Genomic DNA, 56,042 nt, shown 5'->3' on the forward strand with positions numbered 1-56,042 from the left:
GTTCCGCGATCGCCGCAAGATCATGGACATCGAGCAATACAGCCGCCAGCAGTTCAAGGCCGAAGTGGTGGCAGGCCTCGAGCCGCAACAGCGCATGCCGCAATCGCGTCCGCCGATGGGCGAGTACCGTGGTGGCCGTGGCGACAACCAGTCGCGTGACCGCAAGTTCGGCAATGGCGGTGCAGGCGGCGGCGGTGGTTACCGCGGCGGCAACAGCGGCGGCTACGCCGGTGCCAGCGGCTTCAACGACCGCAACGCACGCGGTCCGGCCCCGAGCCAAGGTCACCAGGGTCCGCGCGGCTTCCAGGGCGGCAACAACGCCGGCTTCGGCGGCGGTCGTGACGACGGCGGCAACAACGGCGGTGGCGGCGGTTACGGCCGCAAGCCGGGCTGGGGCGATAGCGCCCCGCGCGGTGGCCACGGCCACGGTGGTGGTCGCGGCGACGGCGGCTTTGCGCCCCGCGAAGGCTTCGCACCCCGCGAAGGTTTTGCACCGCGCGGCAATGGCGCAGGCCATGGCGGCCCGGGCAAGGTGTTCGTGCCCCGCGACGCACAAAAGCGTGCGTTCAAGCCGACGCGCTGATCCATTCCAGAGCGGCCGACCGGCCGTCTCGCCCCAAAAGAAAGCCCGCGCTTCGCAAGAAGCGCGGGCTTTTTCATTGCGGGTTTCCGAGGGGTCTGGCGCAGCGATATTTGATTGACATCTGAATCGATGAAAAGTAATGTAATGGCGCATTGCTTCCCCGGTCCGCCGCGCGGCTGCCGGTTCATCGACATCTGCTTTTCAAATCTCGAACATGAAAATTGCGATTCTTGGCGGTGGCCACGGCGCCTACGCGGCCGCCGCAGACCTGTCCGAAGCCGGCCATGAGGTGCGCCTGTGGCGCCGCGACGCGGCTGCGCTCGAACCGGTCTTGCGAGCCGGTGCGATCACGCTGAAGGATGCCGACGGCACGCGCGAGGTGCCGCTCGCACTCGCCACCGCCGACATCGCCGCAGCGCTCAAGGGCGCCGAGCTGATCGTCATTCCCACGCCCGCCATCGCCCAGCATGACATCGCGCTCGCCATGGCGCCGCACCTGGTCGACGGTCAGGTCGTCTTCCTGCCGCCGGGAACCTTCGGCAGCTACGTGATGGCGAGGGCGGTGAAGCAGGCCGGCAACCATGCCGACGTGGCCTGGGCCGAGACCGGCACCTTGCCGTACCTCGCGCGCAAGCACGGCGAACGCGAAGTGAACGTCACGATCCGCGCGATCCGCCTGCCCACCGGCGTCTACCCGGCCCGCAAGGAGGCCGAAGCCATCGCGGTGATCCGCAAGGCCTACCCGGCCGTGCATGGCTGCGGCGATGCGCTCTCGGGTGCCCTGATGAACGCCGGCCCGGTTATTCACCCGCCGCTGATGGTGATGAACGCCGCGCCATTGCAGCACTTCGAGCGCTGGGACATCCACAACGAAGGCACCCAGCGCGCCGTACGCGACGTGACCGACCGGCTCGACCGCGAGCGCATGGCGGTGCGTGAAGCCTTCGGCCAGGGCGCGCCGCACTATCCGCTGGCCGACCATTACAACAACGACCAGTGGATGTACGGCGACGCCCACAAGCAACTCGTCAAGTCGGGCGACTGGCGCGAGAACATCGACCTGCACACGCACCGCTACATCACCGAGGACACCGAACTCGGGCTTGCCTTCCTGGCCTCGGCCGCGCGCCATGCCGGTGTGGACGCGCCCATCGCGCACGGCCTGCTGGCCATCGTCGGCGGCTTTCTCGGCCGCGACCTGCGCTACGGCCCGCGCACCTTCGAAAGCCTGGGCCTGGCCGAGTCGAGCGCGGCGCAGCTCAGGCAGAGGCTGCACGATGGCGAATGAGCCGCTGCCCCGTTTCGCTGCCGTCGGTGCCGGCCGCATGGGACGCGGCATCGCGATCGCGTTCGCCTATGCCGGCCACCGCATCTCGCTGATCGACCTGCGCCCGCGCAGCGACGAAGCCTGGCAACGCCTGCGCGACGAAGCGAAGGCCGAGATCGAGGTCAGCCTTGCAGGCCTGTCGCAGCTCGGCGTGATCGATGCGAAGCAGATCCTGGCCATCGCCGCCCGTGTGGAGTTCGTGAATGCCGCGGCCGCACCCCCAGCGCTCGCTGCGGCCGAGTTGGTGTTCGAAGGCGTGCCCGAAACCATGGAGGCCAAGCGCGAAGCCTTCGAGCAGCTCAACCGCCATTGCCGCGACGACGCCATCCTCACCTCGACCACCAGCAGCATTCTCGTGACGCAGCTCGCGGCGCTGGTGCGGCTGCCGGCGCGCTTTCTCAACATGCACTGGCTCAACCCGGCCTATGTGATTCCGGTGGTGGAACTCAGCTGCCACCCCGGCACCGATGCTGGAGTGCTGGCGCGCACCAGGTCGCTGATGGAAGAGATCGGCAAGCTGCCCGTGGTCTGCGGCGCATCGCCGGGCTACATCGTGCCGCGGCTGCAGGCGCTGGTGATGAACGAAGCCGCCCGCATGATCGAGGAGGGCGCCGCCACCGCCGAGGAGATCGACAAGGCCACGCGCTACGGCCTCGGCTTGCGTTTTGCCGCACTCGGCGTGGTCGAGTTCATCGACTTCGGCGGCTGCGACATCCTGCACCACGCGAGCCGCGAGATGTCGGCCTCGCTCGACAAGGGGCGCTACACCGCACCGGCCATCGTCGATCGCATGGTCGAGGAAGGCCGCCTCGGCCTCAAGAGCGGCAGCGGCTTCTACGACTACGAGGGGCGCGACATCGCCGCCTACCGGCGCGATGTGCTGTCGCGCACGCTCGGCGAACTGCGGCACGCGGGGCTGTGGCGGGCACCCGCCGAAGAGACCCGCTCATGACGATCCGCCGCGCCTTTGCCGACCTGTCGGTGGGGCAGGTGCACTACGCGGCGTGCGGCGATGCACATGCGCCTGTCGTGCTGCTGCTGCATCAGTCGCCGCGCAGCTGGGCCGAGTACCGCGAGGTGCTGCCGCTGATCGGCGCGCGGTACCGTGCCATTGCCATGGACACCGCAGGCTTCGGCGATTCCTCGGACGGCGGCGTGCCGGCAAGCATCGCGCAATGGGCACGCGTGGCTTGCGAGCTGCTCGATGCGTTGGACATCCGGCGAGCCGATGTCGTGGGTCATCACACCGGCGGTGTCGTGGCGATCGAACTGGCGGCCGCGTTTCCCGATCGCGTGCGCGGTCTGGTGCTGTCGTCCACGCCATACACCGACGAACCCTTCCGCGTCGCGCGGGCTCGGAAACCGCCCATCGACGAGGTCGCCCCGAGCGAAGACGGCAGCCATCTCGCCGCTCTGTGGCAAAAGCGCCAGGGCTTCTATCCGGTGGGGCGCCCCGATCTGCTCGAAGCCTTCGTGCGCGATGCATTGAAGGTCGGTCACCGTGTCGAAGAGGGCCATCGCGCCGTGGCTTCCTACCGCATGGAGGACCGCATCGGCCGCGTGACGCAACCCACGCTCATCATTCGCGCCACTGCCGATCCCTTCGCCGCGCCACATGCGGCGGAGCTGCAGCACCATCTGCCGAATGCGCGCATCGTCGACATCGAAGGCGGCATGGTCCCCTTGCCCGACCAGATGCCCGAGGCCTTCGCGCAGACGGTGCTCGACTTTCTTTCGACGCTGCCATGAAAGCCGTTCGCATCCACGGTTTCGATGCGCTGCCCGTGCTGGAAGAAGTGGACGACCCGGTGCTGCGATCCGGCCGCACCATCGTGCGCATGGAGGCCGCCACGGTCGGCCACATCGATCGCACCGTATGGCGCGGCAGCTTCCTTCGCCACCCGCCGCTGCCCTACACGCCGGGCGTGGAAGCCGCAGGCACCGTCGTCGCAAGCGAGCGCTACGCCGTCGGCCAGCGTGTGTGGCTGCGCGGCAGCGGCCTGGGCACGTTGTTCGACGGCACGTGGTGCGAGCAGATCGATGCACCCGATGAAGCGCTCGGCCCCTTACCCGATGCGCTGCCGATGACGCTCGGTGCCGCGTTCTTTTCACCCACGACCTCGGCATGGGTGGCATTGCATGAAGTCGCGAAGCTGCAGGCCGGAGAGCAAGTGCTGGTGACAGGCGCGAGTGGTGCCGTGGGCTCGCTCGTCGTGCAACTGGCACGCGATGCGGGCTGTACCGCGATCGCCGTCGACCCGCATGCCGAGCCTCCGCCGCCCGCGAGCGCAGACCTGCTGATCGACACCGTCGGGGGAAGCGTTCTCTCGGCGGTCTTGCCTTCCGTGCGTCCGGGTGGGCGCGCCGTGCTGATCGGCTACACCGCGGGGCCAACGCTGCAGCTCGAGATCGCGCACTTCCTGCAGCGTGACGTCGCGCTGCTGCCGCTCAACATGTTCAGGCGCGAAGCCGCCGGCCGCGCCGCAGCGCCGGAGTTGCTCGCGCGATTGGCCGATGGCCGCCTGCACCTCGACGTGCAGGGCTTCGCGCTCGCCGATGCCGCCGTCGCGCTCGAATGGATCGCGCAGCGCGGCCACCGGGGCCRCGCAGTGCTCGTGCCCTAGCTGCGCCTCTTGCGCAAGGGGCAAGGCGCCTCAGTCTTCTTCCGGCTCCCCGACCGGCACATGAACGTGCAGTTCGATCATTCGCCGCAGTGTCTGCTTCAGTTCTTCGGCGCGTCGGAGGCCGAAGGGTTCGAGCACGCGCCGCTCGTGGTCGCGTGCCAGTTCCATCAGGTGCTCGACGGCCTTCAGTCCCTCGCGTGTGATCCGCACCAGCGTGATGCGGCGATCACTTTCGTGGGGCAAGCGCTCGACCTGTCCGCGTGCTTCCATGCGGTCGAGCAGGCGCGTCACGGTCGGCTGCTTGGTCACGGTCACCTGCGCGAGCTGCCCGATGCTGATCGGCTCGCTGCCTGCCAGCGACGCCATCACGCGCCACTCCGACACGGAGAAACCCTGCTGCCGCGCCACCTCGTGGAACTCCGAGGAGATCAGCTGGCTGGCTTGCGCCAGCAGCGCCGGCAGGTAGTCATCGACGAAGCGATGCAATTCGGTGGGCTGCTCAGCCATGAAGGCACCTCATGGCCAGGCACCTCGAACCAGCCGCGGGCACGCTGCTTGCATGTCTAGGGTAATTCATGATTGTGGATACATTCATTTGTCAACATTATAGAAAGCGTGATGTGGCACCTGAAGCGCATCCTCCCACGAGAGAGAACAAGGACTGATATGGCTGAGCGTTCGTTCGTCGAAGAGGTCAAGAAGCTGCGGCTTTCCGGCGGAGATGTGTTCCGCGGTGAAGGCATTCTGGCGGTCACCAAGGCCCTGCTCGAATCCGGGGTTTCCTATGTGGCGGGCTACCAGGGCGCACCCATCTCGCACCTGATGGATGTGCTGGCCGATGCGCAGGACATCCTGGCCGAGCAGGGCATCCGCTTCGAGAACAGCGCGAGCGAGGCCACGGCCGCCGCCACGCTGGCCGCCTCCGTCAACTACCCGCTGCGCGGTGCAGTGACCTTCAAGGCCACCGTGGGCACCAACGTGGCCTCCGATGCATTGGCCAACCTCGCCTCGGGCGGCGTGACCGGCGGCGCGCTGATCATCGTGGGCGAGGACTACGGCGAGGGCTCGTCGATCATGCAGGAGCGCAGCCATGCGTTCGCGATGAAGTCGCAGATATGGCTGCTCGACCCGCGCCCCAACCTGCCGAGCATCGTCGATGCGGTGAAGCAGGGCTTCGATCTCTCCGAGGCGAGCAACACGCCCGTGATGCTGCAGCTGCGCATTCGCGCCTGCCATGTGCACGGCCACTTCATCGCCGGCGACAACCGGCGCGCGAAGTTCACGCTGAAGGATGCGCTCGAGAACCCGCAGCGCGACGTCGGCCGCATCGTGCTGCCGCCCGCGAGTTTCGTGCACGAGCAGGAAAAGGTAAGGGACCGCTGGCCCGCCGCAGTGCGCTTCATCGAGGAGCGCAAGCTCAACGAGTTCTTCTCCGAAGACGCCGACGACATCGGCATCATCGTGCAGGGCGGCAGCTACAACACGCTGCTGCGCGCGCTCGAGCGCCTGGGCCTGGCCGACGTCTACGGCAACACGCAGGTGCCGCTGTACGTGATGAACGTGGCCTATCCGGTCATCGAGAGCGAGGTCATCCGCTTCTGCGAAGGCAAGCGCGCGGTGATGATCTTGGAAGAGGGCCAGCCCAACTTCGTCGAGCAGAACCTCGCGACCATCCTGCGCCAGGCGGGCTCGACCACCGCGCTGCACGGCAAGGACATGCTGCCGGTGGCCGGCGAATACACAGCGTCCGAACTGCTGAAGGGCGCGCGCAGTTTCTGCGAGCGCTACGACCGGCTTGCGCCGCTGCCGGTGCCCGTACCGGTGCGCAAGGTGATCCCGCTCAAGGAGGTGGCTGGCATCGGCGTCGATGCCGCGCCCGAGCCGGCCCAGCTGTCCACCACGTTGGGCGAGGTGGTGCACGCCCGCCCGCCGGGCTTCTGCACCGGCTGCCCCGAACGCCCGATCTTCAGCGCGATGAAGCTGGTAGAGCGCGAGCTCGGAGCGCACCACGTCAGCGCCGACATCGGCTGCCACCTGTTTTCCATCCTGCCGCCCTTCAACATCGGCAACACCACCATGGGCTACGGCCTCGGCGGCGCCGGCGCCTCGGCGCTCAATGCGCCGGCCGGCAAGCGCGCGATCTCGATGATGGGCGACGGCGGCTTCTGGCACAACGGCCTGACGAGCGGCGTGGCGAACGCGGTCTTCAACAAGAGCGACAACCTCACCATCGTCGTCGACAACAACTACACCTCGGCCACGGGCGGGCAGGACATCCTCTCGTCGCATGCCGTCAACAAGACGCGCAGCACCGGCCACGCCATCGAACGTGCCGTGCGCGGCGTGGGTGTCGAATGGGTCCGGACCCTGCGCCGCACCTACGACGTCGCCGGCATGCGCGATGCGCTCAAGGAAGCACTGACCACCCAGACCAAGGGCCCCAAGGTCCTGATCGCGCAGTCGGAGTGCATGCTCAACAAGCAGCGCCGCGAGAAGCCGCTGGTGCGCAAGGCGATTGCCGACGGCAAGCGCATGGTCCGGGAAAAGTTCGGCGTCGATTCCGACACCTGCACCGGCGACCACTCGTGCATCCGCCTGTCGGGCTGCCCCTCGCTCTCGATCAAGCCCAACCCCGACCCGCTGCGCACCGACCCGGTCGCGACGGTGCTCGACAGCTGCGTGGGCTGCGGCGTGTGCGGCGAGGTCTCGCATGCTGCGGTGCTGTGCCCCTCGTTCTACAAGGCGCAGATCGTCAGCAACCCGAGCCGCTGGGACCGGGTGCGTGACCGTGTGCGCGCCGCCGTGATCGGCTGGCTGCAGCGTGGCGATGCGCGTCGCCGCGAAGCCTATGCGTTCTGAACGATGAACCAAGCACAACCTATCAAGATCGCGATCCTCGCCATGGGCGGGGAGGGCGGCGGCGTGCTGGCCGACTGGATCGTCGACATGGGCGAGGCCAACGGCTACGTCGCCCAGACCACCTCGGTGCCGGGGGTGGCTCAACGCACCGGCGCCACCATTTACTACGTCGAGCTTTATCCGACCGCGCAGGCCGAGGCGGATGGCGGTCTGCCGGTGCTCGCACTGATGCCACTGCCGGGGGATGTCGACGTGGTGCTGGCTTCGGAACTCATGGAAGCGGGTCGTGCCGTGCAGCGCGGGCTGGTCACTTCTGATCGCACCACGTTGATCGCTTCCACGCACCGTGTGTTCTCCATCGCGGAGAAGAGCGCGCTCGGTGATGGCCGCGTCGACAGCACGCAATTGCTTGCACATACGGCCAAGGCGGCCAAGCGCTTCATCCGCTTCGACATGGCGCAGGCGGCCGAAGCATCGGGCAGCGTGATCAGTGCCGTGCTGTTCGGCGCGCTGGCGGGCTCGGGCGTGCTGCCTTTCAGCCGCGCGCAGTTCGAGGCGACCGTCGAGCGCGGCGGCGTGGGCGTCAAGCCCAGCCTCAAGGCCTTCGGTGCGGCGTTCGCGCGAGCCCAGGGTGGCGACGATGGCGAAACACCGCCGGAAGCGGTGATCGCCGCCCCGGCTCCCCAGCCGCGCCATCCGRCCGTGCGCGCGCTGGTCGAGCGGGCGCAGCAGGAATTCCCGGCTGCGGCGCAGGACTTCCTGCTCGAAGGCGTGCGCCGCCTCATCGACTACCAGGACCCGGCCTACGCGGGCCTGTACCTCGACCGCATGGCTGCTGTCGCTGCCTTGCCGGGCAGCGGCGACCACCGCCTGCTTCGCGAAACCGCGCGGCACCTCGCACTCTGGATGTCCTACGAAGACACCGCCCGCATCGCCGCGCTCAAGACCCGGGCGACCCGCTTCGAGCGCGTGCGCGGCGAGGCTCGCGTGCAGCCGGGCCAGGTGCTCGCCATCAACGAATACATGCACCCGCGCCTGCAGGAAATCTGCGAGACGCTGCCGGGCGGCATCGGCCGCTGGCTCATGAACTCGACGTTGCCGAAGAAGCTCGTCGAGCGCTTCACCCGGAAGGGCCGTGTGATCCAGACCAGTTCGCTGCACGGCTACCTGATGCTGCGCACCGTGGCCGCGATGAAGCGCTGGCGCCGCTCGACGATGCGCTACGCCGAGGAAAACCGGCGCATCGAGGAATGGCTGCAGCGCATTGCCGCCACCGCGCAGCACAACCCCGAGCTGGCCGTCGAGCTCGCCCAGTGCCAGCGCCTGGTCAAGGGCTACAGCGACACGCACGAGCGCGGCACTCGCAACTACGACACCTTGATGCGCGCCGTCGAGCGTGCCGGCACGGCGCTCGCGCCTGCCACCTTGCGCGAACTGCGCGACGCCGCGCTCGCCGACGAACACGGCCACAAGCTGCAGGCCGTGCTGGCGCAGCACGCCCTGGCCTGAAGAGACAAAGATGACTGCCCCATCCGCAACCCTTCGACTGCGTGTCACCGAGGTGCACGAACTGAACCCGCTGATCCGGATGCTCCGGCTGCGCGCCGACGATGGCCGCGCCTTGCCCGGCTTCGCGGCCGGTGCGCACATCCGCGTGCAGGTGTCGCTCCCTGAGGGCAAGACCGACTGGCGCCACTATTCGCTGATCAACTTCGCGACCGAGCGCAATGCCACCAACGCACCGGCCGAGTACGTGATCGCCGTGCGCAAGGAAGCGGAGGGCCGCGGCGGTTCGCGCTTCATGCACGAGCAGCTGAAAGAAGGCGACACGATCGCCATCGAGGCGCCGAAGAACGACTTCCCGCTGCACACCGGCCCCGGCGGCACGGTGCTCGTCGCGGGCGGCATCGGCGTCACGCCGCTTGCGAGCATGGCCGCCCGCCGCCGCGCCGAGGGTGCGACGGTGCGCATGCACTACGCCGGCCGCAGCCGCGACCTGATGGCCTTCCTGCCGGAGCTGCAGGCACTGCTGGGCGACGACCTGCGCGTGCACGCCGACGCCGAGGCCGATGCGCCGCTCGACATCGACGCGCTGCTCGACGGCGTGCCTGCCGGCGATCGCCTCTACGTCTGCGGCCCCAAGGTCATGCTCGACGCCGTGCTGGCCCGCACCCAGGCGCGCGGCTGGGAACACGGCCGTGTGCACTTCGAACTCTTCACCGAACCCGTCGCGGAAGAGGGCGACCAGCCCTTCGAGGTGGAGCTTGCCCAGTCGGGCCAGCGCTTCACCGTACCGGCCGATCAGAGCATTCTCGATTGCCTCATCGAACACGGCTGCGACCCGATGTTCGACTGCAAGCGTGGCGAATGCGGCGTGTGCGCCGTGCCCGTGCTCGAAGGCGAGATCGAGCACCGAGACTACGTGTTGACCGCCCGCGAGAAGGCGGAAGGCAACGTCATCCAGATCTGCATTTCGCGCGCCAAAGGTCCGCGCCTGGTGCTCGACATCTGAAGGAGCGATGAGAACCATGCCCTCGTACCGAGACAACCCCGATGCCGTCCGCGCGCTGGTGCAGAACGACCGCGTGCACCGCGACCTGTACACCAGCCAGGAACTGTTCGAGCTGGAGCAGGAGCACTTCTTCGCCAACACCTGGAACTACGTCGGCCACGAGAGCCAGCTGCCGAAGCCGGGCGACTGGATCAGCAACGAGATCGCCGGCCGCCCGCTGATCGTCGTGCGCCACACCGACGGCAGCGTGCGCGCGATGATGAACCGCTGCGCCCACAAGGGCTCGCGGCTGGTGAGCGCGCCCTGCGGCAACACCGGCAAGTTCTTCCGCTGCCCGTACCACGCCTGGACCTTCAAGACAGACGGTTCGCTGCTCGCCATTCCGCTCAAGACCGGCTACGAGAACACCGCGTTGAACGAATGCGAGTCGGCCAAGGGGCTGACCACGTTGAAGCACGTGCGCAGCCATCGCGGCTTCATCTTCGTCAAGATCAACGACGCGGGCCCGGACTTCGACGAATACTTCGGCGACTCGTTGAGCTCCATCGACAACATGGCCGACCGTTCGCCCGAAGGCGAACTGGAGATCGCGGGCGGCTGCCTGCGCTTCATGCACCAGTGCAACTGGAAGATGTTCGTGGAGAACCTCAACGACACCATGCACCCCATGGTGGCGCACGAATCCTCGGCCGGCACGGCCAAGCGCATGTGGGCCGACAAGCCCGCCGACGAGCCCAAGCCCATGGCGGTCGAGCAGTTCGTGCCCTTCATGTCCGACTACAAGTTCTTCGAGGACATGGGCATCCGCACCTACGACAACGGCCACAGCTTCACGGGCGTGCACTTCAGCATCCACAGCAAGTACAAGGCGATCCCCGCGTACGACGACGCCATGAAGGCGCGCTACGGCGAAGAGAAGACTGCGCAGATCCTCGGCATGGCCCGCCACAACACGGTGTACTACCCGAACCTCACGATCAAGGGCGCGATCCAGGCGATCCGCGTGGTGAAGCCGATCTCGGCCGACAAGACGCTGATCGAGAGCTGGACCTTCCGCCTCAAGGGCGCGCCGCCCGAGCTGCTGCAGCGCACCACCATGTACAACCGGCTCATCAACTCGCCCTTCTCGGTGGTGGGGCACGACGACCTGCAGGCCTACCGCGGCATGCAGGCCGGGCTGCACGCGAGCGGCAACGAGTGGGTCAGCCTGCACCGCGACTACGACCCGTCGGAGCTGAAGGGCGGCGAGATCACCACGGGTGGCACCAACGAGCTGCCGATGCGCAACCAGTACCGCAGCTGGGTCGAACGCATGACGGAGACGATGTGATGGCCATCGACATCCAAGTCACCCGCCATGACCTGATCGACTTCGTCGTGAACGAAGCGCACCTGCTCGACACACGCCGCTACGAGGCGTGGAACGCGCTCTTCACCGATGACGCCTTCTACTGGATTCCTCTGGTGCCCGACCAGGAAGACGGTCTCAACCACACCTCGCATCTCTACGAGGACAAGCTGCTGCGCGAGCTGCGCATCGAGCGGCTCAAGAGCCCGCGCGCCTTCTCGCAGCAGCCGCCGAGCCGCTGCCATCACCTGCTGCAGGTGCCGGTGGTCGAACAGTTCGATGCCGAAGACAACCGCTTCGTGGTGCGCACCGAATTCCACTACACCGAGTCGCGGGGCGATGAGCTGCAGTTCTATGTCGGCACCTTCTTCCATCACCTCGTGGTGCAGGACGGCACGCTGCGCATGACGCTCAAGCGCGTCAACCTTCTCAACTGCGACGCGGCCCTGCCGGCCGTGCAGCTCTTCATCTAGGGACGCGATGCCACACGCCACCGTCCATCAAGTCTTCACGGCGACCGCGGCGCGCACGCCGGGGGCCGAGTTCCTGTTCACCGAATCGGTGACCGCGGCCGCCTACGGCATCGCGGCCGGCGCGATTCGCTGGGGCGAAGCCGCGGCCGAGGTCGAGCGTCTGCGCGTGGCCTATGCGGAAGCCGGCTACGGGCACGGCCACCGCGTCGGACTGCTGCTGGAGAACCGGCCTGCTTTCCTTTTTCACTGGTTCGCGCTCAACGCACTGGGCGTGAGCGTGGTACCGATCAATGCCGAGATGCGCTCGGCTGAACTCATCTACCTGATCGGCCACAGCGAGATCGGCCTGGCTGTGACGCTGTCGGAGCGTGCTGCTGACTTGCGTGCGGCGGCGGCCCAAGCGGGCGTGGTCTTTGAAACGATGGGGCCCGACGACACGATACCTGCTGCCAGGACTGCCGCGCCTCGCGCTGACAAAGCCATCGGCGTCGACACCGAATGCGGCCTGCTCTACACCTCGGGCACCACCGGGCGCCCCAAGGGCTGCATCCTGAGCAACGCCTACTTCCTGCGTGCGGGTGATTGGTACGCCGCGCTCGACGGCGTGTGCAGCATCCGGCCCGACACCGAGCGCGTGATCACCCCGCTGCCGCTCAACCACATGAACGCGATGGCGTTTTCCACGATGGTGGTGCTGGTCGCGGGCGGCTGCCTGGTGCAGCTCGACCGCTTCCATCCGAAGACCTGGCTGGCGAGCGCGCGTGAAAGTGGCGCGACCATCGTGCACTACCTCGGCGTGATGCCGGCCATGCTGTTGTCCGCCTCCGCATCGCCGGCCGACAGCGACCATGCGATCCGCTGGGGTTTCGGCGCCGGCGTGGACCGCAAGAACCACGCGCCCTTCGAGGAACGCTTCGGCTTCCCGCTGGTCGAGGCCTGGGCCATGACCGAGACCGGCGCCGCTGCCTGCATCATGGCCAACCGCGAGCCGCGCCTGGTGGGCACCAGCTGCTTCGGGCGGCAGGAAGATTTCGTGCAGATCCGCCTCGTGGGCGAAGACGGCAGCGATGTTGCCGTCGATGCGCCGGGCGAACTGCTCGTGCGTTCGGCTGGCGACGACCCGAAGCGCTACTTCTTCTCTGGCTACCTGAAGGACGAGGATGCCACGCGAGAAGCCTGGGCCGACGGCTGGTTCCACACCGGCGACCTGGTGCGCCGCGATGCCGAGGGCAACTTCTTCTTCGTCGACCGCAAGAAGAACGTGATTCGCCGCAGCGGCGAGAACATCTCGGCCGTCGAGGTCGAGAGCGTGCTCAACCAGCATCCGGCCGTGAAGACCTCCGCCGTGGCCGCCACACCCGATGCGGTGCGCGGCGACGAGGTGCTGGCCTGCATCGTGATGCGCGAAGGCACCGATGCATCGCAGCGGGCAGCCGTCGCAGCCAGCATCGTCGAGCATGCGCTTGCGCAGCTTGCCTACTACAAGGCGCCGGGCTACGTGGCCTTCGTCGACGCGCTGCCGCTCACGCCTTCGCAGAAGATCCAGCGCGGTCAGTTGCGCGAGATGGCTCAGTCCCTCCCGGGGCAGAGCCATTGCGTCGACACCCGCGCGATGAAGAAGAGGCAGGCATGACACGCAAACGACTTTCCTACGAAGGCGTCGCGGTGGCCGTGCCGGTCACCGTGCCCTATGTCCGTTACTCCACGCACACCGCGCACTGGTTCATCGGCCAGGCCATCGAGGCCCTGGTCGAGAGCAGCGGTGTACCGAAGGAGCAGATCGACGGCCTGTGCCTCAGCAGCTTCTCGCTCGCGCCCGACACGGCCGTGGGCGTGACCCAGCACCTGGGCCTGTCGCCGCGCTGGCTCGACCATGTGCCGACCGGCGGCGCCTCGGGCGTGATGTGCCTGCGCCGCGCCGCGCGGGCGGTGCAAGCGGGCGATGCCGACATCGTGGCCTGCGTGGGCGCCGACACCAACCACGTCGACTCCTTCCGCCAGACGCTCGGCAGCTTCAGCAACTTCGCGCGCGATGCGAGCTACCCCTACGGCTCGGGCGGTCCCAATTCGATCTTCGCCTTCATCACCGCCAACTACATGCGCACCTACGGCGCACGGCGCGAGGACTTCGGCCGCATCGCGGTGGACCAGCGCACCAACGCGCTCGGCAACCCGAACGCGATGTTCAAGAAGCCGCTGACGCTCGACGAGTACATGGCCGCGCGGCCCATCTCCGACCCGATCCATCTGTTCGATTGCGTGATGCCCTGCGCGGGTGCCGATGCCTTCCTCGTGATGAGCGAGGAGCGTGCGCGCGACCTGGGCCTGGCGCATGTGGTGATCCGCGGCGCCATCGAGCGGCACAACGCCTATGCCGACGACCCGGTGATGGTGCAGGGCGGCTGGCGCATGGACCGCGACGACCTCTATGCGCAGGCCGGCGTGCAGCCCGCCGCGCTCGATTTCGTGCAGACCTACGACGACTACCCGGTCATCGTGATGATGCAGTTCGAAGACCTGGGCTTCTGCGAGAAGGGCGAGGGCTCGGCCTTCGTCCAGTCGCACACGATGACCTTCGATGGCAGCTTTCCGAACAACACGAGTGGCGGGCAGCTCTCGGCCGGTCAGGCCGGTGCGGCAGGCGGTTTCCTCGGCATGGTCGAGGCGATCCGCCAACTGACCGACCAGGCGGGCCCACGCACTGTCCCGGACGCCCAGCTCGGCCTCGTCGCTGGTTTCGGCATGGTGACCTATGACCGCTGCCTGTGCACCGGCGCCGTCATCCTCGGGAGACCCGCATGACGATGCCTTTGATGCGCCCCCCGCGCAAGAACCCGGTGCTGCGGACCCGGCAGATGAACCTGCCGCCCGGCGCGCGCGGCCGCGTGGCGCTCGGCCTCACGGCGGCCGCTGCCGAAGGCCGCTTCGAACTGCAGACCTGCGAGGACTGCGGCACCGTGCAGTACCCGCCGCGCGAGGTCTGCCACAAGTGCCTCTCGGCTGCGCTGCGCTGGCGCCAGCAGAGCGGCGAGGGCGAACTGCTCGGCAGCACCACGCTGCATCACAGCAACGACCTGTTCTTCCGCGAGCGGCTGCCCTGGCGGCTGGGCCTGGTGCACCTCGATGCCGGCCCGACGCTCATGGTCCACCTGCACGGCGAGGTTGGCGATGCGCCCACCCGTGTGCGTGTCGGCGCCCGGCTCGACCGCGCGGGCCAGGCCGTTCTCATTGGTTTTCCGAATGAAGGGAGTGCCCATATGGCCGACGACAAGATGCTCCGTGAAATGACCAGCGACCCCAAGTTCCGCAAGGCGCTGGTGACCGACGGCAAGACCGAAACGGGCCAGGCCATCGTGCGCGCGCTGGTCAAGGCTGGCGCCGACATCGTCTGGGTCGGCCATGCCGAACCGTGGAAGAAGATGGGCGACGGGCTCGACGACATCTCGGCGCTGCCGCAGGTGACGCTGGTGCCGCTGGACCTGACCAACGGCCGGCAGGTGACCGAGCTGGCGGGCTCCATCGGCGGCAAGGTCGACATCGTGATCAACAACGCCGAGGTGCACCGCACCTTCGGCATCGGCGCGCGCCGCGGGACCGACGTGGCCAAGGCCGAGATGGACATCAACTACTTCGGCTTGCTGCGCCTCGCGCAGGAGTTCGGCCCCGCGCTCAAGGGCCGCTCGGCCGATGGTGCGACGGGCGCAACGGCCTGGGTCAACCTGCTGTCGATCTACGCACTCAGCAACTTCCCGCCGCACGGCACCTTCAGCGCCTCGAAGGCCGCGGCGCATTCGCTGGCGCAATGCCTGCGTGCCGAGATGCGGCCGGCCGGCATTCGCGTGATCAACGTGTTCCCGGGGCCCATCGACGACGAATGGAACCAGCACACGCCGCCGCCCAAGCTGGCGCCCACGGCCTTGGCCAACGCGATCGTCAAGGCGCTGCGCGACGGCGTCGAAGACGTCTACCCCGGTGACGTGGCGCAGGAATGGCTGGAGCGCTGGCGCGAGAACCCCAAGGTGCTCGAACGCGAGCTGGCCGCAGGCGGCTGAGACAGGAGCCATACGATGACGACAACCACCGAACTGATGTCCGCTGCCGAAATCCTCGGCGGCCTGGTGACCGCGATGGCCAGCGGCCGCATCCGCGTGATCGACCTCACGCAGACGCTCACGCCCGAATTTCCGCAGATCGCCTTGCCGCCGGAGATGGGCCAGTGCTGGCCGTTCCGCATCGAGGAAGTGTCGAAGTACGACGAGCGCGGCCCCGGCTGGTACTGGAACAACTTTTCCTGCGGCGAGCACACGGGAACGCACTTCGACGCCCCGATCCACTGGATCTCGGGTCGCGACCTGCCGAACAACTCGGTCGACACCATTCCCGTGCAGCACTTCGTGGCGCCGGCTTGCGTGATCGACTGCTCGGCCGACGTGCAGTCCGACGACGACTACCTGCTGAGCGTGGCCGACATCGAGCGCTACGAAGCGGCGCATGGCCGCATTCCGAAGGGTGCGTGGGTTCTGATGCGCACCGACTGGTCCAAGCGCAGCGACCCCGAGGCCTACCAGAACTTCGACGAGACCGGCCAGCACACGCCCGGCCCGAGCACCGAAGCCGTGCGCTTCCTGGTGGAGCAGCGCGACGTGCTGGGCTTCGGCTCCGAGGCCATCGGGACCGATGCGGGGCAGGGATACCACCTGCGGCCGCCGTACCCGTGCCACTACTACATGCACGGCGCGGGACGCTACGGCCTGCAGTGCCTCAGCAACCTCGACCTGCTGCCGCCATCGGGCGCGGTGCTGATCTGTCCGCCGCTCAAGATCGAGAAGGGCAGCGGCAGCCCGCTGCGCGTGCTGGCCTTGGTGGGAGCCTCGGCATGAACACGGCGCCCAAGGTCGCGGCCGTCACCGGCGGCAGCGCCGGCATCGGCAAGGCGATCTGCGAAGACTTGCTCGCGCAGGGCTACGAGGTGATATCGCTCGCACGCCGCAAGGCCGAGATCGGCCATCCGAAGCTGCACAGCCTAGAGGTCGACCTGAGCGACCGGGCAGCGACAGGCGAAGCGGTGCGCGAAATGGTCGAGCGCTTTGCGCCGACCACCATCGTGCACAACGCCGGCGTCATCCGTGCTGCGTTGCTGCCCGAAGTGAAGCTCGACGATCTCGACGCGCTGGTCGACCTGCACCTGGGTTGCGCAATCCAGCTCGTGCAGGGCGCACTGCCGGCCATGCGCGCACAGCGCTTCGGCCGCGTGGTGCTGCTGTCGTCGCGCGCCGCGCTGGGCCTTGCCACGCGCACCAGCTATTCCGCTACCAAGGCCGGCATGCTGGGCATGGCACGCACCTGGGCGCTCGAGCTTGCTGCGGACGGCATCACGGTGAACGTGGTCGCGCCCGGCCCCATTCGCACCGACATGTTCTACGACGTGGTCGAAGCCGGCAGCGAGAAGGAACGCGCACTCGCGGCCTCCGTGCCCGTCAAGCGACTCGGCGAATCGGCCGATGTGGCACGCGCCGTGCGTTTCTTCGCCGACCCCGACAGCAGCTTCATCACGGGGCAGGTGCTCTACGTCTGCGGCGGCACCAGCGTCGGCAGCCTCGCCCTCTAGTTTTTCAGCGTTCTTCTCGTTCATCCATCACCTCTGGAGCATCGCCATGAAAGTCCTGAACCGATTCCGTGTCCTCGCGGGCATAGCCATGGGCCTCGGCGCCCTGAGCACCGCGGGCGCGTGGGCCGCCGATCTCAAGGTCGGTTTCATCACTTCGCTGTCGGGACCGGTGTCGTCGCTCGGCATTCCCTATGAAAAGGGCATGAAGGCCGCGCTCGCCTACAAGGCCGATCTCGGCGGCCGCAAGATCCAGCTGGTGCAGCTCGACGATGCGTCCGACCCGTCCACGGCCGCACGCAACGCCCGCAAGATGATCGACGAGGACAAGGTCGACGTCATCATCGGCACGGCCGGTTCGCCCGGCGCGCTGGCCATTGCCGGCGTGGCGCGCGAAACGAAGACGCCGCTGATCTCGATTGCCAACGCCAACCTGCCGGGCGAAGAGGGCGCGTGGATGGTCACGCTGCCGCAGCCCGCACCGCTGATGGTGAGCGCGGTGGTCGAGCGCATGAAGAAGTCGGGCGTGAAGACGGTCGGCTACATCGGCTTCTCCGACGCCTGGGGCGACCTGGTGTACGACGCGCTGCAGAAGAGCGCGGAGCCGGCCGGCATCAAGATCGTGTCGAACGAGCGCTATGCGCGCGCCGACTCGTCGGTTACCGGCCAGGTGCTGAAGATCGTGGCGCTGCGTCCCGATGCGGTGATCACGGGCACCTCGGGCACGCCCGGCGCGCTGCCCTACCTGGCGCTTGCGGAGCGAGGCTACAAGGGCCAGATCTACGGCATGCATGCGCTGATCAACCCCGACTTCGTGCGCGTGGGTGGCGCCTCGGTCGAGGGGCTGCTCGCCCCCACCGGCCCGGTGATCGTGGCCGAGCAGCTGCCGAACGAGAACCCGATCCGCAAGGTGTCGATGGACTTCCGTGCCGCCTACCAGAAGGCCAACGGCGCACCGCCGACCGATGCCTTCTCGGCCTACACCTTCGATGCGTGGTTGCTGTACCTCGATGCGGCGCAGCGCGCGCTCGCCACCAAGGCCGAACCGGGAACGCCGCAGTTCCGCCTGGCGCTGCGCGACGCCATCGTGAGCACCAAGGAGTTGGTGGGCACGCACAGCGTCTACAACTTCAAGCCGAACGATCGCTACGGGTCGGACGAGCGCTCGCGTGTTGTCGTGAAGCTTGAGAAGGGCCAGTGGAAGCTGGTTCCCTGAAATGAAGCCTTGCTCTTCTGTTCATCGCGGTGTGTTTGAGGTGCGCTGTTCAGGGCGCGATCACGCCGACGGGGTGCCTTGCTCCGCGAATGTCCCCCGGCGCGGCCTAAGGCCGCATGCCTCCTCCTTTATTTCGCTGCGCAAGGCACCCCATCGGCGTGATCGCTCAGAGCACTGGTTGATCGGCCGCAAACCAGCGGCGTGCCCTCGTGCACAGGGCACCGGGTGCTCCCCGCAGCGAAATAAAGGAGGAGCGAAGCGGGGGACATTCGCGGAGGGGAGTACCCGGTGGCCTGTGCACACGCCCTGAACAACAGCGCCCCGAACACAACAACCAACCCGCATCACAACGCAAGGTGGAGCACCTACGATGAAACAGAATCTGGTTCGAATCCTCGGCGCCACCGCGGTGGCACTGGCAGCCGCTCAGGCCATGGCGGCCGACCTCAAGATCGGCTTCATCAGCTCGCTCTCGGGGCCAGTCGCCGCATTGGGCGTGCCGTACGAAAAGGGCATTCGCGCAGCCATCGCCGAGCATCCCGAGATCGGCGGACGCAAGGTCCAGCTGATCGTGCTCGACGACGCCTCCGACCCCACCACCGCCGGCCGCAACGCGCGCAAGCTGGTGACGGAAGACAAGGTCGACGTGCTGATTGGCACCTCGGGCGTACCGGGCGCGATGGCCATCGCCTCGGTGGCGCGCGAGCTCAACACACCGCTGATCTCTCCCACGCCGGTGACCATTGCCGGCCCGGAAGGCGCGTGGACCGTCACGGTGTCGCAGCCGTTCCCGCTCATGGTGGCGGGCGTGGTGGACCGCATGAAGAAGTCGGACGTGAAGACGGTGGCCTTCATTGGATTTTCGGACGCGCTGGGCGACCTCGCCTACGACTCGCTGAAGAAGAGCGCGGACGCCGCCGGCATCAAGGTGGTGGCGAACGAACGCTATGCGCGCAGCGATTCTTCGGTGGCGGGGCAGGTGCTGAAGATCGTCGCGACCCGGCCCGACGCGGTGTTCGCGGGCAACTCCGGCACGCCCGGCGCGTTGCCCTACATCGCACTGGCCGAGCGCGGCTACAAGGGCAGGATCTACGGCACGCACGGGCTCATCAACGCCGACTTCGTGCGCGTCGGCGGTGCGTCCATCGAGGGCCTGCAGGTGCCCAGCGGGCCGGTGCTGGTGGCCGACCAGCTGCCCGAAAGCAACCCGATCAAGAAGGTGTCGATGGGCTTCCGCGGTGCCTACCAGAAGGTGAATGGTGTGGCGCCGACCGATGCCTTCTCGTCGTACACCTACGACGCCTACCTGCTGCTCGCCGACGCCGCTTCGCGCACCAAGGGCGAGCCGGGTACGCCGCAATACCGCACGGCGCTGCGCGACGCCATCGTCAGCACCAGGGAGCTGGTGGGCACGCACGGCATCTACACCTTCAAGCCCGACGACCGCTATGGCTCCGACCAGCGCGGCGTGGTGATCGTGCAGATGAACAAGGGCCAGTGGAAGCTGGTCCCCTGAACGCAGCCTGAGCCCACGCAGATGACCAGCTACCGCCATCATCCGGACCGGATCGCCGCCCTCGTGCAGCATGACCGGGTGCACCGCGACCTGTACCTGAGCGAGGAAATCTTCGCGCTGGAGCAGGAGCATCTGTTCGCGAACACCTGGGTCTACCTCGGCCACGCGAGCCAGGTACCCGAATCGGGTGATTTCGTGGCGCAGGACATCGCAGGCCGGCCGCTCCTGATGGTGCGGCAGCCCGATGGCGCGGTGCATGTGCTCTACAACCGCTGCGCCCACAAGGGCACGCAGCTGGTGACGGACGAGAGCGGCAACACCGGCCGCTTCTTCCGTTGCCCGTACCACGCGTGGACCTACAAACTCGACGGGGCACCGCTCGGCGTGCCGCTCAAGAACGGCTACGAAGGCACGCAGCTCAAGGCCTGCGAATCGGGGCGGGGGCTTTCCGTGGTGAAGCACGTGAAGGTCTACCGCGACTTCGTGTTCGTGCGGATGTCCGACACGGGGCCTTCCTTCGAGGACTACTTCGGCGAGGTGCTGGGCGCCATCGACAACATGGTCGACCGTTCGCCCGAGGGAAAGCTGACCGTAGGCGGCGGCGTGCTGCGCAACATCGTCCACTGCAACTGGAAGATGTACCTGGAGAACATCAACGACACGGTGCACCCGATGTCGACGCACGAGTCGGCCACGCAGGCGGCCGAGGCGCTGTGGCAGGGCCACGGGCCTTCCGACCCCAAGCCGATGGCGATGGAGCAGATCCTGCCTTTCGGCTCGGGCTACGAGTTCTTCGACAAGATGGGCGGGCGGGTGTTCGCCAACGGCCACAGCGTGCTGGGGGTGAACTTCAGCATCCATTCCAACTACGCCCAGCTGCCCGAGTACGAGGCCGCGATGCAGGCCGCGCACGGGGTGGAGCGGGCAGCCGACATCCTGCAGCGCTCGCCGCAGAACTCGGTCTTCTATCCGAGCCTTTCCGTGAAGGGCTCGCCCCAGGCCATTCGCGTGATCCGGCCGCTGGCGGCCAACCGCACGCTGGTCGAGGCCTGGAGTTTTCGCGCAGCCGGGGCGCCCGCGCTGCTGTTCGAGCGCGCGATGAGCTACAACCGGCTCGTGTTCTCGCCGATGTCGGTGGTCGCGCACGACGACGTGCACCTGTTCGAGAGCATCCAGCGAGGCCTGCGCGCCGGCGGCAACGAATGGGTGAGCCTGCACCGCAACTACGACGCGGCCGAACTGGCGCAATCGACGATCACCACCAACGGCACGAACGAGCTGCTCATGCGCAACCAGTTCCGCGCCTGGGCGAAGTCGATGGCCGCCGGCATGGAGGCCGCGCCATGAACGACCCGCGCGATTTCGTGGCCCACGAGGCGGCCCTGCTCGACGAGCGGCGCTTCGACGACTGGCTGGCGCTGTTCGCCGACGACGGCCACTACTGGGTGCCGCTGCTGGGTGCGGCGCAGGCCGATCCGTTCTCGCACAACTCCCTGGCGTACGAAGACCGGCTGCTGCTGCAGCTGCGCGTCGATCGCCTCAAGAACCCGCGTGCGCATTCGCAGCACCCCGCCAGCCACAGCCAGCACGTGCTGCAGCCTTCGCGCATCGAGGACGAGGCGGGCGGCGAGGTGCGCCTGCGCACGCCGTTCCTCTACGTCGAGGCGCGGGGCGACTCGCAGATCCTGCTGAGCGGCACCGCCCGCCACCACCTCGTGCGCACGCCTTCGGGCTGGGCCATTCGCCAGAAGCGCATCGACCTGCTCGACGCCGCGCGCGCGCTGCCGGCGATCCAGTTGTTCATCTGAGTTACCCGTTCATTCCATCCATCCTCACTGGAGCTACGACATGAAGAACCTGATGCAGACCTTGACGCGCGGTGCCCTCGCCGCGGCGCTGACCGCCTGTGGTGTTGCGAGTGCGTTCGCGGCCGACCTCAAGGTCGGCCTGAGCGTGTCGCTCTCGGGGCCGAACTCCTCGCTCGGCGTGCCTTATGCGAAGGGCATGCAGGCCGCGCTGGCCTACAAGCCGGAGATCAACGGCCGCAAGGTGCAGCTCATCGTGCTGGACGACGGCTCCGACCCGACCACGGCCGGGCGCAATGCGCGCAAGCTGATCGAGGAGGACAAGGTCGATGTGCTGATGGGCACCTCGGGCGTGCCGGCGGCCATTGCGATGGCACAGGTGGGCAAGGAAGCGAAGACGCCGATGATCGGGCTCACGCCGATCCTGCTCGACCCCAACGAGAACCCGTGGGTCATGACCGTGGCACAGCCCACGCAGTTGATGATCGACGCGGTGGTCGAGCGCATGAAGCGCAACAACGTGAAGACCGTGGGCTACATCGGCTTCACCGATGCCTGGGGCGACCTGGTCTACAACGCGCTGATGAAGGCCGCGCCCGAGGCCGGCATCAAGGTGGTGAGCAACGAGCGCTATGCGCGCGCCGACGCTTCGGTGACGGGACAGGTGCTGAAGATCGTCGCGCTGCGGCCCGACGCGGTGATGACCGGCGGCGCCGGCACGCCGGGTGCGCTGCCGTTCCTTGCGCTGCAGGAGCGCGGCTTCAAGGGCGGCGTGTACGGCCAGCATGGCCTGATCAACCCCGACTTCGTGCGCGTGGTCGGCGCTTCCGGGCAGAGCGCGCTGATGCCCACCGGGCCGGTGATCGTGGCCGAGCAGCTGCCGGCCGACTACCCGACCAAGAAGATCGCGACCGATTTCCGCGCGGTGTTCCAGAAGGTCAACAACGCTCCGAGCAGCGACGCCTTCTCGGCCTATTCCTTCGATGGCTGGCTGGTGTTTGCCGATGCCGCCTCGCGGGCGATGAAGAAGGCGGAGCCGGGAACGCCGGAGTTCCGCGTCGCGCTGCGCGATGCCATCTTCAGCACGAAGGAAGTGGTCGGCACGCACGGTGTCTACAGCTTCAAGCCCGGCAGCCTCTACGGCGTGGACGAACGCGCCCGCGTCATCGTCAAGCTCGACAACGGCCAATGGAAGCTCGCACCTTGAACCCCTTCATGCTGACGACGATTCTCGAAGAGGCTTTTCTATGACATGGGACGTGGCGCTGATTCTCGTCACCGATGGCCTGGCCAACGGTGCCGTCTATCTGCTGGCCGGACTCGGGCTGGTGCTGATCTTTTCCGTCACGCGGGTGGTGTTCGTGCCGTTCGGCGACATCGCGGCCTTTGCCGCCCTGTCGCTCGCGGCTTTCGAAACCGGCCGCGTGCCGCCGACCATCGGCATGGTCGCCGTGCTCGCGGCGCTGGCCCTGGCGACGGAGATCGGCGGCCTGCTGCGGCGCGGTGAGGCGGCACGCATTCCCAGGGCGGTGTTGATGTGGGGCGTGCTGCCCGCGATTCCGTGCCTGCTGGCATGGCTGGCGGCCAGCCCCGGGGTGCCGGTGGCGGTGCACATTGCAGTGGCCGTGCTGCTCGTGGTGCCCATCGCGCCGCTGCTGGCGCGGGTGGTGTTCCAGCCGATCGCCGATGCGTCGGTGCTGGTGCTGCTGATCGTGTCGCTGGCGCTGCATTTCTTGCTGTCCGGCCTGGGCCTGCTGTTCTTCGGGCCGGAAGGTTCGCGCACCACGCCGCTCACGAGCGCCATGTTCACGCTCGGCGACGGCTTCACGGTCAGCGGCCAGGTGGTGCTGATGGTGGGCGCGGCCATCGTGCTGAGCGGCCTGTTCTTCCTGGTGTTCGAGCGCACGGTGGCGGGCAAGGCGCTGCGCGCCACGGCCGTCAACCGGGTCGGCGCGCGGCTGGTCGGCATCCGGCCGGTGCGCACGGCGCTGCTGGCCTACGGCTGCGCCTCGCTGCTGGCCGGATTGATCGGCGTGCTGATCGCACCGGTGACGACCATGTACTACGACTCGGGCTTCATCATCGGCCTCAAGGCCTTCGTGGCCGCGATCATCGGCGGGCTCGTGAGCTACCCGATGACGGCCCTGGGCGCGCTCGCAGTCGGCGTGGTGGAGAGTTTTGCCTCGTTCTGGAGCGGCGCATTGAAGGACGTGATCGTCTTCAGCCTGCTGATCCCGGTGCTCATGCTGCGGTCCTTCATGGCGGTCCATGCCGAAGAGGAAGAAGACGAGGTGGACCAATGAACGCCAACAACAGGAACGGCAAACGCATGCTCTGGATCGCCGCGGTGGTCGCCGTGCTGGCCCTGGTGCCGGCCGTGGCGGGCAGCTTCACGGTCTCGCTGCTCAACGACATCGGCATCGGTGCCCTGGTGGCGCTCGGGCTGGTGCTGCTCACCGGCGTGGGCGGTGCCACGTCGTTCGGACAAGCGGCCTTCGTGGGCATCGCGGCCTATGCCACGGCATGGCTGACGACCACGCAGGGCATGTCGCCGTGGATCGGGCTGCTGTTCGCGCTGCTGCTCACGGGGCTGTCGGCGCTGGCCATCGGCATGCTCACGCTGCGGCTCGGCGGGCACTTCCTGCCGCTGAGCACCATCGCGTGGGGGCTGTCGATCGCGATGCTGTTCGGCAACGTCGACGCGCTGGGGCGCCACACGGGGCTGTCGAACATTCCGGCGCTGCAGGTCGCGGGCTGGTCGCTGGCCGATCCGCGTTCGATGTACTACCTGATCTGGGTGGTCGTCGGGCTGGCCTGCCTGTTCAGCCACAACCTGCTGCAGTCGCGGCCGGGGCGTGCCATTCGCGGGTTGCGCGGCGGTGCCACGCTGCTGGCGAGCGTGGGGGCGGATGCGTACCGCGTTCGGCTGTCGCTGTTCGTCACGGCCGCGCTCTTCGCGGGGCTGGCGGGCTGGCTCTATGCGCACATGAACCGCTTCGTGAGCCCGTCGCCCTTCGACGTGCGCGCGAGCATCGAATACCTGCTGATGGCGGTGGCCGGCGGACTCGGGCAGCTGGGGGGCGCGCTGGTGGGCGCCGCGCTGGTGCTGGTGCTGAAGAACGGCCTGCAGGACGTGCTGCCGATGCTCACGCAGCGTGCCGGGCAGCTGGAGGCCGTGGCCTTCGCCACGCTCTTCATCCTGCTGCTGCACTTCGCGCGCGGCGGGGTGATGGGCCTGCTGCGGCGCTGGACACGCCGGCGCGGTGGCACACAGGGCGCGTCGCGCCACGAGGCGCCACCGGTCGAGGCGCTGCCGCATCGCCAGCTGCCGGCGCGCGGCACGCAGGTGCTGTCGGTGAACGGTGCGGTCAAGCGCTTCGGCGGGCTGGTGGCGGTCAACGACGTGAGCTTCGATGTGAAGGCCGGCGAGATCGTCGGGCTGATCGGGCCCAACGGCGCGGGCAAGTCGACCATGTTCAACCTGCTGACCTGCACCCTGCCGATGACCTCGGGCCAGGTGCGCTTCCTGGACCACGACATCGCAGGCATGCCGCAGCGGCAGGTGGCGCGTCTGGGCCTGGCGCGAACCTTCCAGCATGTGAAGCTCAGGCCGCACATGAGTCTGCTGGACAACGTGGCGCTGGGCGCGCACTCGCGCACCCGCTCGGGCATCCTGAAGGCGGGCCTGCGGTTCGACCGGACGGAAGAGAACCAGATCCTGCAGGAAGCGCAGCGCCAGCTCGACCGCATCGGCCTCGGCGACCGCGTGCACGAACTCGCGGGCAGCCTGCCGCTGGGCACGCAGCGCATCCTGGAGATCGCGCGCGCGCTGGCCGCCGACCCGGTGCTGCTGGTGCTCGACGAGCCGGCGGCGGGCCTGCGCCGCAAGGAAAAGATGGCGCTCGGCGACCTGCTGCGCAAGCTGCGCGAAGAGGGCGTGACCATCCTGATCGTCGAACACGACATGGACTTCGTGATGAAACTGGTGGACCGGCTGGTGGTGATGAATTTCGGCTCCAAGCTCGTGGAGGGCGTGCCGTCGGCGGTGCGTGCCGACGCGCGTGTGCAGGCGGCCTACCTGGGGAGCGTTGTATGACCGCGATGCTGGAGATTGGCGATCTGCATGTTTCTTACGGGCAGGTCGAGGCGGTGCGCGGTGTGTCGCTGGATCTGCAGCCGGGTCAGATCATCTCGGTGATCGGTCCCAATGGCGCGGGCAAGACCACGCTGCTCGCGGCTGCGATGGGCTTGCTGCCCTGCAAGGGCACGCTGCGCTTCGAGGGCGAAGACCTGCAGGGGCTCGACGTGGAGGCGCGCGTGGAGCGCGGCCTGTGCCTCGTGCCCGAGAAGCGCGAGCTGTTCGGCGAACTCACCGTGCTCGACAACCTGCAGCTCGGCGCCTATGCCAAGCGGCTGCGCAGCGACGCGATGAAGCGGCAGCTGCAGTCGGTGTACGACCGGTTCCCGCGGCTGGCGGAGCGCCGCTCGCAGCGCGCCGACACGCTCTCGGGCGGCGAACGGCAGATGCTGGCGGTGGGGCGCGCGCTGATGTCGGCGCCGCGCCTCCTGATGCTCGACGAGCCCAGTCTCGGCCTCGCGCCGCTGATCGTGCGGGACATCCTCAACATCGTGCGCAAGCTGCGCGAGGACGGCGTCTCGATCCTGCTGGTGGAGCAGAACGCACGCGCGGCGCTCGAGAGTTCGGACCACGGCTATGTGCTGGAGACCGGCGAGATCGCGCTTTCGGGTGCCTCGGCCGAGCTGGCGAGCGACCCCCGGGTTCAGGCAACCTACCTGGGTGGGGGGACGCACGATGACGAGTGAAGCGCGCGCATTGCCGCCGGCCCAACGCACGCTGCCCGCGATGCTGCAGCGGCAGTCGGCGCTGTTCGGCGCGCGTCCGCTGCTCCGGGTGGCGGGGCGGCAATGGACGCACGGCGATGCGGCCACGGCGGCCGCGGTTCGTGCCGGGGCGCTGGCGCAGGCTGGCGTGACGCGCGGCGACCGCATCGCGGTGATGTGCGGCAACCGCATCGAGTTTCTCGAGACCTTCCTCGGCGCCGGCTGGCTGGGCGCGTCGGTCGTGCCGGTCAACACGGCATCGATGGGGCCGCAGATCGAATACTTCCTGGCCAACAGCGAGACGAAGCTGCTGGTGATCGAGGCGGGTTTTCTCGAGCGGCTGAAGACGGCCGACCTGGGGCGCACGGCCCTGCGCGAAGTCTGGGTGGTCGGCGAGGCCGATGCTGCATGGGAGCCGCCTGCGGGCGTGCATGTCTCGGGCTATCCCGAAGGCGCGGAAGCCGTTGCGCCTGCCGCGGTGCAGCCCGGCGATCCGCTCGCCATCCTCTACACCTCGGGCACCACCGGACCGGCCAAGGGCGTGATCTGCCCGCATGCGCAGTACTTCTGGTGGGGCCTGAACACCGCCGAGGTGCTCGGCATCGGCCGGGACGACGTGCTCTGCACCACGCTGCCGCTCTTTCACATCAATGCGCTCAACACCTTCGCACAAGCCGCGGTGACGGGGGCCGAGGTGGTGTTCGAGTCGCGCTTCTCGGCCTCGGGCTTCTGGCCTTCGATGCGGGCGAGCGGCGCAACCGTGGTCTACCTGCTCGGCGCGATGGTGCCCATCCTGCTCGCGCAGCCCGAGGGGGAAGGCGAGCGGGATCACCGCATTCGCACCGGGCTCGGGCCGGGCGTGCCGTCCGCGGCGGGACAGGCCTTCAAGGCGCGCACGGGTGTGTCGCTGCTCGAAGGCTATGGCTCGACGGAAACCAACTTCGCCATCGCCACTGCGCCGGATTCGCCGCGCGGCGGGGTCATGGGCTGGCTGCGGCCGGGCTTCCAGGCGCGCGTGGCCGACGAGGACGATGCGGAATTGCCGCCGGGCGAGGCCGGCGAACTGCTGCTGCGCGCGGACGAGCCCCATGCCTTCGCGAGCGGCTACTTCAACATGCCCGAGAAGACCGTCGAGGCATGGCGCAATCTCTGGTTCCACACCGGCGACCGCGTGGTGCGCGACGCCGACGGCGCGTTCCGCTTCGTGGACCGCATCAAGGACGCGATTCGCCGGCGCGGCGAGAACATCTCTTCGTTCGAGGTCGAGCAGGTGCTGCTGAGCCATCCGGGCGTGGCGTCGTGCGCGGTGTACCCGGTGCGCTCCGAACTGGCCGAAGACGAGGTGATGGCTGCGCTGGTGGCACGCGAGGGCGCGCTCATCGACCCGGCCGAGCTGGTGCGTTTTTGCGAGAGCCGCCTGCCTTACTTTGCCGTGCCGCGCTACATCGACGTTCTGGCCGACCTGCCGCGCACCGAGAACGGCAAGGTGCAGAAGTTCAAGCTGCGCGAGCGCGGTGTGGGGCCGCAGACCTGGGACGGCAGGCGTTTCATGCGGTGACAACCCGGGCAAACGGACGCGGCTAAAATGATTCAGAACTAAAACATTCAGGTATGCAATCAAATTCATTCACTGGCCGTCATGCACTCGTCACCGGCGCTGCCCGCGGCATCGGCGCCGAGATCGCCCGCACCCTGGCCGCCGAGGGTGCCGTACTGACCCTGCTGGGGCGCGACCGTGAAGCGCTTCAGCGCGTGGCCGATACGCTCGCCGGCAGCGGGCATGGCGTGGCTGCGGCCGACGTGGCGGACCCGGAGGGCGTGCAGTCGGCCTTCGCGCAGGCGCGTGCCGCGCGAGGCCCGATCGCCATCCTCGTCAACAACGCGGGCGCCGCCGAGAGCGCGCCGTTCCTCAAGACCTCGGTCGAGCTCTGGCAGCGGATGCTGTCGGTGAACCTCACCGGGAGCTTCCTGTGCGCGCAAGCTGCGCTGCCCGACATGCTCGACGCCGGCTGGGGCCGCATCGTCAACATCGCGAGCACGGCAGGGCAAAAGGGCTATGCCTATGTCGCCGCCTACACCGCGGCCAAGCATGGTGTGATCGGGCTCACCCGCTCGCTCGCGCTCGAGGTGGCGCGCAAGGGCATCACGGTGAATGCCGTGTGCCCCGGCTACACCGACACCGACATCCTGCGCAACAGCGTCGCCAACGTGGTCGGCAAGACCGGGCGCAGCGAGGCCGATGCGCTGGCGGAATTTTCGAGCGTCAATCCGCAGCGCCGCATCGTGCAGCCGGCCGAGGTGGCCGATGCGGTGCGCTGGTTGTGCGGGGAGGGCGCTGCGTCGGTCACCGGCCAGTCGATCTCGGTTTCCGGAGGAGAAGTGACATGACACGCAACGATGCCTCGCACGCCGCGCTGAGCGACGCGGAAGAACTGGGTCACGAGGCGCGCGCCGGCCACGAAGACCACGCGATGCTCAAGCTGTGGCTGCGCATGCTCGCGAGCACCACGCAGATCGAGGCCGAAATCCGTCGCCGCCTGCGCGAGCGCTTCGGCATCTCGCTGGCGCGCTTCGACTACATGGCCCAGCTCTACCGCTACAAGGACGGGCTCAAGATGCGCGTGCTGTCGCGCTACCTGATGGTGACCGGCGGCAATGTGACGGGCCTGACCGACGAGCTCGAACGCGAAGGCATGGTGGCACGAGCGCCCAGTCCCGACGACCGCCGCGCGTGGATCGTGAGCCTCACGCCCGTCGGCCGGCGCACCTTCGAGACGATGGCGAGCGAGCATGAGCAGTGGATCCTCGAGATGTTCTCGGGCCTGGACATGAAGACGGTCAAGCAGATGCACAGCCAGCTGGGGCTGTTGCGCGTGCATGTGATGCGCGGCGAGCCGGCCGGCGAGGAGCGCTGACGGTGAGCGGCGCGACCCCTGCCGATCCGGCGGCAGCGAGCACGGAGTTCCGGCGTCCGCGGCTGATCCGGTTTTCGGACTGTGACCCGGCGGGCATCGTGTTCTATCCGCAGTACTTCGTGATGCTCAACGGCCTTGTCGAAGACTGGGTGAACGAGGGCCTGGGTCTCAGCTACCACGGGCTGGTGGCCGAGCGCCGCATTGGCCTGCCGACCGTGAAGCTCGAGGTGGACTTCCGGGCCGTGAGCCGGATGGGTGACCGGGTGACGCTCGGCCTCGCCGTGGAGCGGCTGGGCGCGCGCTCGATGACCCTGGCGGTGCGCTGCTTCGACGCCGCGGCCGGCGAAGTGCGCATGCAGATGCAGCAGGTGATCGTGACCACGTCGCTCGAGACGCATCGCGCCGTGGCCATTCCGGACGACATGCGCGCGGCGATCCTGCGCGACGCACCCGCTCTGGCCTGAACCTCAGGGCGCCGGCTCCCCGCCGGCCTCCTGCGCGCGTTTCTTCAGCCAGCCGCCGAGTTCTCTCTTCCCCTTGGCATTGGCCGTTCGCCAAGCTTCGCGCGCGGCCGCGATGAAGCGCTCTTCCGCCGCATCCGGCACCTCGGAAGGCCGGTCTTCCTTGTCGAGCCAGCCGGGCTCCACGTCGCAGTGCCGCTCGATCTGCCGCGCGAGGTTGTCGCCGATGGGCCGGGAACTCTTGATCTGGCTCCACATGCTCGGGGAGATTTCGATCTTCTTCGCAAAGGCCTGGTCCAGTCCCTTGGCGGGGAGGCCCGCTGCAACGGCGCCCTCGAGAAAGCGGCGATGCAGCGCAAGGACATTGCGACGGCGCGCGACGGTGGTATTGGGCACTGTTCAAAAACAACAACAAGACAAGAAAAGATTGTCCCGGTTGTTGACGCCGCCGTAAACACTATTTACAGTTGCCCTCATTCGCGGCTCAAGCCGTACCTTTTTTCCAACCCTTTAACAGCCGACAGCGGCAAATTTGATCAGGAACCATCGTGAACACCGCATTGACCCTCACCAACATTCGACCCGCATCGGGCCGGGCGTTCGTGCGCGTGTGGTCGTGCGATGGTTTCGACATGCCGTCGGGCAAATCGAATCTGCGCCAGAGCTATGTGCATTCGACGCAAGCCGCAGGCAGCCTGCGCGTTGGCAAGTTCGAGGATCAGGTGATACCGGGTGGAGGTTGCGCATAGGCGCATACCTTCCAAGCTCTCTCCCAAAGAGGCCCGGACACCGAAAGGTTCCGGGCCTTTTTGTTTTTTGCTTTTTTGTTTGCCGTGCTTTGCCATTTCGGGTGTGCCTTCACCACACCGCCAGAGCCCACCGCGTAGACGGTCTGGCGGGATGTGCAGGAAGTGATCACTCCTGTGCAGCGACGTCGTACGGGGCAGCGCCCAGCGCGCTGTCCGTCGCGTGAGGACACAACCGAAATGGAAAAGCGGTCATCCGTTTTTTCTCAACCCAACCCGAGCGGGACCGGGCCATGCAGATGGCCCTCCCGCGGAAACCGGCCGCAAAGATTGGGCGGCGCCGGAACTCGTAACCGGACACTTTTTTTGTTTGTTTCATCCCGCGTTAGCTCAATGGATCAGAGCACTTGCCTACGAAGCAAGGGGTTGCACGTTCGAGTCGTGCACGTGGGGCCAGTTTTTTGTTTTGCTGTCACAACCAAGGAGTCACCATGCGCAAGCGCAACACCCCGATCCGGATGATCACCGTGCGCCCGGCCCAGCCGCGCAGCCGCATGGTGCTCGCCTTGTTTCGCCGTTTCGGTATTGGCGCCGATGCGCGGCATGCGGCAGCGGACTCGTCCGCTTCGTTGGGCCATGCGCGGCTGCGCGAGTGCCTCGATCTCGACCAGCGCGTGCGCGAAGTGGGCGAGTGGTAGCCGGCCGATCGGTTTTCTTCTCTTCACGGTGCGCGTAGCTCAACGGCAGAGCCGCGGGTTGTGATCCCGCTGACGACGGTTCGATTCCGTTCGTGCACCCCATTGTTTTCATTCATCCACCCATCGCCGCGAAAGGAGGCGAGACATCATGCACCCCCACGTCCTGCAACTCGATATTCAGGGCACGCCGCAAGCCTGGATTTCGCTGGAGCAGGCGGTGCTGCACTACGCGACCGAATCGGTCGCCTGGGAAGACGGCAACCTGCCGCTGGCCACGCTGCGTGGCGGCTTCAACGTGGCACGCGGTGTGCAGTCGCGCATCGACGTGGCGCCGATCATTGCGCTGCGCGGCGCATCGAAGATCAACCTGTTCGATGTGGTGCCGGGCGTCACCAAGAGCAAGCTGGTGCGGCGCGACCGCCACACCTGCGCGTACTGCGCGGGCGTGTTCCACGAGCGCGATCTGCAATGCGAGCATGTGCTGCCCGAATCGCGTGGCGGTCCGTGGACCTGGACCAACCTGGTGAGCGCATGCGCGGTCTGCAACAACAGGAAGGCGGCGCGCACGCCGGAGGAAGCCGGTATGCCGCTGGTCTATCTGCCCTATGTGCCGAGCCGCTTCGAAAACTTCCTGCTCGAAGGCCGCAACATCCGTGCGGACGTGCACGAGTGGCTGGCGAAGCGGCTGCCCAAGGGCTCGCGGCTCCAGTGAGGATGCGCTGTGCAGTTGGCCGGCACGCATGTAAAAAGCCCGCTGTCGTTCGGACAGCGGGCTTTTTCTTGTGCAGATGAAACGTTCAGCGCCCGACGCCGAAGACGCGGTAGGCGATCACCCCTGCAGCTGCCAGGCCGCCGACGATGATGCAAATCACTTTGGTGACACGGCCGTTGCCGCGTTTCGAGCGGCCCCAGTGCTCCGGCCCGATCAGGTCGATGGGAACGGTGGGTTTGCCTATGTCGGAAGCCTTTTCCATGGGAGAAATATAGCTCAGGCTTGAAAGCATATCTTCGGGCCGGCTCATTGTGTTGCCATGGAACATCGCTGCCGGCCCTGGATGCGGGTCGGGCAAAAAATAACCCGCCGAAGCGGGTTGCAACGAGCCTTTGGGCTTCGAGGTTGATGCCCCTGTCGTATTGGTTGTTGTGATGCGTGACAGCAAGTGCAAGATGCCATGTCGCACGTAGAACTTTCGTAGGTTGGGGCCCGCATGAAGCGTAAATGACGGCTTTAAATGTGAAATAGTGCCTGTATGAACAAAGAAATCATTCTGGAGAGTTTGACGCGCGCGCTCGAAAGCTGGGTTCGCAATGCTTCTGCGCAGCATCTCTGGCAGGTGCATCGAGCGGGTGGCCTCGGCGCGTCCATCCATGCAGACAGCGAGATCGTTCAGGCCCGCATCACGCTGGGCGGCGCGCGCAATGCGCTGTCGGACATCGGCAAGACGGATGGGCGGTTGCCGGTCACGGAGGCTTTCCTGGGCACGAGCGTGGCTGCCTGGGGCACGCCGCCGCCGCAAGGCAGCCCCGCGCGCGAGCAGTGGTTCCTGTCCAATGAACTGGCGCAGGAACATGCGCGGCAGTATCTGGTGGCCGAGGTCGGCGAGAAGCGGGATCTGCTCGCGCGCTTCGTCGACGACTGGATGACGCGGCAGGGCGGGACGGCTTCCTGATCGCCAACCTGGCGCACAAACAAAAACGCCTGCTACCGGTGAAGGAAGCAGGCGTTTTTGGCGTTTCCGCAATGTTGGTGGTGGGCCCTGAGTGACTCGAACACTCGACCTACGGATTAAGAGTCCGCTGCTCTACCAACTGAGCTAAGAGCCCATGCTCTGTCAACGACTAGCGTTTTCAGGCAAGACCACGAGTATATCCCAGAATTTTCCTGTCTCCAAAAATTTTGTGCGTGGCGGCGTTAGGATGCGCCACCGACGGGGCCTGGCCCCTCTATCAGGAGCATTTTTCCATGAGCGATGCAAACACCAAATCCCATGTCGTGATCACCGGTGCGGCGGGCGCGCTGGGTCGTGCCGTGGCCCAGCACTTCCTCGAGCAGGGCGCGCGCCTTGCGCTGGTCGATCACCATGCAGGCCGCCTGGCCGAAGTCTTTCCGGGCCTCGACAACTCGCAGCATCTGCTGCTGGCGGGCGACGTGACCTCGGCGCCCGAGATGGCCGAGCTGACCGGCCAGGTGCTCAAGGCCTTCGGCCGTGTCGACGTGCTGGTGCACATTGCCGGCGGTTTCGAGATGGGCGAGGCGACGCACGCGCTCTCGCGCGCGAGCTGGGACCGGATGATGAACCTCAACGCCTGGTCGTTCGTCGCGGTGACGCAGGCCGTGCTGCCTTCGATGGTCGAGCGTCGCTCCGGCAGCATCGTCGCAGTGACCGCGAAGGTGGCCGCGCGCGGCGTGCCGGCGATGGCGGCGTACATCGCATCGAAGAGCGCGCTGCAGCGCCTGGTGGAAGCCWTGGCGGCCGAGGCCGCGCCGCACGGCGTCAACGTGAACAGCGTTGCGCCCAGCGTGCTGGACACGCCGGCCAACCGGCAGGCGATGCCCGACGCCAATCCGGCCGAATGGGTTTCGACCTCGGTCGCTGCGCAGACCATCGGCTTCCTCGCATCGCCCGCGGCTGCGGCGCTGCACGGCCTGCACCTCACGCTCGACACCTGAGCGATAAATAAAGGGCCCTGGCGCAACGCCAGGGCACTCGCAGCAGGGCTTTCGCAGCCGCCTGCTGCTCCGCGCCGCCTGCTGCCTGCAGGCGCCGCACACCGCTTCGCATAGGCGCTTTGTCATGGCCGTCCCCGAAAAAGGCGGGGCGGTTGTCTCCCTCATGAAGGGGCGCTTCGCTCATGTGCGCGGGCCGCGCAATTCCTACAGTGACTCCACGGCAAAACGCTTTCGTCCAGCCCGGACAGGAAGTGGTGCCAGTCGGCAACGACCACCAAGGATGCACATGGAAACGCTCGATCCGATGCCCAGAAACTTCACGAACCTGCTGCGGGAAGACGCAGGGATGTCGTTCATGGAAGTCGCTCTCATCGGCGCGCTGGTGCTGGTCGTGTGCCTGCTCCTTGTGCTGGCCATCCAGCGCAGCGCCTGAGCGCGCAACCGATCCACGCGATCAGGAGCAGACCATGAAGGAATTCGATGCCGTTCTCGACCTGCTGGCGATGCTGGTCACCGATACCCGCATGGTCGTGCTGTTCGCCCTGCTGTGCACGGCCGCGGTCAGCGACTGGCGCTTCTTCCGGATCCCCAACTGGCTGACCTTCGGCGGCGCACTGTTCGCGCTTGTCTACGGAACGCTGGCGGCGCGCACGCCGGTCGTGGGGGCGACGAATGCATTCGGCGGGCTGGGGACCGGCTTCGCGATCATGCTGCCGTTCTACGCGATGGGAATCATGGGCGCGGGCGACGTCAAGCTGATGGCCATGGTCGGCGCCTTTCTCGGACCCTACCAGGCGCTGCTGGCCGTCGTCTTCGTCTTCATTGCGGGCGGCATGGCGGCGCTGCTCTTCGCGATCCATCGCCGCCGCCTCCTGCACATGCTGGCGAACGTGAAGTCCACCGCAGAGGGCATGGCCATCTCGGGCATCGCGGGCATGCGGCCCATCGGGACGATCCAGGCGGCGCAATCCATCGGAAAGCTGCCTTACGGCATCTGCATCGGCGCGGGAACCGTGGTCCAGGTTCTGGCACATCAACTGGGCTACGTGTAGTCCATCACTTTCACCAAGTCGGAGGTTCGCATGAAGAACATCAAGGCAATGGGGCTGATTCTGCTGGCCCTTCTGACAGGTCTGGCCGCCGCGGTCTACGCGACGGGCTGGGTCTCGCGACAAGGCGGGGTCGCTTCCAACAAGGTGGTCGTGGCCGCCGTCGACATCGAACTGGGCAGCCGCGTCAACGCCCAGATGCTCTCCACGGTCGACTGGCCCAGCGGCTCGATGCCGGCCGGCGCCTTCAAGGACATCAAGTCGCTCGATGACCGCGTCGTCAAGGTCGGGGTGCTGCGCGGCGAAGCCATCCTCGAGGGCAAGCTGGCACCCGTCGGCACCCAGGGCGGGCTGTCGGCCGTCATCGCCAGCGGCAAGCGGGCGATGACCGTGCGGGTCAACGACGTGGTCGGTGTCGCCGGCTTCGCGTTGCCGGGCAACTACGTCGACGTGATGGTCAACGCCCAGCAGGACAAGGGGAAGGGCGAGCAGGCCAGCCAGATCAGCAAGACCGTGCTGGAGAAGGTGCTGGTGCTGGCGGTTGCGCAGGAGGCCAACCGCGACGAAACGAAGCCGAAGGTGGTGAGCGCCGTGACGCTGGAGCTCTCGCTGGAGGATTCGGAAAAGCTCGACCTGGCACGCAGCGTGGGGACCCTGTCGCTCGTGCTGCGCAACCAGATGGACAAGACCACGGTGGCGACGGGCGGGATCACCAAGGGTCAATTGTTCGGCGAGAAGGACATCCTGCCGATCTCCACCGCGATGGCATCGCCGCCGGCCCGCACACGGGTGCAGCGCGTCGGTTCCGTCAGAGCGCCTGTGTCCGATTGCGTGGAAGTGATCCAGCACGCGGCCCGCTCACTCACCTGCTTCTGAACCAACACACGAGGAGGAACACCAAGTGCGACATCTCTCTCCCACACCCGCCTGGCTGCTGGCGGCACTCGCGACACTGGCGGCACCCGCCATCGCCGCGGACGCAGCGACCCCGGCTGCGGCCGTGATTGCAACCCAGGCTGCAGCCCCCGCACCGGTCGCAGCGGCCGCACCGGCCAACCGGCGCTGCACCGCGATCATCCCGGACGACCAGCCGACCTACGCCGTGCTAGGCAAGTCGGTGGTCATCCCCCTGAAGGCGCGGGTCGCACGCATCGTGGTCAGCGGCCAGCCGCCGAACCGCGCGCCAGCGGCCGCACCGGCCGCCACGGCGCAGCCGGCATCGGCGCCCGCCGCGGCGGGGGGGACGACCGACGGCGTTGCCGATGTCGACGTCACGCTGCTGAGCCCGACCGATCTGTTCTTTCGCGGCCGCCAGGCCGGCTCGATGAACGTCGTGCTGCAGAGCGCCGACGGCACCTGCTACATCAAGGACGTCATCGTCACCATCGACCCGGGCGCGCTGCAGTCCAAGCTCGCCGAGCTGATGCCGGAAGAGAACCGCATCCGCGTGCGCAGCGCGGAAAAATCGATCGTGCTCACCGGCGAGATCAGCGATTCGCTCAAGCTCGACGACGTGATGAGCCTGGCCATGGCCTATGGCGCAGACGGCAAGAAGGTGGTGAACCTGTTGCGTGTCACGGCACCGCAGCAGGTCATGCTCGAAGTGAAGATCGCCGAGATCAGCAAGACCCTGCTGGACAAGCTGGGCGCGCGCGTCGGTTTGAGCCGCTCGGGCAACGGCGGTCTCAACAGCTACTCGCTGATCTCCAGTTTCCTGAGCGGAGGCGGGGGCCTGATCGAGGCGCTCCGGATCGGCCGCACGTCGCTGGCCATCGACGGTCAGAAGGACGACGGCCTGGTGCGCATCCTGGCGGAGCCCAACATCATGGCCATCAGCGGCCAGCAGGCCAGCTTCCTGTCGGGCGGAAAGATCTTCATTCCCGTCGCGCAGAACGCCGCCAGCGGTGGCGGAACGAACATCACGCTGGAAGAAAAGGAGTTCGGTATCGGGGTCAAGTTCACCCCGACCGTGCTCAACGGCGGCCGCGTCAACCTCAAGATGGTCTCCGAGGTGTCGGACCTGTCGCAGACGGGTTCTCCCTTCACGACGGTCGGGGGCGTTACCGCCGTCCTGCCTTCGCTGACGGTGCGCCGTGCCGACACCACCGTGCAACTCAACGACGGGCAGAGCTTCGTCATCGCGGGGCTCATCAAGAGCAACGTCACCGAGTCCATCAAGCGCTATCCCGGATTGGGCGAAGTGCCGGTGATGGGGGCGCTGTTCCGCAGCACCGAGTTCCAGAACGACCAGACCGAGCTGATGTTCGTGATCACGCCGCGCCTGGTCCGGCCGCTGGTCGAGTCGCCCCGCCTGCCGACCGACAACCACGTCGTTCCCAGCCGTGCGGAGGTCTATCTGAACGGGGCTCTCGAAAGCAGCACCCCGGCACCGGCCGCCCCGGCCAGCAATACACAGTGAGGAGCACTGCCATGTTCAAGTCGACCACTCTTCTGCTGACGCTTCTTCTTGCGGCCGGATGCTCGCACGTCACGCCCAACTACGACGCCCGTTTCGGCGACGCGGTGCGCGACGCAAAAAGGAAGATGACACTCAACCCCGACGCGGGCAAGGACGGCAACCCGGTCGCCGGCATGGACGGCCGCTCGGCGCGCGAGTCGATGCAGCAGTACCACGAGTCCTACAAGACGCCGCCGCCGGCGGTCAACGTCATCAACATCGGCGGCGCCATCGGTGGTGCCACCAAGTGATGGCTTCATCCATCGCCTGTTTCGCAATCAATGCTTCATACGGAAAGGAGATCCACGACACGCAATGAAAATTTTCTTCCGCAACACCATTTCATTCACCCACTGAATTTCGTTCGTTCGTTCGAACCTTGAAAGGAAAGATCCATGAAAAACATTCTCCAGGCCATCGGCCAATCCACCGGCAGCTTCCTTCGCGACGAAGAAGGCGCACAGGTCATCGAGTACGCACTGATCATCGCCGTCGTCTCGATCGCGCTGATCGTTGCACTGAAGGCGCTCACCGCCAACGGCGGCGGCTTCGCGACCTTCATCACTCATGTGACCAACTGCCTCTCCGGAACGTCCTGCCCATAAGCAGCTCGAGGGCGGGGGCGGGCCGGCTTGTCCATTGCCCGCCACCCGTCGCTCAGGCGGCTCTTGCCCAACACAGAAGCGAGGTTCTCATCATGTTCAAGTCATTCCTGCAGGACGACAGCGGCGCCCAGGTGATCGAGTACGCGCTGATCATCGCCGTCATCTCCATCGCGCTGGTTATCGCGCTGAAGCCGTTGGTGACCGACGGCACCTTCAGCAACTTCGTCGCGCTCGTCGCCGGCTGCCTCGACGGTTCGGGCTGCTGAGCCCGCCTTCGCCGAACCGCCGCCACCGCACGAGGAGCCGATCATGCAAGTCCGCCGCCTTCACCGCCGCCAGCGCGGCGCGATGATCGTCACCGCCGCGCTGGTCCTGCTGTTCCTGATGGGATTCATGGGCGTGGCCCTGGACTTCGGCCACCTGTTCGTCGTCAGGACCGAACTGCAGACCGCCGTGGACAGTTGCGCACTGGCCGCCGCGCGCGAACTCGACAAGCAGGGCACGGCGATCGCGCGGGCCCAGAGCGCCGGCCAGGCGGCCGGCAACGCGAACCGGGTGAACATGCAGTCGGCCACCTGGAGCGGACAGGGCCAGATCGTCTTCGCCGACATCACCTTCCGCGACAGCGCCTACGTGTCCACGATCAATCCGCTTGTGGCCACCTATGCGCAGTGCGTGCATACCCAGCCCAATATCAAGATCTGGCTCATGCAGGCCATGGGTGCGTTTTCCGGCGACGCCGCAGCCTATCCCGCGACGCGCGGCGTCGCGGCCAGCGCGGTGGCTACACGCGCCAGCGCACAGACCGCCTGCCCGATCCCGGTGGGATTCAAGCCCAAGGCGGGCGAGGTCGGGCCGAACTACGGCCTGACCGTCGGCCAATGGGTGAACCTGATCCAGGCGCAGAACGCGGCCGCGGGCGGCGAGATCGGCTGGGCCAACCTCGACGGCAGCAACAGCGCCTCGGAAACCGAAGCCGAGCTCAACAATCACTGCGGCACCAAGGTGGGCGACACGCTCGGCACGCCCGGCGTGCAGGCCTCGGTGGCCGACGTCTGGAACCAGCGCTTCGGCATCTACAAGAGCAACCCCGATCTGAGCGTGGCGCGACCCGACTACACCGGCTACGCCTACACCTCGCTCAACTGGCCCACGCAGTTCAATGCCTATGACGGCCCGGCCCCTGGAGTCGCGACCGCCGAGAATTACGTGACCAAGCGCGCGGCCTTCGCGTCCTGCGCCGACACCGGCACGAAAGTGAAGGGYGCGAACAGCTGCGAATCGATCACCGGGCTGTCGCTCAACACCTTCCAGACGCTGGCCGCGCCCGGCAACGTCGCCGGCGGCCACAAGCAGTACGGCCTGGACCGTCGCCTCGCCACGGTGCCGGTCCTCGACAGCAGCGGGCATGTGCTCGACTACCTCTGCATGCTGATGCTGCGGCCGCTGTCCATCCCGATGACCGACACGCAACTGGAGTTCCGGGGCAATGCCGGTGCCGTGGGAAGCCTCTGCACCACCAGCGGGCTTGCTGGCGGTGCAGCGGGACCATTGGTTCCGGTCCTGGTGAGGTGATTCGCATGAAAACATCGAACCACAGGCAACGCGGCGCAGCACTGATCGAGCTGGCATTGATCACGCCGCTGCTGCTGTTGCTGACACTCATCACGACCGAGTTCGGCCGCGCGATGTACGAGTACAACGCCGTCGTCAAATCGACCCGGGACGCAGTCCGCTACCTGTCCGTCCAGACGCCTGGCACGCACGTGACCGAGGCGCGCAACCTGATGGTGTACGGCAACACCGCCGGAACCGGTGCGCCGCTCGCGCGCGGGCTGAGCCTGGCGAACGTGCCGGCCGGCAGCTGCTGCACCTGGCAGCCGGCGGGCGCGAATCCGCTCATCACGACGGTGACCGTGCGCATCAGCAGCTACGCCTTCCATTCGATGTTTCCTTCGGTGATGGGGGTCGTCTTCGCCGATGCGAACGGAAACATCGTCTTCAGCGACATCACCGCCACCATGAGGGCACCGTCATGAAAAACCGGACACATGGCGCAACCACCGTCGAGTTCGCGTTGGGCCTTCTGTTTTTTCTCATGCTGGTGCTGGGCATCGTGGACTTCGCCCGCATGCTGTTCACCTGGAGCGCGGCCAACGAGGCCACGCGCGCCGGCGCGCGCTACGCCGTGGTGTGCGACGACACCGGCCAGCAAGCCCTGGTGCTCGCCCGCATGCAGGTCTTGCTGCCGCAGATCACAGCGGCAGGCGTGGCATGGGCGCCGGCGGGGTGCACCGTCGCGACCTGCGAGGGCGTCACGGTCAGCATCACCGGGCTCAACTACCAGTGGATCTCGCCCATCGTGGGTATTGCCGCGCCGCTGATCCCGATGCCGAGTTTTTCCACGTACCTGCCGCGTGAAGTCATGCGGCAGGACGCCCACAGTGCAGCCATCTGCTCGTAGCAACAGACCGGGAGCCACCATGAAGATCGCCATCATTTCTCCCAATCAGGGCCACCTCCAGGACATGCGCAAGGTTCTCGAGGCCCGGTCCCACATCGTCTCCCTGTTCGAAGGGGGCAAGAGCCGGATGCAATGGGTCGTCGAGCAGGTGGCGCCCGACCTGCTGCTGGTCGACGGCATGTGCTGTGAACCCCAGGAGCTGGCGCTGGTGGAAAAGCTCACGGCCCAGCACCCGAGGATCGCGGTGGTGCTGCTGTGCGCGATGCAGACGCAGGAGTTCCTGATTCATGCGATGCGCGCGGGTGTGCGCGAGGTGCTGCCGTCGCCAGCCGCCCCGGCAGCGCTCGAGGGCGCGGTGGAGCGCATTGCGCTCAAGATGGCCGGCACGCAGGCGCGGAGTGCGGGCCAGATCATCGCGTTCATGCCCTGCAAGGGGGGCAGCGGTGCCACCTTTCTCGCCACCAACATCGGCCACCAGCTCTCCCAGAGCCGCTCGGTCCTGCTCATCGACCTGAACCTGCAGTTCGGCGACGCGCTGTCCTATGTGAGCGACCTGCGGCCGACCGCCACGGTGGCCGACGTCGCGCGCGACATCGGCCGGCTCGATGCCTCGCTGCTTGCCGCCAGCGTGGTGAAGGTGGCGCCGGGCTTCAGCATCCTTCCCGCACCCGACGACATGTCGCGTGCGCTGGAGGTCAAGGCCGAGCACATCGATGCCATCCTCGATATCGCGGTGACGCAGTACGACTTCGTGCTGTTCGATCTCGGCCTGCATGTCGACACGCTCACCATCCGCGTGCTGGACCGCGCAAACCGCATCTTCCCGGTGCTCCAGCCCGGCCTGCCGCACATCCGCAACGTCACGCGCCTGATGCAGGTGTTCAAGTCGCTGGGCTACCCCGCCGGCAAGGTGGAGCTGCTGGTCAACCGCAGCGCCGGCGGTGGCGAGATCGGCCTGTCCGACATGCGCCGCTCCCTCGTCGGGGCCACGCTGACCATCGTGCCGGACGGCGGCAAGGACGTGGACAACTCGATCAATCGAGGTGTTCCCCTGGCAGAGATGTCTCGCGGCAGCGCGCTCGCCAAACGGCTCGCGGAGATTGCCACCACGCTCAGTCCGCGCAAGGAGGAAGCGCCCGGTTTCATCGGACGCCTCTTCCGCCGGGCCTGAGATCCGAATGTTTTTCCAACAGCAAGGCAGGTTCTTATGTCATTCCGAGAACAGCTCAATGCGGTAGCGGCCGATCCGGCCGCGCGGCCGACGGGACAGCCCCCGACCGATCCGGCGCTCTCGCCCTACGCCTCGGACACCTACAAGCTGCTGAAGGAGCGAATGCACCTGAAGCTGCTGGACCGTTTCGATCTGGCCGCACTCGAAACCCTGAAGCCGGACGTGCTGCGCCAGGAGATCTCCATCATGGTCGGGCGGCTGCTGCAGGAGGAGCCCGAAGCGCTCAACGACATCGAGCGGCGCACGCTGATACGCGACATCCAGCACGAGATGCTCGGTTTCGGGCCGATCGAGCTGCTGATGGCGGATCCGACGGTGTCCGACATCCTGATCAACTCGCACGAGCAGATCTACGTCGAGCGCAAGGGCAAGCTGGAGCTCACGAACGTCAGTTTCACCGATGAGAAGCACCTGCTGCGCATCATCGACAAGATTGTCTCGCTGGTGGGGCGCCGCATCGACGAGTCCAGCCCCATGGTCGATGCCCGGTTGCCGGACGGGTCGCGCGTCAACGCGGTCATCGCACCGGTGGCGCTGGACGGCCCGATGATGTCGATCCGCCGGTTCGCCAAGATTCCGCTGAAGATGGACAACCTCGTGAACGACCTCAAGACGCTGACGCCGCAGATGGCGCTGATGCTCGAGGGGCTGTCCCGCGCGAAGGTCAACATGCTGATCTCCGGCGGCACCGGTGCGGGGAAGACGACGCTGCTGAACATCCTCTCGGGCTTCATCCCGGAGACCGAGCGCATCATCACCATCGAGGATGCGGCCGAGCTCCAGCTCCAGCAGCCCCACGTCGCTCGTATGGAAACGCGGCCGATGAACATCGAGGGCAAGGGCGAGATCACGCAGCGTGCGCTGGTGCGCAATGCGCTGCGCATGCGGCCCGACCGCATCGTCATCGGCGAGGTGCGCGGGGCCGAGGCGGTCGACATGCTGCAGGCCATGAACACCGGCCACGAAGGGTCGCTCACCACCATCCATGCCAACACCCCCAGGGACGCGCTGGCACGGCTGGAGAACATGATCGGCATGGCCAACCTGAACCTTCCGCACCGCACCGTGCGCCAGCAGATCGCCTCGGCGATCACGGTGGTGATCCAGGTCCTGCGGATGGTCGACGGGCGGCGCAAGGTCACCAGCATCCAGGAGATCACCGGCATGGAAGGCGAAGTGGTCACGATGCAGGAGATCTTTGCTTTCCGCCACACCGGCATGGGCCCCGATGGGCAGGTGCGCGGCCATTTCCAGGCGACGGGCGTCCGGCCGAAGTTCACCGAACGGCTGCAGTCGTTCGGCATCGTGCTGCCCGACACCATGTTCGAACCCGACAAGCACTACGAATAGGAGGCCACCATGTTCGACAACCTGGGAGGCGATGCGCTGATCACCGTGACGGTCCTCGTGTTCGTGACCGTGCTGTTGATGCTCGAGGGGCTGTACCTGATCTGGCGTTCCTACAAGGGGCCCGAGGCGCGGACGATCGAGAGGCGCCTGCAGGCGCTCTCGGCGGCGACCGACCGCACCGCGCAGGCCCGCCTGGTGAAGGAACGCATGCTCAGCGGCGTGCCGTGGCTGCAGCGGATTCTGCTGACATTGCCGCGAGCCCATCGGCTGGACCGCTTCATCCTGCAGGCGGGACTGGACTGGACCGTCTCCAGCCTGTTGCTGGTCTGTGCCGTGCTCGGGGTGTCGGCGTTCTTCCTGCTGGTCTCGGTGGCGCATCAGTCGATGGTGCTGGCGCTGGCCGGTGGGGCCTTCGGTGTGGCGCTTCCGTTGCTCTACCTGCAGTACCAGCGGGGTCGCCGCCTGTCCCGCATGGAAAGGCAGCTTCCGGAAGCGCTGGACCTGGTGACGCGCGCGCTGCGCGCGGGCCATTCGTTCGCGAGCGGGGTACAGATGATCGGCGACGAGATGAACGATCCCATCGCCACCGAGTTCCGGATGGTGGCCGATGAAGTCAATTTCGGCGTCTCGCTGCAACAGGCGCTGACCAACCTGAGCGAGCGCGTGCCGCTCACCGATCTGCGCTACTTCGTGGTCGCGGTGCTGATCCAGCGCGACTCCGGCGGCAACCTGACGGAGGTGCTGAGCAACCTGAGCCGGCTCATCCGCGACCGGCTCAAGCTGCTCGCGCGAGTGCGGGTGCTGTCGTCGGAGGGGCGCCTGTCGGCCTGGATTCTGGGCATCATGCCCTTCGCGCTCGCGGGGCTCATCAACATCTTCAACCCGGAGTTCATGTCGCCGCTGTGGGAGGACCCGATGGGGCTGGTGGTCGTCAAGTACATGCTGGGCCTGATGGTGGTGGGCGCGTTGATCCTGCGCAAGATCGTCAAGATTCGTGTCTGAAGGAGAAGAGCCATGCTGTTTCCCATTCTTGTGTTCTTCGCCGTATCGCTCGCGATCGGCGGCCTGTCGGTGTGGTTGTTGCCGACGCGCACCGAGCAGCGCCTGCAGGCGGTCGCCCAGCCGACGGGCAAGTCGCCGTGGGCCGAAACCGTCGTCAAGCTCGTCGGGCCGTTCGCCCAGCTGTCCTCGCCCACCGGCGATGCGGAAGCGTCGCCGCTGCGCGTGCGTTTTCTGAATGCCGGCATCCGCTATCCGGATGCCCACCTGGTCTACTTCGGCATGAAGACGCTGCTGCCGCTGGCCTTCGCCGGATTGGCCTTTCTCGTGCTGCGTACGGGAGGGGTGGATGGCGGCATGACGATGCTGCTGTGGCTGGCCGTCGCCGCACTGGTCGGCTGCTACCTGCCGAACACCGTGCTGTTCCTTCGCATCAGGGCGCGAAGGCGCGAGATCTTCGAGAACTTTCCCGATGCCGCCGACCTGATGCTGGTGTGCGTCGAGGCAGGTCTCGGGCTGGATGCGGGCCTGGTCAAGGTCACCGACGAGATGCGCGTCAAGAGCCTGGCGCTCGCCCAGGAGCTGCACTGGACCAATCTCGAGATGCGTGCGGGCAGCACGCGCGAAAAGTCGCTGCGCAACCTGGCCCTTCGCACGGGCGTGGAGGAGATCGGAACCTTCGCGACCATGCTGACCCAGGCGGACCGGTTCGGCACCAGCATCGGCGAATCGCTGCGGGTGTTTTCCGACGACCTGCGCCACAAGCGCCAGGTGCGCGCGGAAGAACTTGCCGCCAAGGTGCCGACCAAGATGCTGCTGCCGCTGGTGCTGTGCATCTTCCCGTGCGTCTCGCTGGTGATCCTCACGCCGGCGGCGATCCGTATCGTGCGGATCGTCATGCCGATGCTCAACGGCCAGTGAATCCAGGCCCCGGCGATCGATCAGTCGGTCGCCGTGTCGAGCTGGTGCTTGACGGCGTAGATGTAGAGCTCGAGCCGGTTCGTCACGCCGAGCTTCTGGTAGATCGACGTGAGGTGGTTGCGGAACGTGTGCTCGGTGACGAACATCTGCGCAGCGAGCATCTTGTTCGATGCGCCGCTGCCTCTCACGACGGTGCGGATGATCTGCCGCTCCTTCTGGGTCAGGCTGGCCAGCTTGAGCGCCTCGGGGTCTGCCTTCGGCGGCTTCTTCGACGATGTCAGCTCGGAGAAGACACGGCCCATGGCTTCGGCGTCGACGCACAGCTCGCCCCGGTGCACGCGCTCGATGGCGTCGAGCACCTGCTGCGCCGAGGCGTCCTTGCACATCACGCCCCTTGCGCCGCGCAGCACCGCGAGATCCAGCTTTCGCTGCTCGCGTTCCGCCGTCAGGACGAGCACGCGGGACACTTCGTTCGACAGGAGCCCGGGAAGGATGTCGATGGCAGACCGCCCGGCCAGATCGAGGTCGAGGACGATCACGTCGGGCGCGAGATGATCGCTTTGTTCGAGGGCCTCTTCGCAGCAGCTCGCCGTGGCGACGAGCTTCATGCGGGGCTGTTCTCCGTCGATCAGTCTCGACAGGCCCCACAGCATGGTCTGGTGATCGTCCACGAGCATGACGCCGATGGGATGGGCTGTTGCTGGTTGCATGACTGTGCCTCCGTGTTCTTTTCAGACGGGTATCTCGACCAGGACCGCCGTGGCGCCGTTTGCGCTCTGGTCGACCTGTGCATGCCCTCCCAGGGCCGCCGCACGCTCGGTGATCGAGCGTGGCCGGAATTTCGTGAAGCCCGCGCCGCAGGCTTCGTTCTCGATCCGCAGGTGCAGCCGCCCGTCGCGGCAGGCGAGGCGGATGCTGCCCTGGCGCGCGTGGGTGTGCTTGCAGATGTTGTTCAACCCCTCGCCGACCAGCTGGAGCACTTCCGCCGTCATCCGGTCGTCGAGGTGGACGTCGCGTTCGACCACGACGCCGATGTCGATGCCATAGAGGCCCTTGATGCGCGCAGCCTGCCGGTGCAGATGCGGCAGGATGATCTCGCAGGGGCTCTGGGTGCCGTGCTTGACCGTGCCGGCGAAGCGGCGCAGGTCGGCGATCACGTTCTCGGCCATGTGGGTCAGCCTGTCCAGGTCCTCGACCAGCGGGTTGTCGGCGGCCGCCTTCTTGCGCAGCGCGCCCAGGCCCATCTTGAGGCCGATGTAGGGCTGGATCGCGGTGTCGTGCAGGTCCAGCGAGATCTTCAGGCGCTCCTTGGAGGCGGCCTCCGAGGCCATCCGGTCGAGCACTTCGATGGTCTCGATGACAGGGAAGACCTGGCTCACGATGTACGCCAGAAAGAGCGCATCGGACCGGCTGAACCCCCCTTTGTCGGACGACACGTAGACCCGGCCTTCGCCCAGGCGCATCGGCAGCGGCGCGCTGATGAAGGAGTGGGCCTCCAGCATCGTGGCGACAGCCGTGCTGCGCAGCGATTCGTCTTCGTCCTGAGCGCGCCAGCGCTGCGTGCCGGGCTCGCAGGCCAGGCTGCGCGCGCGCAGCCAGCTCAGGGGCCAGGGCAGGCCATGGCTCAGCACGATCTGGTCGGCGCCGAGGGCCATGAGCGGCGACTCCGCAAGGTGGCCGATCAGCTGGACGTTGACCTGCTCCTCGACGTCGCTTTTCCGGAGCGTGCGCAGGACCCAGTCGCCCGTGGCCGCGTCCCGCATCAGCAGGATGCAGTGATCGGCCTTGAAGAAGGCCAGCGTCTTCTCCATCGTGCAGGCGATCGTGCGGCCCACGCCGAAGCGGGGGTTCGACAGGCGGCTCACATGGCTCAGCAGTGCGAGACGCCGCTGCAGTTCGACCTTCGAGCCGCCCCAATGCCCGATCATGTGCCCCAGCGCCAGCAGGAACGTGGTGCGCATGAGCACTTGCGGCGCTTCGCTTCCGGTGCTCGTTCCCAGCCCGCAGACGGCAAACGAGGCGACCGCAGCCACCGTGACCCGGGCGGCTTCTTCGTAGCCCCAGCGGAACGAGGACGTGAGGATGGCGAAGAAGTAGAAGAGGAAGTAGAGGCTGTGAACGCCGTCCGTGACGAAGATGATCAGCGTGAACCACGCCACGTCGGACCAGTGGATGGTCCGGCCGCGGAAATACGGCCAGCCCAGCCGGGTGCAGAAGTACACGAGGAGACTGTGAAGGACGTAGCCCGAAAATGCGGCCCAGACCGCGTAGCCGATGGGCTGTCCCGCCTCGCCGCCGTTAACCGCGACCGCGAGCAGCGCGGACACCGCCAGCACCAGCCGCATCCGGGACACCATGAGCGCGTCCGCCGTCAGGCTGGCGTCGATGCCGCAATCCGGTTGGGTGGTGCTGCTGGCCGGCATGGAGCGATGTCCCTTGCATGAACCGTTTCACGCCTTGTCGGACGTACAGCAATGGAGGACCATACAGGGCGAGACGCCGCTCCCTCGGGGGAGCCTCTCTCCTGGCCGAGGACCGAAACTGTTGAGGTTGGTATTTTTGTTCACTTTTAACTCAAAAGTACTCATGTGAAGTTTTCACAGTACTACTTTGGATGTCAATTGCAATAGAAATTGACGTTTCCTGAGCTTTAGTGACAATTGTTGCAATTTGATACGTAACGGTATCCGCATCCACCGGGAGGTGGAAGGCAGATGCGTCACTCGGCGCAGTGCAAGAAGAGACGGCTCGAAGAGGGGATGGTGCCGGGTTACCGTCGGGAATCCGACCGGAGGGAAACGCGGCCGCGCCACAAGATTCGGGCAAAGAAAAAGGCCCGTGAAAAATCAGGGGCCCTGGATGTGGTGGAGAGGATGAGGATCGAACTCACGACCTCCGCATTGCGAACGCGGCGCTCTCCCAGCTGAGCTACCCCCCCACACAGAGCGAATTTTAGCCACAAGATGCGTTCCGACGCACGGTGTCATGCCAAGATTCGCGCCTTCCGATCAACGAACAAGAATTGCATGGCTGCTTTGCACGAGCCCGCCTGGCTGGAAGGCATGTACAACAACCTGGCGCGGGTGAAGGATCACCCGGCCTATTTCGAGCGATGGGCGCGTGATTCCGCAGCCGCGCGCGACGCATTGCCGAGTCGGCTCGACCAGCCCTATGGACAGGGCCTCAACGAGACACTCGACGTCTTTCCGGCGCCCGTGCCCGATGCGCCCGTGCTGGTCTTCATTCATGGCGGGTATTGGCGCGCCATGGACAAGAGCCAGCATTCCTTCATTGCGCCGGCGTTCAACGACCGCGGCATCTGCGTGGTGGTGCCCAACTACGCGTTGTGCCCCGGCACGGTCGACCAGCCGGTCACCGTGCCGGGCATCCTGCTGCAGATGGTGCGTGCGCTCGAATGGACGTGGCGGCACATCGCGGCCTATGGTGGCGACCCCTCTCGCATCACGGTCGCCGGTCATTCGGCTGGCGGCCACATGGCCGCGGCGCTGCTGGCCTGCGACTGGAAATCGGTCGCGCCCGATCTGCCCGCGCAGCTCGTTCGCAACGCGCTCTCGGTTTCGGGCCTCTACGACCTCCGGCCGCTGCAGCGCACACCGTTCCTGGAGAACGTGCTGAAGCTGAGCGACGCGGATGCCCGGCGTGCCAGCCCGGCGCTCTGGCCTGCACCGCCGCGCGGCCAGCTCTACGCGGTCGCGGGCGGGGAGGAGAGCGCGGAGTTCATCCGCCACAACGCGATGATCCGCGAGGCCTGGGGCCGCAACACCGTGCCGGTGTGCGAGGTGCTCCCGGGACTCGACCACTTCGGCGTGGTCGATGCGCTGGCCGACACGGCCCACGCGCTGCACCGGCACGCCGTGCAGCTGCTCGAAGCCTGACCGGCGCCGCTGCGGGGGCGGGGCTTACATCAGCAGGTGCTCGCCTGCGTTGTCGCCGCCCAGCGTGACGTAGTTGACCTTGCGGATGTCCATCAGCGTGCGGCCGCCCGCGTAGCTGATGGAGCTTTGCACGTCCTGCTCCATCTCGACCAGCGTGTCGGCCAGCTTGCCCTTGATGGGCTCGAGGATGCGCTTGCCCTCGACGTGCCTGTACTCGCCCTTGTTGAAATCGCTGGCGGAGCCGTAGTACTCCTTGAAAAGCACGCCGTCGACCTCGACCGTCTTGCCCGGCGACTCTTCGTGGCCCGCGAACAGCGAGCCGATCATCACCATCGACGCGCCGAAGCGCACGCTCTTGGCGATGTCGCCATGGTCGCGGATGCCGCCGTCGGCAATGATCGGCTTGGTTGCCACGCGCGCGCACCACTTGAGCGCCGACAGCTGCCAGCCGCCCGTGCCGAAGCCGGTCTTGAGCTTGGTGATGCAGACCTTGCCCGGGCCGATGCCGACCTTGGTGGCGTCGGCGCCCCAGTTTTCGAGGTCGATCACGGCTTCCGGCGTGCCGACGTTGCCGGCGATCACGAAAGACCTGGGCAGCTTCTCCTTCAGGTAGCCGATCATGTTCTTCACGCTGTCGGCGTGGCCGTGCGCGATGTCGATCGTGATGTATTCGGGCACCAGGCCCAGGGCCACCAACTGGTCGACGGTGTCGTAGTCGGGCTTCTTCACGCCCAGCGAGATCGAGGCGAACACGCCCTTGCCCTGCATCTCCTTGACGAACTTCACGTTGTCGAGGTCGAAGCGGTGCATCACGTAGAAGTAGCCGTTCTGCGCGAGCCACAGGCAGATCGACTCGTCGACCACCGTTTTCATGTTGGCCGGCACCACCGGCACGCGGAAGCTGCGCTCGCCGAGCGTGACGCTGGCGTCGCACTCCGAGCGGCTCTCCACGCGGCACTTGCGCGGGAGCAGAAGAATGTTGTCGTAATCGAAAATTTGCATGACCAGGCTCCTGAAAGGAATCGTCGAAAGGAACGAATGAGCGCTTGGTCCGGCCGGCTTTCATGGTGCATTCCGCAAAGGAACGCCCACAAAAAACCGGGCGCAAGAAACTTGGGCCCGGTGATTGAGTTTACGCGGTCTCGCAAAGGCGGGTCTTCCGGTTCTTCATATAACCCGCATACGCCGTGGTTTCTACAATCGCAGGATGCTTTTCAACGATCCTGCGGCTGACGCCCACCCTGCGGACCTGCCGCTGCTCCACAACCTGAACGCGGAGCAGCTCGCCGCAGTGACCCTCCCGGCAGGCAATGCGCTGATCCTCGCGGGCGCCGGTTCCGGCAAGACGCGGGTGCTCACCACCCGCATCGCCTGGCTGCTCCAGACGGGTCAGGTCTCCGCCGGCGGCATCCTGGCCGTCACCTTCACCAACAAGGCCGCCAAGGAAATGATGACGCGGCTGACGGCGATGCTGCCCGTCAACGTGCGCGGCATGTGGATCGGCACCTTCCACGGCCTGTGCAACCGCCTGCTGCGCGCGCACTGGAAGCTGGCCAACCTGCCCTCGACCTTCCAGATCCTCGACACGCAGGACCAGCTCTCGGCCATCAAGCGCCTGATGAAGCAGTTCAACGTCGACGACGAGCGCTTTCCGGCCAAGCAGACCCAATGGTTCATTGCGGGCGCGAAGGAAGACGGCCTGCGCCCGCGCGACGTCGAGGTCCGCAGCGACGACGACCGCAAGAAGGTCGAGCTCTACCAGCTCTACGAAGAGCAATGCCAGCGCGAAGGCGTGGTCGACTTCGGCGAGCTCATGCTGCGCAGCTATGAGCTGCTGCGCGACAACGACCCGGTGCGCGAGCACTACCAGCGCCGTTTCCGCCACATCCTGATCGACGAGTTCCAGGACACCAACCGCCTGCAGTACGCGTGGATCAAGATGCTCTCGGGCCACACGGTCGCGGGCCAGTTCACGCCCGGCCAGAACAACAGCGTGATCGCGGTGGGCGACGACGACCAGAGCATCTATGCCTTCCGCGGCGCGCGCGTGGGCAACATGGCCGACTTCGTGCGCGAGTTCGATGTGCAGCACCAGATCAAGCTGGAGCAGAACTACCGCAGCTACAGCAACATCCTCGATTCGGCCAACGAGCTCATCAGCCACAACAGGAAGCGGCTCGGCAAGAACCTGCGCACCGACCAGGGTCCGGGCGAGCCGGTGCGGGTGTACGAATCGCCCACCGACCTCGCCGAGGCGCAGTGGATGGTCGAAGAAATGCGCCAGCTCGTGCGCGACGGCTTCGACCGCAAGGAAATGGCGGTGCTCTACCGCAGCAATGCGCAGAGCCGGGTGATCGAAACGGCGCTTTTCAATGCCTCGGTGCCGTACCGCGTGTACGGTGGCCTGCGCTTCTTCGAGCGCGCCGAAATCAAGCACGCGCTGGCCTACCTGCGCCTGCTCGAGAACAAGGACGACGACACCAGCTTCCTGCGCGTTGTCAACTTCCCGCCGCGCGGCATCGGCGCGCGCACGCTCGAGACACTGCAGGATGCGGCGCGTGCGGCGAATCGTTCGCTGCACGACGCGGTCAGCGTGGTCGGCGGCAAGGCGGGGGCGAACCTCACCGGCTTCGTCGCCAAGATCGACGTGCTGCGCGAGCAGACCCAGGGTGTCAGCCTGCGCGAGATCATCGAACTGGTGCTCGACCACAGCGGTCTCGTCGAGCACTACAAGGCCGACCGCGAAGGCGCCGACCGCCTCGAGAACCTGGACGAACTCGTGAATGCGGCCGAGAGCTTCGTCACGCAGGAAGGCTTCGGCCGCGATGCAGTGGCATTGCCGGTCGACGAACTGCGCCAGTCGCCCGCGAGCCAGGGCATCGACCTGACCCGGCCGGTGGTCGACGAACCACTTGCGCCCGATGCCGAAACCGGCGAAACGCTGAGCCCGCTGGCCGCGTTCCTCACGCACGCCGCGCTCGAGTCGGGCGACAACCAGGCGCAGGCCGGCCAGGACGCTGTGCAGCTCATGACGGTGCACGCCGCCAAGGGCCTCGAGTTCGACTGCGTGTTCATCACCGGCATGGAAGAAGGCCTGTTCCCGCACGAGAACTCGATGAGCGACTTCGAGAGCCTCGAGGAAGAACGCCGCCTGATGTACGTGGCGATCACGCGGGCGCGCAAGCGCCTGTACCTCAGCCATTCGCAGACGCGCATGCTGCACGGCCAGACCCGCTACAACGTCAAGAGCCGCTTCTTCGAGGAACTGCCGGAGAGCGCGCTCAAGTGGCTCACGCCCAGGAACCAGGGCTTCACACCGTCGGCCTTCGGCTACGGCGGCGGCTATGCGAGCACGCGCGGCGGCAGTGGCAGCTATGGCGGCGGCAACAACTACGGCAGCAGCAGTGGCAAGGACACCTTCGCCAGCCCGCCGGTGCCGCCGCAGAAGACAGCGCCGTCGCACGGCCTGCGTTCCGGCATGCAGGTGTTCCACAACAAGTTCGGCGAAGGCACGGTGGTGGCGCTCGAAGGCACCGGTGACGACGCCCGTGCGCAGGTCAAGTTCACGCGCCACGGCGTGAAGTGGCTGGCGCTCTCGGTGGCCAAGCTCACGCCGGTTTGAAGACGCTACCAAAACAATAGCTGACAGCGCAGGCAGGACGGGCATCATGGCCGGTTTCTGCCAGATTCGGCCGTACACTCCGGGCTCGCCAAACATGGGGAGTCAGGGATGTGGTTCATTGGCATCATTGCCGGCCTGTTCATCGGGGCGCTGTTCGAGTCGGTGCCGGTGGCGCTGGTCCTTGCCGTCATCGGCGCCTTCGCCTTTCCGCAGATGTTCGGCAGGAAGAAGGCCGAGCCGCAGCGGACCGAGGCTGAAGGTGCATCGGCTGCCGGAAGCGCTGCCGGCACGCCGGGCACGGCCGCGCCTGCGGGCGGCRTGCTGAAGCTGCAGCAGCGGGTGGCGGAACTCGAGCAGCGGGTCAGCCAGCTCGAACGACGGCTCGCACAAGGCGCGGGCGATGAAGTCGTCGCCGCGGCCCCTTCGCTGCCGCGGGCGCAACCCGCCGCCGCACAGGCCGCGGAGATGCCCCGTCCCCGCATCGCGACCATGCAGGTTCCCCCGCCGCCGGTCGCCGTTGCGAAGGAGGCCACTGCAGAGCCGCCCGCCACGCCTGCCGCGCCTGCCGCTCCCGCCGCAGCACGCCCGCCGGAAACCGTCGCGGCACCCAAGCCACCGGCCGCCGTACCGCCGCCGGTTCGTCGCCCACCTCCGCCGCCACCTCCACCGCCGGTGCCGCTGCGCGACCGCCTTCCCGCGCCGATCGCCAACCTGATCTTCGGCGGCAACATGCTGGTCAAGCTGGGCGTGCTGATCCTGTTCCTCGGGCTGGCTTTCCTGCTGCGCTACACGGCCGAGCGCGTGACCGTGCCGATCGAGCTGCGCTATGCCGCGGTGGCGCTGGTGGGGGCGGGCCTGCTGGTGCTGGGCTGGCTGCTGCGCCACAAGCGCGCGGGCTATGCGCTGATCCTGCAGGGCGCGGGCATCGGCATCTTCTATCTCACGACGCTCGCGGCCATGAAGCTCAGCGGCCTGCTGCCGGCCAGCGTGGGCTTCGCCTTCCTGTTCGGCGTGGCGGTGCTCAGCGCCGCGCTGGCGATGCTGCAGAACGCGCCCCTGCTGGCCATCGTCGCCGCGCTCGAGGGCTTTGCGGCGCCGGTGCTGGCGTCCACCGGTTCGAACCAGCCGGTGGCGCTCTTCACCTACCTGCTGGTGCTCRATGTGGGCATCGTGCTGATCGCCTGGTTCAGGGCTTGGCGGGTGCTCAACCTGATCGGCTTCGTGGGCACCTTCACGCTGGCGGCGGGCTGGGCGCACAAGTACTACACCGACGACCAGTACGGCATCGTGCAGCCCTTCCTGATCGTGTTCTTCCTGCTGTTCACCGCCATCGGCCTGTTCTTTGCGCGCCGCACGCTGTTCGATGCGCCGGTGCAGCCCGCGCAGCCACTGGCGACGCGCGCGCTGGACACGCTGCGCCGCGCCGGCCGGGTCGACAGCTCGCTGGTGTTCGGCACGCCGATGGTCGCGTTCGGCATGCAGGTCCTGCTGATGCGTCCGTGGGAGTACGGTGCCGCCTTCTCTGCGATGGCGCTCGCGGCCTTCTACCTCGTGATGGGGAGGCTGGTGTTCGCCACGCAGCCCAGGGGCCTGGCCCTGCTGGCGGAGGCCTACGCCATCGTCGGCGTGATCTTCGGCACGCTTGCCATTCCGCTCGGCCTCGAAGGGCAGTGGACCGGCGCGGCCTGGGCGGTCGAGGCGGCCGGCATGTACTGGCTGGGCGCGCGGCAAGGTCGCGTGTATGCGCGCGCCTTCTCGTTCCTGGTGTTCGCCGGTGCGGTGTGGAAGCTGCTCGAGGCCACGCAGCTGGATGCAGCGGCGGGGCATCCGCTGCTGCAGGGCTCGGTGATCGGCCCGCTGCTGGTCGCGGTCAGCGCCTTCGCGATGTGGACCATGCACCGCCGCGCGAAGCTGGACGAAGGCGACGGCCTGGAAGCCGTGACCGGCAGCGCCTTGCCGTGGCTCGGCATGGCTGCACTCACGCTGCTGCTGTGGCAATGGTTCATGCCGCCATGGGCCGCGGCCGCAACGGCCATGCTGGCGTCGGCCACTTTCGCCGTCGCCGTGCGCTTCGCGCTGCAGCCGTTGGCGTATGTGAGCTTCGGCATGCAGGCGCTGGCGGTGGCCGGCTTCGTCGCCACGCTGCATCGCACGGCGGAGGGGCTCGACGCCGGACAGGCGCTGGCCAGCGGCTGGCAGGGTGCCGCGGCGGCCTGCCTGATCGCTCTCAGCGTGCTCGGCAGCGCCGCTTGGTCGATGCTGCAGGCTCACCGTGCGGCGTTGGCGCGCGGCGTGCAGCCCGTGTGGTCGCTCGGCAATGTGGTGGGCGTGATCGCAGGCGCGGGCCTGCTGCACCTCGCGATGCTGTTCCAGATCAGCCTCGTGCAGGCGGCACTGCTGTGGCCGCTGACCGCCACGGTCGTGCTGTGGGTGGGGTTGCGCATGGCGCACATGCCGCTCGCGGCCTTCGCGGGTGCGTTGCACGGGGTCGCCGCGGTGCTCTTCACCTCGCTCTCGGTGTTCGATGCCGGTGCGGTTCGCCCGGCCTTCGCGCATCTGGGCTTCTGGACGCCCGTGGTGCTGGGCCTCGCGGCACTGCTGGCCGGCGACTGGCTGCGCGACGAAGCGCGTCCGCGTGCAGGCGAGCCGGCAGGCACGGCGCGCAAGCGCTGGGTCAACGCCTGGTGTGCCAATCCTGCCGTGCTGTGGGCGCCGGTGGTCTGGGGCCTGGGCTGGTGGCTGTTCGGCATGCTGGACGAAAGCGTCGGGGTGCTGAATCGCCACGGCCTGGCGGGCCACGTGCCCGCAGCCGTCATGGCGGTGGTGCTCGTGACCTCGATGCTGGCCACGCTCGTGGCGCACCGCCGCGACTGGGTGCAGCTCGGCAAGGCGACGCTGGCCACGCTGCCTGGCTTCGGCCTGATCGCCGCCTACGGAATCGCGGGCGGGCCGACGCCGTTCTACGTGCCGTCAAGCGCGTTCGGCTGGATCGCCTGGCCGCTGGCGCTCGCATGGCACCTGCGTTTGCTCCGTGCGCAGAAGCGATGGTTCGGTGCCTTGGAACTGACCTCGTTCCATGTCGCGGGCTTCTGGCTCTTCCTGCTGCTCGCGGCTCGCGAATGCCAATGGCAGCTCGGCCGCATCGGCGCCGAGTGGTCGAGCTGGCAACTGCTGGGCTGGGCCATCGTGCCGGCGCTCGTGTTGTGGGCGCTGCGTTCGCGCGTGCTGCTGCAGCGCTGGCCGCTC

Annotated in this window: 55 protein-coding genes and 4 tRNA genes (2 of these 59 cut by a window edge); 51 read left to right on the forward strand and 8 right to left on the reverse strand. The window is 67.0% G+C overall.

The window, feature by feature from the left end; translation table 11 throughout:
* From AC1DXX_RS04945 to AC1DXX_RS04965, 5 genes are all read left to right on the forward strand, one after another.
* A protein-coding gene (locus AC1DXX_RS04945) for a DEAD/DEAH box helicase (protein ID WP_478133050.1) crosses the window boundary here: on the forward strand, nt 1-583 show its end. The gene continues 1,352 nt to the left of window position 1, outside the view; the window shows 583 of its 1,935 coding nt (coding positions 1,353-1,935); the start codon falls outside the window, past its left edge; it ends in the stop codon at nt 581-583.
* A 214-nt stretch (nt 584-797) separates the two neighbouring features.
* A complete protein-coding gene (locus tag AC1DXX_RS04950; protein ID WP_478133051.1) occupies nt 798-1,871 on the forward strand; it encodes an NAD/NADP octopine/nopaline dehydrogenase family protein in 1,074 nt (357 codons plus the stop codon).
* Nucleotides 1,861-2,862 carry a 3-hydroxybutyryl-CoA dehydrogenase gene (locus tag AC1DXX_RS04955; protein ID WP_478133052.1) on the forward strand — a complete coding sequence of 334 codons (1,002 nt, stop codon included), beginning with the start codon at nt 1,861-1,863 and terminating at the stop codon, nt 2,860-2,862. The genes AC1DXX_RS04950 and AC1DXX_RS04955 overlap by 11 nt, the downstream gene beginning before the upstream one ends.
* Complete coding sequence (locus AC1DXX_RS04960; RefSeq protein ID WP_478133053.1) at nt 2,859-3,659, forward strand: alpha/beta fold hydrolase; 801 nt, start codon at nt 2,859-2,861, stop codon at nt 3,657-3,659. Before AC1DXX_RS04955 ends, AC1DXX_RS04960 begins: the two co-directional genes overlap by 4 nt.
* Entirely contained in the window at nt 3,656-4,534 is an 879-nt protein-coding gene (locus AC1DXX_RS04965) for a quinone oxidoreductase family protein (protein WP_478133054.1), read from the forward strand. The genes AC1DXX_RS04960 and AC1DXX_RS04965 overlap by 4 nt, the downstream gene beginning before the upstream one ends.
* Nucleotides 4,535-4,564: 30 nt before the next feature.
* Here the strand turns inward: AC1DXX_RS04965 and AC1DXX_RS04970 are convergent, their stop codons facing one another.
* Entirely contained in the window at nt 4,565-5,041 is a 477-nt protein-coding gene (locus AC1DXX_RS04970; protein ID WP_478133055.1) for a MarR family winged helix-turn-helix transcriptional regulator, read from the reverse strand.
* 159 nt (nt 5,042-5,200) lie between these two features.
* On the opposite strand from AC1DXX_RS04970, the gene AC1DXX_RS04975 reads away from it, so the two are divergent.
* From AC1DXX_RS04975 to AC1DXX_RS05080, 22 genes are all read left to right on the forward strand, one after another.
* Nucleotides 5,201-7,393 (forward strand): thiamine pyrophosphate-dependent enzyme, encoded by a 2,193-nt coding sequence (locus AC1DXX_RS04975; protein ID WP_478133056.1) that lies wholly within the window; start codon nt 5,201-5,203, stop codon nt 7,391-7,393.
* Between the two features lie 3 nt (nt 7,394-7,396).
* The gene (locus AC1DXX_RS04980) at nt 7,397-8,902 is read left to right on the forward strand and encodes an indolepyruvate oxidoreductase subunit beta family protein (RefSeq protein WP_478133057.1); all 1,506 of its coding nucleotides are present in this window, start codon (nt 7,397-7,399) and stop codon (nt 8,900-8,902) included.
* Nucleotides 8,903-8,912: 10 nt separating this feature from the next.
* Complete coding sequence (locus AC1DXX_RS04985; RefSeq protein WP_478133058.1) at nt 8,913-9,905, forward strand: PDR/VanB family oxidoreductase; 993 nt, start codon at nt 8,913-8,915, stop codon at nt 9,903-9,905.
* A gap of 16 nt (nt 9,906-9,921) precedes the next feature.
* Nucleotides 9,922-11,235, forward strand: coding sequence for an aromatic ring-hydroxylating dioxygenase subunit alpha (locus tag AC1DXX_RS04990; protein ID WP_478133059.1), 1,314 nt, complete (start codon nt 9,922-9,924; stop codon nt 11,233-11,235).
* Nucleotides 11,235-11,726 (forward strand): aromatic-ring-hydroxylating dioxygenase subunit beta, encoded by a 492-nt coding sequence (locus AC1DXX_RS04995; protein WP_478133060.1) that lies wholly within the window; start codon nt 11,235-11,237, stop codon nt 11,724-11,726. The genes AC1DXX_RS04990 and AC1DXX_RS04995 overlap by 1 nt, the downstream gene beginning before the upstream one ends.
* Before the next feature lie 7 nt (nt 11,727-11,733).
* Entirely contained in the window at nt 11,734-13,359 is a 1,626-nt protein-coding gene (locus tag AC1DXX_RS05000; RefSeq protein ID WP_478133061.1) for an AMP-binding protein, read from the forward strand.
* The gene (locus AC1DXX_RS05005) at nt 13,356-14,528 is read left to right on the forward strand and encodes a thiolase family protein (protein ID WP_478133062.1); all 1,173 of its coding nucleotides are present in this window, start codon (nt 13,356-13,358) and stop codon (nt 14,526-14,528) included. Before AC1DXX_RS05000 ends, AC1DXX_RS05005 begins: the two co-directional genes overlap by 4 nt.
* Nucleotides 14,525-15,778, forward strand: coding sequence for an SDR family NAD(P)-dependent oxidoreductase (locus tag AC1DXX_RS05010; protein WP_478133063.1), 1,254 nt, complete (start codon nt 14,525-14,527; stop codon nt 15,776-15,778). The genes AC1DXX_RS05005 and AC1DXX_RS05010 overlap by 4 nt, the downstream gene beginning before the upstream one ends.
* A 15-nt stretch (nt 15,779-15,793) precedes the next feature.
* Entirely contained in the window at nt 15,794-16,606 is an 813-nt protein-coding gene (locus AC1DXX_RS05015; RefSeq protein WP_478133064.1) for a cyclase family protein, read from the forward strand.
* Complete coding sequence (locus AC1DXX_RS05020) at nt 16,603-17,334, forward strand: SDR family oxidoreductase (protein ID WP_478133065.1); 732 nt, start codon at nt 16,603-16,605, stop codon at nt 17,332-17,334. Before AC1DXX_RS05015 ends, AC1DXX_RS05020 begins: the two co-directional genes overlap by 4 nt.
* Before the next feature lie 46 nt (nt 17,335-17,380).
* Nucleotides 17,381-18,547, forward strand: a complete 1,167-nt coding sequence (locus AC1DXX_RS05025; RefSeq protein WP_478133066.1) for an ABC transporter substrate-binding protein — start codon at nt 17,381-17,383, stop codon at nt 18,545-18,547.
* Nucleotides 18,548-18,917: 370 nt separating this feature from the next.
* Nucleotides 18,918-20,063 carry an ABC transporter substrate-binding protein gene (locus AC1DXX_RS05030; protein WP_478133067.1) on the forward strand — a complete coding sequence of 382 codons (1,146 nt, stop codon included), beginning with the start codon at nt 18,918-18,920 and terminating at the stop codon, nt 20,061-20,063.
* A gap of 21 nt (nt 20,064-20,084) precedes the next feature.
* Complete coding sequence (locus tag AC1DXX_RS05035; protein WP_478133068.1) at nt 20,085-21,410, forward strand: aromatic ring-hydroxylating dioxygenase subunit alpha; 1,326 nt, start codon at nt 20,085-20,087, stop codon at nt 21,408-21,410.
* Complete coding sequence (locus AC1DXX_RS05040; protein WP_478133069.1) at nt 21,407-21,871, forward strand: aromatic-ring-hydroxylating dioxygenase subunit beta; 465 nt, start codon at nt 21,407-21,409, stop codon at nt 21,869-21,871. The genes AC1DXX_RS05035 and AC1DXX_RS05040 overlap by 4 nt, the downstream gene beginning before the upstream one ends.
* A 40-nt stretch (nt 21,872-21,911) precedes the next feature.
* Entirely contained in the window at nt 21,912-23,075 is a 1,164-nt protein-coding gene (locus AC1DXX_RS05045) for an ABC transporter substrate-binding protein (RefSeq protein WP_478133070.1), read from the forward strand.
* 40 nt (nt 23,076-23,115) lie between these two features.
* Nucleotides 23,116-24,171 carry a branched-chain amino acid ABC transporter permease gene (locus AC1DXX_RS05050; RefSeq protein WP_478133071.1) on the forward strand — a complete coding sequence of 352 codons (1,056 nt, stop codon included), beginning with the start codon at nt 23,116-23,118 and terminating at the stop codon, nt 24,169-24,171.
* Entirely contained in the window at nt 24,168-25,964 is a 1,797-nt protein-coding gene (locus AC1DXX_RS05055; protein ID WP_478133072.1) for a branched-chain amino acid ABC transporter ATP-binding protein/permease, read from the forward strand. Before AC1DXX_RS05050 ends, AC1DXX_RS05055 begins: the two co-directional genes overlap by 4 nt.
* The gene (locus tag AC1DXX_RS05060; RefSeq protein ID WP_478133073.1) at nt 25,961-26,692 is read left to right on the forward strand and encodes an ABC transporter ATP-binding protein; all 732 of its coding nucleotides are present in this window, start codon (nt 25,961-25,963) and stop codon (nt 26,690-26,692) included. Before AC1DXX_RS05055 ends, AC1DXX_RS05060 begins: the two co-directional genes overlap by 4 nt.
* Nucleotides 26,682-28,268 (forward strand): ATP-dependent acyl-CoA ligase, encoded by a 1,587-nt coding sequence (locus AC1DXX_RS05065; protein WP_478133074.1) that lies wholly within the window; start codon nt 26,682-26,684, stop codon nt 28,266-28,268. Before AC1DXX_RS05060 ends, AC1DXX_RS05065 begins: the two co-directional genes overlap by 11 nt.
* A gap of 53 nt (nt 28,269-28,321) precedes the next feature.
* Entirely contained in the window at nt 28,322-29,098 is a 777-nt protein-coding gene (locus tag AC1DXX_RS05070; RefSeq protein WP_478133075.1) for an SDR family NAD(P)-dependent oxidoreductase, read from the forward strand.
* Nucleotides 29,095-29,625: a MarR family winged helix-turn-helix transcriptional regulator gene (locus AC1DXX_RS05075; RefSeq protein WP_478133076.1), complete on the forward strand. Its 531-nt coding sequence runs from the start codon at nt 29,095-29,097 to the stop codon at nt 29,623-29,625. Before AC1DXX_RS05070 ends, AC1DXX_RS05075 begins: the two co-directional genes overlap by 4 nt.
* 2 nt (nt 29,626-29,627) lie before the next feature.
* Nucleotides 29,628-30,089: an acyl-CoA thioesterase gene (locus AC1DXX_RS05080; RefSeq protein ID WP_478133077.1), complete on the forward strand. Its 462-nt coding sequence runs from the start codon at nt 29,628-29,630 to the stop codon at nt 30,087-30,089.
* Nucleotides 30,090-30,092: 3 nt separating this feature from the next.
* Here AC1DXX_RS05080 and AC1DXX_RS05085 read toward each other — a convergent pair whose 3' ends face one another.
* On the reverse strand, nt 30,093-30,482 hold the full coding sequence (locus AC1DXX_RS05085) for a hypothetical protein (RefSeq protein ID WP_478133078.1): 390 nt from the start codon (nt 30,480-30,482) through the stop codon (nt 30,093-30,095).
* 152 nt (nt 30,483-30,634) lie between these two features.
* Between AC1DXX_RS05085 and AC1DXX_RS05090 the strand changes: the two genes are divergently transcribed.
* From AC1DXX_RS05090 to AC1DXX_RS05110, 5 genes are all read left to right on the forward strand, one after another.
* Nucleotides 30,635-30,835, forward strand: coding sequence for a hypothetical protein (locus tag AC1DXX_RS05090; RefSeq protein WP_478133079.1), 201 nt, complete (start codon nt 30,635-30,637; stop codon nt 30,833-30,835).
* Between the two features lie 376 nt (nt 30,836-31,211).
* Nucleotides 31,212-31,288, forward strand: a tRNA-Arg gene (locus AC1DXX_RS05095).
* A gap of 35 nt (nt 31,289-31,323) precedes the next feature.
* Nucleotides 31,324-31,530 (forward strand): short-chain dehydrogenase, encoded by a 207-nt coding sequence (locus AC1DXX_RS05100; protein ID WP_478133080.1) that lies wholly within the window; start codon nt 31,324-31,326, stop codon nt 31,528-31,530.
* A 28-nt stretch (nt 31,531-31,558) separates the two neighbouring features.
* Nucleotides 31,559-31,632, forward strand: a tRNA-His gene (locus AC1DXX_RS05105).
* Nucleotides 31,633-31,678: 46 nt separating this feature from the next.
* Entirely contained in the window at nt 31,679-32,242 is a 564-nt protein-coding gene (locus AC1DXX_RS05110) for an HNH endonuclease (protein ID WP_478133081.1), read from the forward strand.
* Between the two features lie 85 nt (nt 32,243-32,327).
* Here the strand turns inward: AC1DXX_RS05110 and AC1DXX_RS05115 are convergent, their stop codons facing one another.
* Nucleotides 32,328-32,690 carry a hypothetical protein gene (locus tag AC1DXX_RS05115; protein ID WP_478133082.1) on the reverse strand — a complete coding sequence of 121 codons (363 nt, stop codon included), beginning with the start codon at nt 32,688-32,690 and terminating at the stop codon, nt 32,328-32,330.
* Between the two features lie 90 nt (nt 32,691-32,780).
* Here AC1DXX_RS05115 and AC1DXX_RS05120 point away from each other — a divergent pair, with 90 nt between their 5' ends.
* Nucleotides 32,781-33,200, forward strand: a complete 420-nt coding sequence (locus AC1DXX_RS05120; protein WP_478133083.1) for a hypothetical protein — start codon at nt 32,781-32,783, stop codon at nt 33,198-33,200.
* A gap of 78 nt (nt 33,201-33,278) precedes the next feature.
* Here AC1DXX_RS05120 and AC1DXX_RS05125 read toward each other — a convergent pair.
* A tRNA-Lys gene (locus tag AC1DXX_RS05125) sits at nt 33,279-33,354 on the reverse strand.
* Nucleotides 33,355-33,493: 139 nt separating this feature from the next.
* On the opposite strand from AC1DXX_RS05125, the gene AC1DXX_RS05130 reads away from it, so the two are divergent.
* The 15 genes from AC1DXX_RS05130 to AC1DXX_RS05200 all read left to right on the forward strand — a co-directional run bounded on the left by AC1DXX_RS05130 (nt 33,494) and on the right by AC1DXX_RS05200 (nt 45,278).
* Nucleotides 33,494-34,201, forward strand: a complete 708-nt coding sequence (locus AC1DXX_RS05130; protein WP_478133084.1) for an SDR family NAD(P)-dependent oxidoreductase — start codon at nt 33,494-33,496, stop codon at nt 34,199-34,201.
* A gap of 286 nt (nt 34,202-34,487) precedes the next feature.
* Complete coding sequence (locus AC1DXX_RS05135; RefSeq protein ID WP_478133085.1) at nt 34,488-34,634, forward strand: hypothetical protein; 147 nt, start codon at nt 34,488-34,490, stop codon at nt 34,632-34,634.
* Nucleotides 34,635-34,668: 34 nt separating this feature from the next.
* Complete coding sequence (locus tag AC1DXX_RS05140) at nt 34,669-35,253, forward strand: A24 family peptidase (protein WP_478133086.1); 585 nt, start codon at nt 34,669-34,671, stop codon at nt 35,251-35,253.
* A 30-nt stretch (nt 35,254-35,283) separates the two neighbouring features.
* Entirely contained in the window at nt 35,284-36,126 is an 843-nt protein-coding gene (gene cpaB / locus AC1DXX_RS05145) for a Flp pilus assembly protein CpaB (RefSeq protein ID WP_478133087.1), read from the forward strand.
* A gap of 25 nt (nt 36,127-36,151) precedes the next feature.
* A complete protein-coding gene (locus tag AC1DXX_RS05150; RefSeq protein ID WP_478133088.1) occupies nt 36,152-37,669 on the forward strand; it encodes a type II and III secretion system protein family protein in 1,518 nt (505 codons plus the stop codon).
* An 11-nt stretch (nt 37,670-37,680) separates the two neighbouring features.
* Nucleotides 37,681-37,959 carry a hypothetical protein gene (locus tag AC1DXX_RS05155; protein WP_478133089.1) on the forward strand — a complete coding sequence of 93 codons (279 nt, stop codon included), beginning with the start codon at nt 37,681-37,683 and terminating at the stop codon, nt 37,957-37,959.
* 144 nt (nt 37,960-38,103) lie between these two features.
* The gene (locus AC1DXX_RS05160) at nt 38,104-38,313 is read left to right on the forward strand and encodes a Flp family type IVb pilin (RefSeq protein WP_478133090.1); all 210 of its coding nucleotides are present in this window, start codon (nt 38,104-38,106) and stop codon (nt 38,311-38,313) included.
* A gap of 92 nt (nt 38,314-38,405) precedes the next feature.
* The gene (locus AC1DXX_RS05165; protein WP_478133091.1) at nt 38,406-38,579 is read left to right on the forward strand and encodes a Flp family type IVb pilin; all 174 of its coding nucleotides are present in this window, start codon (nt 38,406-38,408) and stop codon (nt 38,577-38,579) included.
* A gap of 43 nt (nt 38,580-38,622) precedes the next feature.
* Nucleotides 38,623-39,888 (forward strand): pilus assembly protein TadG-related protein, encoded by a 1,266-nt coding sequence (locus tag AC1DXX_RS05170; protein ID WP_478133092.1) that lies wholly within the window; start codon nt 38,623-38,625, stop codon nt 39,886-39,888.
* 5 nt (nt 39,889-39,893) lie between these two features.
* Entirely contained in the window at nt 39,894-40,352 is a 459-nt protein-coding gene (locus AC1DXX_RS05175; RefSeq protein ID WP_478133093.1) for a TadE/TadG family type IV pilus assembly protein, read from the forward strand.
* Nucleotides 40,349-40,777 (forward strand): TadE/TadG family type IV pilus assembly protein, encoded by a 429-nt coding sequence (locus AC1DXX_RS05180; protein WP_478133094.1) that lies wholly within the window; start codon nt 40,349-40,351, stop codon nt 40,775-40,777. The genes AC1DXX_RS05175 and AC1DXX_RS05180 overlap by 4 nt, the downstream gene beginning before the upstream one ends.
* Nucleotides 40,778-40,796: 19 nt before the next feature.
* Entirely contained in the window at nt 40,797-41,948 is a 1,152-nt protein-coding gene (locus tag AC1DXX_RS05185) for a CpaE/TadZ family protein (protein WP_478133095.1), read from the forward strand.
* A gap of 36 nt (nt 41,949-41,984) precedes the next feature.
* Nucleotides 41,985-43,358, forward strand: a complete 1,374-nt coding sequence (locus tag AC1DXX_RS05190) for a CpaF family protein (protein WP_478133096.1) — start codon at nt 41,985-41,987, stop codon at nt 43,356-43,358.
* Between the two features lie 9 nt (nt 43,359-43,367).
* The gene (locus AC1DXX_RS05195) at nt 43,368-44,360 is read left to right on the forward strand and encodes a type II secretion system F family protein (protein WP_478133097.1); all 993 of its coding nucleotides are present in this window, start codon (nt 43,368-43,370) and stop codon (nt 44,358-44,360) included.
* Between the two features lie 12 nt (nt 44,361-44,372).
* Nucleotides 44,373-45,278 carry a type II secretion system F family protein gene (locus AC1DXX_RS05200; protein WP_478133098.1) on the forward strand — a complete coding sequence of 302 codons (906 nt, stop codon included), beginning with the start codon at nt 44,373-44,375 and terminating at the stop codon, nt 45,276-45,278.
* A 20-nt stretch (nt 45,279-45,298) separates the two neighbouring features.
* Here AC1DXX_RS05200 and AC1DXX_RS05205 read toward each other — a convergent pair whose 3' ends face one another.
* From AC1DXX_RS05205 to AC1DXX_RS05215, 3 genes are all read right to left on the reverse strand, one after another.
* Nucleotides 45,299-45,988, reverse strand: coding sequence for a LuxR C-terminal-related transcriptional regulator (locus AC1DXX_RS05205; RefSeq protein WP_478133099.1), 690 nt, complete (start codon nt 45,986-45,988; stop codon nt 45,299-45,301).
* A 21-nt stretch (nt 45,989-46,009) separates the two neighbouring features.
* Nucleotides 46,010-47,701: a sensor histidine kinase gene (locus AC1DXX_RS05210; protein WP_478133100.1), complete on the reverse strand. Its 1,692-nt coding sequence runs from the start codon at nt 47,699-47,701 to the stop codon at nt 46,010-46,012.
* A 439-nt stretch (nt 47,702-48,140) separates the two neighbouring features.
* Nucleotides 48,141-48,216: transfer RNA gene (locus tag AC1DXX_RS05215), tRNA-Ala, on the reverse strand.
* Between the two features lie 88 nt (nt 48,217-48,304).
* Between AC1DXX_RS05215 and AC1DXX_RS05220 the strand changes: the two genes are divergently transcribed.
* Entirely contained in the window at nt 48,305-49,174 is an 870-nt protein-coding gene (locus AC1DXX_RS05220) for an alpha/beta hydrolase (RefSeq protein ID WP_478133101.1), read from the forward strand.
* Between the two features lie 24 nt (nt 49,175-49,198).
* Here AC1DXX_RS05220 and AC1DXX_RS05225 read toward each other — a convergent pair whose 3' ends face one another.
* A complete protein-coding gene (locus tag AC1DXX_RS05225; protein WP_478133102.1) occupies nt 49,199-50,176 on the reverse strand; it encodes a GMP reductase in 978 nt (325 codons plus the stop codon).
* Nucleotides 50,177-50,381: 205 nt separating this feature from the next.
* Between AC1DXX_RS05225 and AC1DXX_RS05230 the strand changes: the two genes are divergently transcribed.
* Nucleotides 50,382-52,796, forward strand: coding sequence for a UvrD-helicase domain-containing protein (locus AC1DXX_RS05230; RefSeq protein ID WP_478133103.1), 2,415 nt, complete (start codon nt 50,382-50,384; stop codon nt 52,794-52,796).
* A 108-nt stretch (nt 52,797-52,904) separates the two neighbouring features.
* A protein-coding gene (locus AC1DXX_RS05235; RefSeq protein WP_478133104.1) for a DUF2339 domain-containing protein crosses the window boundary here: on the forward strand, nt 52,905-56,042 show its 5' portion. It continues 639 nt past the right edge of the window; only the first 3,138 of its 3,777 coding nucleotides appear in the window; it begins with the start codon at nt 52,905-52,907; the stop codon falls past the right edge of the window.

This window comes from Variovorax sp. P4_B10 (genome assembly GCF_056402375.1).

Bases quoted from the DNA above. Each gene is read 5' to 3' on its own strand.
- AC1DXX_RS05100 (WP_478133080.1), top strand. From the start codon at position 31,324: ATGCGCAAGCGCAACACCCCGATCCGGATGATCACCGTGCGCCCGGCC.
- AC1DXX_RS05070 (WP_478133075.1), top strand. From the start codon at position 28,322: ATGCAATCAAATTCATTCACTGGCCGTCATGCACTCGTCACCGGCGCT.
- AC1DXX_RS05195 (WP_478133097.1), top strand. From the start codon at position 43,368: ATGTTCGACAACCTGGGAGGCGATGCGCTGATCACCGTGACGGTCCTC.
- AC1DXX_RS05225 (WP_478133102.1), bottom strand. From the start codon at position 50,176: ATGCAAATTTTCGATTACGACAACATTCTTCTGCTCCCGCGCAAGTGC.
- AC1DXX_RS05040 (WP_478133069.1), top strand. From the start codon at position 21,407: ATGAACGACCCGCGCGATTTCGTGGCCCACGAGGCGGCCCTGCTCGAC.
- AC1DXX_RS05175 (WP_478133093.1), top strand. From the start codon at position 39,894: ATGAAAACATCGAACCACAGGCAACGCGGCGCAGCACTGATCGAGCTG.
- AC1DXX_RS05030 (WP_478133067.1), top strand. From the start codon at position 18,918: ATGAAACAGAATCTGGTTCGAATCCTCGGCGCCACCGCGGTGGCACTG.
- AC1DXX_RS05055 (WP_478133072.1), top strand. From the start codon at position 24,168: ATGAACGCCAACAACAGGAACGGCAAACGCATGCTCTGGATCGCCGCG.
- AC1DXX_RS04985 (WP_478133058.1), top strand. From the start codon at position 8,913: ATGACTGCCCCATCCGCAACCCTTCGACTGCGTGTCACCGAGGTGCAC.
- AC1DXX_RS05035 (WP_478133068.1), top strand. From the start codon at position 20,085: ATGACCAGCTACCGCCATCATCCGGACCGGATCGCCGCCCTCGTGCAG.
- AC1DXX_RS04975 (WP_478133056.1), top strand. From the start codon at position 5,201: ATGGCTGAGCGTTCGTTCGTCGAAGAGGTCAAGAAGCTGCGGCTTTCC.
- AC1DXX_RS05005 (WP_478133062.1), top strand. From the start codon at position 13,356: ATGACACGCAAACGACTTTCCTACGAAGGCGTCGCGGTGGCCGTGCCG.
- AC1DXX_RS05075 (WP_478133076.1), top strand. From the start codon at position 29,095: ATGACACGCAACGATGCCTCGCACGCCGCGCTGAGCGACGCGGAAGAA.
- AC1DXX_RS05185 (WP_478133095.1), top strand. From the start codon at position 40,797: ATGAAGATCGCCATCATTTCTCCCAATCAGGGCCACCTCCAGGACATG.
- AC1DXX_RS05180 (WP_478133094.1), top strand. From the start codon at position 40,349: ATGAAAAACCGGACACATGGCGCAACCACCGTCGAGTTCGCGTTGGGC.
- AC1DXX_RS05045 (WP_478133070.1), top strand. From the start codon at position 21,912: ATGAAGAACCTGATGCAGACCTTGACGCGCGGTGCCCTCGCCGCGGCG.
- AC1DXX_RS05120 (WP_478133083.1), top strand. From the start codon at position 32,781: ATGAACAAAGAAATCATTCTGGAGAGTTTGACGCGCGCGCTCGAAAGC.
- AC1DXX_RS04970 (WP_478133055.1), bottom strand. From the start codon at position 5,041: ATGGCTGAGCAGCCCACCGAATTGCATCGCTTCGTCGATGACTACCTG.
- AC1DXX_RS05020 (WP_478133065.1), top strand. From the start codon at position 16,603: ATGAACACGGCGCCCAAGGTCGCGGCCGTCACCGGCGGCAGCGCCGGC.
- AC1DXX_RS05060 (WP_478133073.1), top strand. From the start codon at position 25,961: ATGACCGCGATGCTGGAGATTGGCGATCTGCATGTTTCTTACGGGCAG.
- cpaB (WP_478133087.1), top strand. From the start codon at position 35,284: ATGAAGAACATCAAGGCAATGGGGCTGATTCTGCTGGCCCTTCTGACA.
- AC1DXX_RS05165 (WP_478133091.1), top strand. From the start codon at position 38,406: ATGTTCAAGTCATTCCTGCAGGACGACAGCGGCGCCCAGGTGATCGAG.
- AC1DXX_RS05025 (WP_478133066.1), top strand. From the start codon at position 17,381: ATGAAAGTCCTGAACCGATTCCGTGTCCTCGCGGGCATAGCCATGGGC.
- AC1DXX_RS05140 (WP_478133086.1), top strand. From the start codon at position 34,669: ATGAAGGAATTCGATGCCGTTCTCGACCTGCTGGCGATGCTGGTCACC.
- AC1DXX_RS04995 (WP_478133060.1), top strand. From the start codon at position 11,235: ATGGCCATCGACATCCAAGTCACCCGCCATGACCTGATCGACTTCGTC.
- AC1DXX_RS04955 (WP_478133052.1), top strand. From the start codon at position 1,861: ATGGCGAATGAGCCGCTGCCCCGTTTCGCTGCCGTCGGTGCCGGCCGC.
- AC1DXX_RS05210 (WP_478133100.1), bottom strand. From the start codon at position 47,701: ATGCCGGCCAGCAGCACCACCCAACCGGATTGCGGCATCGACGCCAGC.
- AC1DXX_RS05110 (WP_478133081.1), top strand. From the start codon at position 31,679: ATGCACCCCCACGTCCTGCAACTCGATATTCAGGGCACGCCGCAAGCC.
- AC1DXX_RS05155 (WP_478133089.1), top strand. From the start codon at position 37,681: ATGTTCAAGTCGACCACTCTTCTGCTGACGCTTCTTCTTGCGGCCGGA.
- AC1DXX_RS05065 (WP_478133074.1), top strand. From the start codon at position 26,682: ATGACGAGTGAAGCGCGCGCATTGCCGCCGGCCCAACGCACGCTGCCC.
- AC1DXX_RS05190 (WP_478133096.1), top strand. From the start codon at position 41,985: ATGTCATTCCGAGAACAGCTCAATGCGGTAGCGGCCGATCCGGCCGCG.
- AC1DXX_RS04950 (WP_478133051.1), top strand. From the start codon at position 798: ATGAAAATTGCGATTCTTGGCGGTGGCCACGGCGCCTACGCGGCCGCC.
- AC1DXX_RS05015 (WP_478133064.1), top strand. From the start codon at position 15,794: ATGACGACAACCACCGAACTGATGTCCGCTGCCGAAATCCTCGGCGGC.
- AC1DXX_RS05135 (WP_478133085.1), top strand. From the start codon at position 34,488: ATGGAAACGCTCGATCCGATGCCCAGAAACTTCACGAACCTGCTGCGG.
- AC1DXX_RS04990 (WP_478133059.1), top strand. From the start codon at position 9,922: ATGCCCTCGTACCGAGACAACCCCGATGCCGTCCGCGCGCTGGTGCAG.
- AC1DXX_RS05010 (WP_478133063.1), top strand. From the start codon at position 14,525: ATGACGATGCCTTTGATGCGCCCCCCGCGCAAGAACCCGGTGCTGCGG.
- AC1DXX_RS05160 (WP_478133090.1), top strand. From the start codon at position 38,104: ATGAAAAACATTCTCCAGGCCATCGGCCAATCCACCGGCAGCTTCCTT.
- AC1DXX_RS05200 (WP_478133098.1), top strand. From the start codon at position 44,373: ATGCTGTTTCCCATTCTTGTGTTCTTCGCCGTATCGCTCGCGATCGGC.
- AC1DXX_RS04960 (WP_478133053.1), top strand. From the start codon at position 2,859: ATGACGATCCGCCGCGCCTTTGCCGACCTGTCGGTGGGGCAGGTGCAC.
- AC1DXX_RS05205 (WP_478133099.1), bottom strand. From the start codon at position 45,988: ATGCAACCAGCAACAGCCCATCCCATCGGCGTCATGCTCGTGGACGAT.
- AC1DXX_RS05230 (WP_478133103.1), top strand. From the start codon at position 50,382: ATGCTTTTCAACGATCCTGCGGCTGACGCCCACCCTGCGGACCTGCCG.
- AC1DXX_RS05220 (WP_478133101.1), top strand. From the start codon at position 48,305: ATGGCTGCTTTGCACGAGCCCGCCTGGCTGGAAGGCATGTACAACAAC.
- AC1DXX_RS05000 (WP_478133061.1), top strand. From the start codon at position 11,734: ATGCCACACGCCACCGTCCATCAAGTCTTCACGGCGACCGCGGCGCGC.
- AC1DXX_RS05050 (WP_478133071.1), top strand. From the start codon at position 23,116: ATGACATGGGACGTGGCGCTGATTCTCGTCACCGATGGCCTGGCCAAC.